Origin of the sequence: Rahnella laticis (assembly GCF_015644585.1) — a bacterium.
Taxonomy (GTDB): domain Bacteria; phylum Pseudomonadota; class Gammaproteobacteria; order Enterobacterales; family Enterobacteriaceae; genus Rahnella; species Rahnella laticis.
The window spans coordinates 1-57,671 of sequence record NZ_JADOBI010000013.1 but is presented as its reverse complement, the minus strand read 5'-3'; the positions used below and the strand labels follow the sequence as shown (position 1 = coordinate 57,671).

The following is a 57,671-nucleotide window of genomic DNA, read 5'->3' as shown; positions in this document are numbered from 1 at the left end:
AGCCAGTTGCTCAGGGGTGTTCAGTCCGGTGGCAACCAGCGTTCCAAGTGTGCGAAGGGCATCAAAAATCAGCGAAGGCTCAAACGTTTCGCTGCAGCAAAGCCACGCCACCGATGCCCCGCCGTCAAACGGCAAATGCATCTGCCAGAACGGCACGTCGTCGCTGCTGCTGGTCAGGCAAACCACAACCTGCGGGTGAGATTTCAGGGTCAGCCTGATGTTTACCGGCGCACCGGTACCAAACTCACAGCGGTGCTCCATGTCGCACAGCCAGTTATCGGACAGGTGCAGCTGATGGACAACGCCACGGCTCAGGTCGCTACGGGAAGCCTCACCGCGCTCTGCGTACTGCTCCAGTTCACTGCCGTTCATCGCGTGTAACTCGGCAAACGATAATTCATTACATCGGGTCATGTCGTTACTGCCGCCCCTTGCGGAGCGGCATCTCCTGTCAGGCGGCAATATGGGTGGATTGCGTTTCAGTGTCTGAGGCTGCAGCGTCTGTCTCAGTGAAGGCGTCACTTTCCTGCGGTGGAGCCACTTCGTCTGCCACCGGTAGCAGGCAATCCGGCACCCAGCTGGTTAGTACAATTTTGTCTTCAGCCAGCCCGGCAGCTTCGGCCTTCTTCATCTTGAGAGCGTCACGCGATGCCCCTTCCAGACCAGCCTGAGACAAGCTGTCAGAAATCTGCTCTTTGCCGATACGCCCGAAGAAATTGGCCTTAGTCGGCAACCACCAGTCGCGCAGCGTGAAACCCAGCACTGCTTCAACCGGCTCAAGTCGTTCCCCCGCTTTACCCGTTTTATGACTCAGGCGTTCTGATGCCCCGTCCAGCGTTCGGGCAAGGCAATAGCTCATCGCATCAATAAGCGTCTGCGTATTCCATGACAGCAACCATTTCCAGCTGTCGTGCCAACCTTCCGGCAAAATAGCCTGCCACGATGCGTGAATAGCATTGAGGTGCTGCATGGCCAGACTGTCTTCAGATGTCGGGGCATTGGCGAGCATCTGAGACGTTTTAGGATGCAGGGTGACCGTGAAGTTTTTCGGTACATAGCGACCGTGATGGTCAAAAGTGGACGTCAGGCAATCGTGAACGAACATCACCAGCGCTTTGTCCGGCTGTTCTGCCAGCGCGGCCTGGACTGCTAATGTACGTTCACTGGAGAGGCTTTTCACCAACACGGCTGACAGGGATTTTTTCTCCTGCGCGGCGTCAATATCTTCCGTGCGGATGCTGCTCAGATGCTGATTAACACCGGTTTTATCAGTATCACCAACAATCTCCGGCAGGTCGCAGCGCTTCATGACGCCACGGCGAACGGACAGTTCACCGCGCGACAGCGATACCACCACACCGGCTTTTGCGCGAACATCATCAGACCACGCACGGATCGCCGCATCCCCCTCAATTTCTTTAATTTCGGCCTGACATTTTGCTTCGGCATAATCCATCGCCTCAAAGTCGGCCTGATCCTGCTCGCTGCGTTCTGATAGCTCACCCAGCTGCTTATAAAGCGCATCAACGCGGGCTTGCTCTTCGCCGGTCATCACCGGTTCAGGCTGTTTGAGCAGCAGGTAGTTTTCCGCATCTTCCCCGTAAGTGCTGATGCCATCGGGGCGTCCCAAAGCCCACGACCAGCCCTCAGCCTGCGCAACAGACTCCGCAATGCCGGTCAGTTTTTCGCGGGTCAGCGTGGCTAATAAAACGGTATCGCGTATAAAGCCTTCGTCAGTAAAGAGGTCTACGGTAAACCCGCCGCCCGCCTGTTCGTAAGCGTCACGGCCGACGAACATCAGACAACTGTTCCCTTCAGCAGCCACTTCTTTCATTACCGCAGCGTCGCGCAGCTCTCTCGGCGTGCGGTAAATGCCGTAAGCATTTTTCCAGACGTCCAGCTGGCGTTCGTGGTCTTCGGTGGCAGACAGCGCCTGCAGCTGATCGAGGTTGATACTGTCTTCAGCCAGTTCAGCAAGCAATGCCGGAGCCATTCCTGCCAGACGCAGGCATTTGTGTACATGCTTTGTGGTGTACCCCAGCACGCTGCCGATCTGCGCCGCCGTGTCGCCGGTTTCGCTCATTTTGGCGAAGGCCGCAATCTGGTCAGCGGGGTGCATATTTTCGCGCTTGCTGTTCTCGGTTTCGGACACATACATTGCCATGCCATGCTCAACGATTTTCACCGGCACCGGATAGTCAGCGGTAAGCGATCCCGCCCCGAGCAGCAGATGCAATGCACTCAGGCGGCGTCCACCGGCAGCCACACCCAGCATGCCGTCAGGCATCGGGCACACCACCAGATTTTGCAGGACACCCACGGACAGGATGCTTGCCGCCAGTTCCTGCAACTTCTCCGGATCTGGCTTGTGTTTGCGCACGTTCTGCCCTATGTGAACCAGCTGACGGACCGGCACCATTTCTACCGGCGCGTTCGCCAGCGCCTGCTCGACGGCCTCGGTAACGGCGGCTTTTTTAGGACGGCGGGTGGATTTACTCGCTTTAGAAACTGCTTTAGACTCGGTAACTGACATAGTTAGTACCTCAAGTGTTGATTTATGTCTGCCGGACGCCTCATACGTCCGGCACCTCACTGCCTTTCACTGCTTTCTCACACCACATCTGATGATGTATCTTTTAAGACCTCCCCCTGCTTCAGGCTCATAATTCCACGCCCGCCAGACCATCTGCCCACCGATGCGGTGACGCACAACCAGACGGAAATTCGCCCTCTGACCGTCTTCGATAGCAACATTGTCGTAAGCGGCGGCGACAGCTTCGGCCTGTTTACGGGTAAATGTGTCGTCCGGCAGCAGAACGTGATGGTTGTTTCCCATGATTCGGTACTCCCTGTTATGCCCCGCAAATGCGGGGCGGTTAATGTCGAAGGTCACGCTAGAACGGGATATCATCGTCAAAATCAACCGGCGGGAATTCTCCCCCCTGCGGTGCGGGTTGCTGCGCCGGTGCCATTTTGGTGGCTTTTTTGCCACGCGCGGCTTTTGCCGGTTTCGGGTCAGCCGCCGCTTCGCCGGAATGGGACGGGGCATTGGCCGGAGCCTGTGAACCCCCTGCGTCACCCGACGGACGGTTACCCTGCCCTGCTGCGCTGCCCAGCATCTGCATCGTGCCGTTAGCCTTGACCACAATTTCCGTGCTGTAGCGGTCGATGCCCTGCGCATCCTGCCACTTGCGGGTCTGCAGCTGACCTTCGATGTAGACTTTTGCGCCCTTGGTCAGGTATTCACCGGCAATCTCAGCGAGCTTTCCGAACACCACCACGCGATGCCATTCGGTTTTTTCTTTTTGTTCGCCGGTGACCTTGTCACGCCATTGTTCAGAGGTGGCCAGCGTCATACCAGCCACCGCACCGCCGTTTGGCATGTAGCGCAGCTCCGGTGCCTGCCCCAGATTGCCCACGATGATGACTTTGTTAATTCCACGTTCTGCCATGATGACTCTCCTTATCTTTCAGGGCTTTTAGCCCATATCTTCGGTTAGATTCGCTTTGTCGCGACCTTGACGTTTTGTGGTATCCGGCTGAATTTCTGGCTGGGTGTTTCCACATCTCCAGTTGAGTTCCTCCGCCGCAAGGGCGAAAAAACACCGACGAGGGCGAACGTCCGGGGCGAACACGAAAGTTTTCTGAGGAACGAGGAAAAGTTTTGGGGGCGTACATTTACCCTGGACGGGCGACAGCGGCTGTGTTTTGGTCAGCCCCGGCGAAAGGGACTTAACTGGAGAGACGGCACCAAGAGGGTTGTAGCGGATACCAACGCAACGCCGGTGAGCGGCAGCGAATCGCCGTTGCCCGACAACGGCCTGCGGGTTTATCGCAGGGCGGTGGAAGCGGCGCGGCCCGTGGCCGCTGTAAGCGTGGTGTTGCGTCAGGGATGGAAGCCCGGAGGGCATGGACAGCCTGCTGGCTCTGTTCACGACAGCCTAGCCCGTCAGGGGACGCATTCAAAAGAGGCAAAGGCTAAGGAAAGTAATAAAACAAACAAGGCAGGTCGGAAGTATTGGAAAATATAGAAATACCCTAACCACCACCATGACACTGAAGTGCGAAGATGAAGTAATGAGATAAAGTTTCAAATGATGAAAAGTTATCTGGCTCTCCCCCTGCCCTACAGCCTGGTAATCGCCGTATTGGACAGAGATACTCTTCTTATCAATGCCTAACCGCGCACAAAGTTGCTCTCAAACACACTTATCGTATCTGCAAACTGCCAACTTATTAAGCAGCTATCCACCTCTGGCAATTGCGAATGCAGGTAAGATGGAACCTTAAGTATGAGATATGAGATATGAGATATGAGATATGAGATGTGAGATGTGAGATGTGAGATGTGAGATGTGAGATGTATTGCATGATCACTCACGCAACAATGAGTAACTTAAATTTTGATACTTATGAAATCATACTTCACAAGGATGAAGTTTTTTCTCAACCAAAATTGCAGCCGCTGCCCGCAGATTTCCTAGCATTATCTTTATTGGCTGACATCAGGTTACCACAACAAGATTCAACCTAAATATCACAAGTGCTAATTATGAACTCATAAGTATGAATTTTGCAGTTATTATCAACCGATATAGCACTGACTTCGTGGGCTTGAGGATGATGACTGATGATTAGCTTTCAAGCCAGAAATTGCTACCCCTCCTTTTCTGATATCCGGAGCGCATGCCACAAATTAGTATGAAGTAGTACTTATGCAATTATCTTCATAACTCACAATGGTGTTACGTGCCTCAGCTCACCAAAGGACCATAGAAATGAGAAAGAACCTTACCACAAGTATTACTTCATAAGTGCTACTTGCTAAATCATCAGTATTACGACGTATAGATTTCGCCATTGCCAGCAGGCCCCGCTCATTGCCGCTTGAAGCTTCTTCGTGAAATCGCCAATCAACATTTCTCACTACGCTGAAGCGTATAGTTTTCATAGCTCACACTTAGGAAGTAATAAATATGAATAATGAATTATTCAGTATGATTCTATCGATGAGAGCGATGCATATCGAACTGATTATGAGGTCCGTTCACTGCAACACGTTCTGGTCGACCTTAGCAAATTGAACTGAGGTATGAGGTCATATTCTAAGTCAAATCTCCCGGAATCAACCTTCGCGGCAATCATAAGTATGAATTATTACGTAATACTGGAGATTGAATCTGCTGATCGCCAAGTACTTATGAGGTTATGTATGCTCCAAACAGTTTTACTATCTGAAACCTAGCACCATTCTTGCTCTTTCATTAAATCCGCAACGGAAGAAGTCGGGAAGCATAATGATGAAGTGTGAAGTGTGAAGTGTGAAGTGTGAATTATTAGATGATGAGTGATTTCAGAAGGGGAGGGCGCTGGACTTCGAAAGAAGCCCAGTGCTGAATAAGTATGAAATCATACTTTCTTGAGGTATGCGTCCAGAGCATCGCGGATGATAGCGCTCACGCTTTTAGGCGCAATACCGACGCGTTTGTTATGCAACGCCAGGTCTTCAATTTCACGCAATGTATTCTGAGGCAGAGAAATGGTTGTCCTGGTCAATATTTCTGGTACAGGTTCAGCAACTACTTTCTCATCGCCATAGGGACGGTCTGCCAGTCTGTTCGCCAGAGCATCGGCCTCTGCTTCAGTTACTATGCGCCGATTGGTGAAAGGGGGTTTCTTTAAAGCCATTAAAATACCTCATTCAACAGAGCCAGAACTTCAGCCTTGGCTTTTTCATTAGACGTTTCCAGAACAGACTTACCTTCAGACATCACATCACGGTAAACCTTTCGGTAACATGCCGTTGCGGTCAAAGGGATCAGCCCTTCAAATTCTCGGACATATTCCAGAAACTCATGGCGTTCATTTCCCTGAAGGAGCGGATTCGTAGTGGCCATACTTTGATAGCAATATGCTTTCAGCTCAGGATTTAAATCCCGCATGCTTTCTAACTGCTGCTGAAGCTCAACCATGGTATCGAGATCCAACTGAGAACATTGGTGCGGAGCAATGATCTGATGAGCTACCGTTCCACCTGTAATCAGCTCCCGACTGTTTCGGCCGGCAACATCCACGATGACATGATCAAACTTCTCATCAAGGCTTCTCAATGTTTGAGAAATATTGTCTCTTTTCTCAATCAGGGTGATAGAAGGGGTAAGACCCGCGGCTTCGCGTTCTGCATACCACCTGGAGGCAGAGCGCTGAACATCAGCATCAACCAGACAAACATCCTTGCCAGATAACGCCAAACCCACAGCAATATTGACTGCAGTTGTAGTTTTCGCGGCCCCACCTTTATTGCATCCAATAATCGTGATCATTTGTCACCCGTGACATCAAAAGTAGTATTTCGTAAATAATAACTCACAAAAGTTAAATGTGAAGTAATATCGAGTAATTATTACATGTGAAGTAATACTTATCACTTCACACGTACACAATGAATGCCGTGCATTGCAGGAATACTTACACATTGGCGTCTATGAGCAGCAAGACTCTAAATCAAAATTATTTGTTTCCTTGGTGATCAGCACCCTAAGACTTTTCTTGGGCGCAGCTCTTCACAAGTTTAAGAGCCCATGATTATACTGTATGCATAAACAGTATTTGATGAGTGTGTACTATGAATATCTTTTACCCAGCAACTGACCCTTTGATGTGTTTGATTCCTTTATTTCAGGATAAAGTGCAGGCTGGATTTCCTTCACCGGCGCAAGATTATATTGAGAAAGGGATTGATCTAAATGAGCTTTGTGTAAATCACCCGGCAGCTACTTACTTTGTAATGGCCACAGGAATGAGCATGGTTGACGCGGGTATTTATGAAGGGTCACTGCTTGTAGTGGATAGAAGCCTTGAGGCAAAGCACGGCGACATCATAATTGCGTCACTGGCGGGGGAGTACACCGTAAAACGCCTTTGTTTGCACCCCGTAGTACAGCTCGTTCCGATGAATCCTGACTTTCCACCCATCGTTTTGCATGACGGCGGCGACGAGTTAGAAGTGTTTGGCGTAGTCACTTTTAGCATAAACGGGTTTCAGTAATGTTTGCCCTTGCTGATGTGAACAGCTTTTATGCCAGTTGTGAGACAGTATTCAGGCCTGACCTGAAGGGAAAACCAGTGGTAGTGCTTAGCAATAATGATGGCTGTGTCATTGCCCGAAGTGCAGAGGCAAAAAGACTCGGTATCAAAATGGGCGAGCCTTTTTTTAAGATGCGAGCGCTCTTCGAACGGAACAACATTATTACCTTCAGCAGTAACTACGCCCTTTATGCAGACATGAGCTCAAGAGTAATGACCGTACTTGAAGAAATGGCTCCAGCTGTCGAAGTGTATTCGATTGATGAGGCTTTCATAAATCTGCAAGGCGTCAGCAACTGTCAAAATCTGGAGGATTTCGGACGGGAGGTCAGGGCGAAGGTTCTCAAATGGACAGGACTTACCGTTGGCGTAGGCATCGGTCCGACGAAAACGCTGGCAAAGCTGGCGAATCATGCCGCCAAAAAGTGGACAAAAACTGGCGGTGTCGTTGATTTATCATTGGTTGCCCGTCAGCGCAAACTGATGAACTTGGTTGAGGTCGCTGACGTATGGGGAGTGGGGCGGAGGATTTCTAAAAAACTAAATGATTTGGGAATTCAAACGGCATTGCAGCTAGCTGATGCTCCCACACCGCTGATACGGAAACACTTCAATATTGTGTTGGAACGCACTGTCCGGGAGCTGCGCGGCGAACCCTGTCTGGAGCTGGAAGAATTTGCACCGACAAAACAGCAAATAGTCTGCTCCAGGTCATTCGGTGATCGCGTATCAGAATACGATTTAATGCGGGAGGCGATCTGTAGTCATGCAGTACGTGCCGCAGAGAAACTCCGTGGCGAACGTCAGTATTGCCGACATATCTCAGCATTTGTTAAAACAAGCCCATTTGCCGTAAACGAAGTCTATTTTGGAAAAACAGCAGGCACAAAGCTTCAGATCCCCACTCAGGACAGCCGGGATATCGTAGCTGCGGCCACTCAATGCCTGGATGCCATATGGCAGGACGGCCACCGGTTTCAAAAATGTGGAGTAATGCTTGGTGACTTTTACAGTCAGGGTGTGGCCCAGCTAGGTTTGTTTGATGAAAACAGACCAAGGTCTAACAGTGAACAACTTATGGCAGTACTCGATGGGATCAATCACAGCGGAAAAGGGCGCGTATGGTTCGCCGGCCAGGGCATCCAAAAGTCATGGGAGATGAAACGCCAAATGTTATCCCCTGCGTACACGACACGTTTCAGTGACCTTATGCGCGTTAAATTCTAGAAAAGCGTTTTACTGACATACTTGACCACCCGATTTGTTGGTGTCAGTTGCTTTAAGCATGCTCTGTTCGCTGTCACCAAGAAGGTATTTCATTTTCTCTTCTCACTCCCGATCGTTCGCTGAAAATATTCACTATCTGGTCCCAAAAGTGACACTGTCTCAAAACAGGCTAAAACTTTTGCCAGGCATATCTCTGCCTAATGTGCATATCCACTATAGAGAGAACTATCCACTGTGGCGAGTAACGACACTCAAACCACTATGGAGAGGAACAACCACTGCAGAGAGTAATATCCACTAAGGAGAGAAGAAAACACCTAAAATTGAAATATCCACTGTGGGTAGTAGAAACCACTATAGTGAGAAACTTCAAGAATCCATCAATAAGTTAGTAACCACTGACCCTTACCAGATAAGGTGTTTCAGGTTAGTAAGTACTAGGGGGGTTAGAGGAGATCATCTTAATAACCACTATAGAGAGTAATGAATGCAGCCTACAGTGGATAGGATATTACGTGATGGGAGCTTTTACTGATTACAGTGGATAGGTTGCTCACCGCAGTGGTTAGTCAGCTTTCTATAGTGGATATGAAAAAGCCTGCCATTACTTCAGCAGGCTTTAGGCCAATTAACAGCAAGAGACCAACTTTATTTCTTTGTCTGGCGAATCTGTTCCAACAACTCAAGTTCTTCTTTAGTCAGCATTACCATCTCCCGAGGTGCTGTTGAATCAGCAACCTTCTCTGCCGGGATATCAATGACGTTTTCTTCATCGATTACATCATAAACATCATCACCTATGCCCGTAGGAATTTGCGCAGGGCGTAACTTTGGCCGCCTATAGTGGATACAAAAATATACTGCCTTGCCACGCTTAACCTCTGTGTAATCAAGATAACCAATAGCCTTTAACTGCTCCATGGCCTTGCGTACAGTCGCGTTTTGAGTGATGGCTCGCGAGGTCAAATTAAGGCGGGCACGCAGGCGTGACATCGAAATTGGAGCTGGGTCTGTCGGAAGGCTTTCAATGAACGTATACAGAGCCTGCGCAGACTCCTTGCGGGAGAGCTCGTTGATAGCCCGGAGCTGCAGAAGGACTTTCTTATCGAACTGATACAACTCAAAGATCTTAGGATCCGCCTGCAACTCAACAGCATCCTTTTTCGGGCTGTATTTTGCTGACTGAACAAGGTGAGTTACGTAGTAATCACCTTCTTTGTTTGAAAACGATAGGGTGTTAGTGGCGATACGTTCAAGAGACGCCTCCAGACGCGCCCTGAGCTTCGCAGAAGAGCGTGCGGATGGAATCCCACACAGCTTAGCGAATTCTACAAACGGAAGGTATACAGAGTCTCCCAGGACCTTGTGCTTGGCAAAGGCATGTATGATCCCAACCCAAGTCTTAAAGTCATTATCCATATCAAGCCGGGCACCGGTTATCTTGATGTTCTCATATCCCTCAGACTTAACGATCGAGAGCTGCTTAAGCTCAGAGGTGACATCCATTGAGTTCATCTGACCTTTACGTCCTCGTGCCGTGGACTTCAGGGTAGGAACAAATAAGCCCAACCGCATCAACGCAACAGGCTGAACAGTGTTATTGCTGTTAGGAACCAGAGTAACAAGTTCACCTGTTCGCTTGTCAGTTTCAGAGAATGCTTTAGCTATCTCTATGTTTTTAGGCTCATTTTCAGACATTATCAGCTCTCACAATGAATGTGGATAAGAGACTTGCTGTACACAATACAGTGGATACTAACACTCACTATAGCGGTTTTACCACAGGTCATAGTGGTTAGTTTGCTTTTTACAGTGGTTGCTTTACTGACTATAGCGGTTAACGATCACCGTTCAGCCCAGATAGGACAAGGCCTGCGAGAGAACGGGGATCTCTTAGGGTCTTAAAGGGTCTATAAGGATCTTATTATTGGATCTAAGCTTAGGATAACTTTAAAAACAGGGAGTTAAGTTTGAGTGTTAGGATCCACTTGGCGGTCACAATCGAAAAGCAACGCTGTGACTAACCTGTGACCATTAATGCTGCAGCATGAGATTGTTTAGGAGAAATATTATAATTTTTATAAATTTAACTAGGTCGCCTCGGGGAAAAGTTATGTACTTCTCCAATGATAGTTTACTGACTGTAGTGGTTTTTAGTTGCTCGCCAGCGAGGTTGGTATGCTGTCTACAGTGGTTGTATCACTCTCTATAGAGGTTAAAATACTATTTATAGTGGTTAACAATGTGGGTTGAGCCCTTATGGGACAAGGCTTGCAGATGCTCGGGGATCTCTTTTGATCTATTAGATGATCTATTTTGGATCTTATTATTGGATCTAACCTGTAGATAAGTGGATAACTGCAATGATGTAAACAGACAATATTTAACTCCAGTAGAGGCTGTCGATGGCATTATGGTATCTGGCATCAAGCTTTTTATAGTTATGGAAAACTCGAACAATGTTAATGAAACCCGCTTCACGTAGCGTCGTCATTTTTGCTGTTGTACTACTACTTGTTCTTATCACTGCATTGCTCTTCTTCCTACGTAGCCCGCCGGTCGCAGAATATGTCACAGCTCCAGTACGCGTAGGGGATATCGAAAATTCAGTACTGGCTACCGGGCGAATTGACGCGATAGAGCGCGTTAACGTTGGTGCTCAGGTCTCAGGCCAGGTTAAATCACTGAAAGTTGTGGCTGGCGATCACGTCACTAAAGGGCAGCCAATAGCGGACATTGACGATGTGCCGCAGCGTAATGATTTACGTAACGCAGAAGCAGCGCTCAACGTGGTTAAAGCAGACCTGCAAGCTAAGCAGGCACTATTGAAACAGGCAGAACTTCGTTATAAACGGCAGCGACAGATGCTTAACGAAGAAGCCAGCTCACGTGAAGATTTTGAGTCCGCAGAAGCAACATTGGCTACCACCCGTGCGGAGCTACTGTCGCTAAATGCACGACTGGTGCAAGCGCAGATAGAGGTAGATAAGAAAAAAGTCGACCTGAGCTATACACGAGTCATAGCTCCTATGGACGGGATCGTTATCGCAGTTGTTACACAGCAAGGACAAACGGTTAACTCCAGTCAGAGCGCACCCACTATTATCAAGCTCGCAAGATTGGATGTCATGACCATTAAGGCGCAGATCTCTGAAGCCGATATCACACGTATTTCCATTGGTCAAAAAGCACGCTTCACCATTTTCTCGGAACCGGACAAAGAGTATGACGCGATATTGCGCACCGTTGAATTGGCGCCAGAATCCGTAATGAAAGACGACACTCTTGCCAGCAACAGTTCGGCATCAGGCTCCGGCACCTCAAATGCTTCTGTCTACTACAACGCGCTTCTGGACGTGCCTAACCCGGAAAACCGACTGCGAATTGCTATGACCGCACAGGTCACGCTACTTGCTGGCGAAGGTAAAAATACGCTTTTGGTGCCCATTCAGGCGGTGCAAAAAGCCGACGGGAATAAGCAGCAGGTGCAGGTTCTGACAGGTAACGGCAAGCTTGAAACGCGCCAGGTAAAAACCGGAATAACCAACAGCGTTGATATTCAAATCCTTGATGGCTTAAAAGCCGGGGAAAATGTCGTGCTGTCGCAACCAGGCGAAAAATCACCTGGGGAAGGGTTCGTACTGTGAGTAATATCATTGAGCTTAAGTGCATTAGCCGTACCTATCGTAATGGCGGCCAGACGCTTACCGTCTTGAGAGGAGTGAACCTGACCATCGCAGCCGGTGAAATGGTGGCGATTATCGGCGCCTCAGGTTCAGGTAAATCTACTCTGATGAACATAATGGGTTGTCTTGACGTCCCCGACAGCGGAGATTATTACATCGGCGGGCAAAACGCCGCCCAGCTTTCACCGGATGAGCTAGCAAGGATACGGCGTGAGCATATCGGTTTTATCTTCCAGCGCTATCATTTGATGCCTGATCTCAGCGCACTGGGCAATGTTGAGATACCTGCCATTTACGCCAACAGCGGACGTGACCAGCGTCGACTACGAGCGGCAGCATTGCTGGCCAGGCTCGGGTTAGAAGGGCGTGAGCACCATAAACCCGGTGAACTTTCCGGCGGCCAGCAACAGCGTGTCAGTATTGCCCGCTCACTGATCAACGGTGGAGAGATAATTCTTGCGGACGAACCGACCGGTGCGCTGGATACGCAGTCCGGGCAGGAAGTGCTGGCTATCCTCAGCGAACTTCACCAGCGGGGTCACACCGTGGTGATTGTGACCCACGATATGAAAGTGGCGCAACATGCTCAGCGAATTATTGAACTGCGTGATGGTGAAATAATCTCTGACAGCGGCAGCCGGTTGACCACTACGGAAATACTGCCACCCCCCAACCGGACCCAACAAAGCCGCTGGAAAAGTTTTCTCGATCGTACACGTGAATCTCTGGAAATGGCGCTTAAAGCGATGAACGCACATCGTTTACGCACAACCTTAACCATGACCGGAATTATTTTCGGCATCGCTGCCGTGGTCACAGTGGTAGCGCTCGGTGAAGGGGCTAAGCAGCGGACGCTGGAGAATATTAAAGATCTGGGCACCAACGTGGTGAGCATTTATCCGGGCAAGGATTTCTTTGACGACAGCGCCGAAAGTATTCGTACGCTGGTTCCTGCAGATGCTGCGGCGCTAGCGAAGCAGGGATTTATTGACAGCGTAAGCCCGGAAATCAGTGCCTCAGACAACATTCGTTTTCGCGGAAAATCCGCAACCGCCTCAATTAATGGCGTTGGCCGAGATCATTTCCGCGTAAACGGCATTGAGATTTTGCAAGGGGCAACGTTCAGGGATGATCGTAACGCACTGCAGGAAGTGATTATCGATGAAAATGCACGCATGGCCTTATTTGATGAGGCAGGATTAAAGGCCCTGGGGCAAATTGTATTTCTCGGCTCCGTGCCTGCACGCGTTGTGGGCATCGCTAAGAGCAGCAATCGTAGCTATGCACCAAACCGAATTACCGTGTGGATGCCCTATAGTACGGTAATGTACCGAATGGCAGGTAAACCGGTTCTGACCAGCATCAGCGTCAGGCTGAAAGACAATGTAGCTAACGAGGCAGCTGTCAGTGCTATATCTCAACTGCTAACCCAGCGCCACGGCGTTAAAGACTTCCAGCTTTATAATTTTGAACAGATAAGAAAATCCATTGAAAGTACTTCGATGACTTTCAGCATTTTGATTCTTATGGTTGCATGCATCTCACTCATGATCGGGAGTATTGGGGTGATGAACATTATGCTGGTGTCTGTTACCGAACGAACCCATGAAATCGGCGTGCGCATGGCGGTTGGAGCTCGTCGTAGCGATATCATGCAGCAATTTATGATTGAGGCCGTGCTTGTATGCCTGATTGGTGGTGCGTTAGGCATCGCGCTATCGTATGCGGCAGGCGCATTGTTCACAGCACTGGCAGGCGGAATGTTTACCGCCATCTATTCATGGCAGGCTGCTGCAGCCGCATTTTTCTGCTCAACAATAATCGGCATGATCTTCGGTTATCTCCCCGCCCGTAAGGCGGCAAGGATGGATCCGGTCGCTTCATTGGCCAGCGAGTAACCTATGAGAACTTTATCACCTTTGGCTTTATGCATTGCTGCCACGCTCAGTGCAGGCTGTGCAAACTTAATGAAAAGTGATTATCACGCACCTGTCGTGGATTATCCGGCCAGCTGGTACAGCGACGATGCCGACGGGGAGCCCGCGTCGTTTGACTGGAAAGCATTTAATGATCCCTTGCTGGATAGCTGGTTACGCCAGGTTATGGCAAGCAATAATGACGTTGCTTTAGCCGTTTTACGGCTGTACCGGGCAAGGCTTGACGCTGAGAAAGTGGGCATTACAAACGATCCGGGGTTAAAGGCGACGCTGGGCGTAGACAGCAGAAAACAGCTTAACGGTTCACACAACTGGGAAAACGGCAACTCTGGCAACCTTAATACCAGTTATGAATTGGATCTGTGGGGCAAAATAGCCCGTCAGCGCGATGCCGCAATTTGGGCAAGTCAGGCCACAGAAGAGGATCTGCGCTCAGCACGGCTAACCTTGCTCTCTGAGGCCAGTGACAACTACTGGCGTATTGGTTTTATTAACCAACAAATAAGCGTCCTTCAGCAGAGCATCGGCTACGCAAAAGAAACTCTACGCCTGGCGAATGCCCGCCATCAGGCGGGTGGTGCTTCACTACTTGATGTGGTTGATGCCAGACAAAGCTTGCTGATCCAGAAAAACAGACTCACCGGGCTGCGTCGTGAACGTTTGCAGGCGTTGAATCAGCAGGCGGTATTGCTGGGTGCCGCACCAGGCAGTCCCGTGGCTGAACCGATGACGTTGCCAAAAGGGGCAATGCCCCCGGTTAATGCGAACATTCCGGCTAGCGTGCTGAGACACAGACCCGATATCAGTGCAAAAGAGTGGCGGGTGCGTGAAGCTCTGGCCAATGTTGATATCAGGCGCACAGAATTCTATCCCGCTTTCAGTCTGACCGGTTCTCTCGGTACCAGCAGCAGTTCGCTGATGGCTTTCCTGCAAAACCCTGTTGGCTCCGTTGGTGCTAACCTGACGCTGCCGTTTCTCGAGTGGAGGCAGCAGGGCATGGAAGTGAAGATTGCCCGCAACGATTACGAACAGCGATTACTGGAGTTTAAGCAGTCGCTATATAAAGCGATGAGCAGTATCGAAGACGAGCTGTCCCTTCGTAATCAGTTATTGGCCCAGGAAAAAAGACTGCATGAAGGACTTGAGCTGGCAATGGAATCTGAGCGACTGAATGAAGTGCGATATCGCCAGGGCGCTGTGCCTGTCTCATTCTGGCTTGATGCTCAGGAGAAGCGCCGCCAGGCAGAACTATCACTGGATGAAAACCGCTTTAATCAGTTCCAGAACCTGGCGAAAATCTATCTGGAGTTCGGTGGTTCGGAGACTTTTCCATGAAAATGAATAGTCCATCAGAACATTTTCTCTAAGTGCTGCCCTCCTGCTCCGAGCGTAAAATACACTGCGCGTGACCTTCAGGCATCGACATACCTGGGTGCTATATTCAGGAAATAAATAGGCCACCAGTAGGTGGCCTATTTAATTTTCTGCTGGAATAGATAATAATTATTGGAATTCTGGATCCATTTTTTTGGTCATACGACTGCGGATATCTCTCCTGAATACCTCAATTGTCCACATCCAAACTATGTGGCCAAAAGTTTCAGAGATTATTTCATCATGTGGTAAGTCCCATAACGGGGGGGCCCACCCACCAAGTGGTAACACAATGCCGTGAAAGCAGATTGTAACGAGTATGGCAAAAGCGACCCCTTGCCAAAGCTTTATCTGAGGAAAGACTTCAGCAACCAGACAATAAAACATCGCAAAAACGATCGAGAAGAGATGATGTACCCCTGATACACCCCAGTTAACAATATGGCCTGAGTATGTGTAGACCATTTCATTAACTTTTAAACCAAAATCGCTAAGCATTTCGGCGGGTGGGATTGCTCTATCCGCTGTTCTTGGAGGAAGCACACTCTCTGTACCCCATTTTACAAAACTCGCTATATTGCCACCTAAAAAACCAGCCCATAACGCAGTAATGTAATTCCGTGCAGATTTATTAGTAGTATTAAAAAGTGAAGCCATATGATTCTCCCTTATCATTAGAGGTGAGAACTTAACACAAATTCTACAGCTTTGATTTACTCAATAACATCTTGTAACTAATAACAAACTTGAAACTTCTTCACCGCAATGGCTTGCGACAAAACTGATGGAGTTTTGATGATGGCTATCGTTTCTGTGAGCTTTAACTCTGCGATGGGATCAAGCTGACAAAACTTCCCCAAGTCCCTTATCATGGCTAATGGTCTTAACCTCGCAATCAAAGTAACGGCAGTAGAAAGGCCGTCAAGTCTGCTTGATATAATGATGTTTAAACTATCTTTTTTGCGTAATAACGCGTGAGAGACGTATTTTGAATACTTACCCAGTGCTATAGCCGAAAGGTTCCGATTTCCCACGCAAGGTTGGTAGCCACCAAGATTTTACCTTCTTTAATGCAACCCTCGCATTGCCACATCTTAGGTTCGAACCCCCAATCACACATTTTTAGCCTCCGGGAGCGACAAAGCCAACGGATGTTGCCAGCAGGGGGGAGTCGAGTTATAGGAAGAAATTAGCGGTTCAATCGCTTTGCGAAAATGGAATAGATAACCGATTAAGTGGTGGCTCAAAGTAGAAAGGACACCTAATGGCAGCCTTAAGTCACTTAAAAAACACTTAACAATTAACCATCACAGATGTAAGGTCTTCTCTTCCCTGATGTTGGCCGATGATTGGCTACCTCACTATCTGCACGGAGCAGAAGTGAGGTTTTTTTATAATTATTGAATGATTCCTGGCATCCAAACTCATAAAAAAACCACAGGTTTAAATTGCCGGGAAGGAAATTCTGCGTTGTTTTGTTACGTCAAAGTCCAGAAAACGGTAACACGCACTTGAGGGACGAGTTAGACATTCAGCTGAGCACCGAAAGGGGGCGGTCACAAATAGATATTGAGAAATTACAGTACTCACGCGAAAGCAAATTCCAAGACATTAAATCTGCGAGTATTTATCACAGTATAATGTCCCCATCTGTGATGAAATGTTTAGCTAAATTATGAAAGGATGAGCAGGATATTGCACTAAACATTTAAGGCTGGATAATTCAATTAGTTATTGTCACCATCCCGGCAGTGTCGATGCTGAAACCAATGATTTCATCATCTCTGCCATTTGAGTGAAAATAAATTTTTCCGGTATATGGCTCAGTAGACTCAAATTTTATGCTGTACATCAATTCATTATGTGTGAGGTTTGGAAAAGATGTACAAACGGCTTTTCTTACAATCTGGTCAATATACGCAGGTACCGATACAAAAAACATGTCAGGTCTCCCTTCCAGTAATCGTTTTTATTGTGTGACATACCTAACATATTGTTTTGAGAGTTAAGTAAAGTCTAAAGAAAGCCCCGTTCGATAAGGGGGGAGCTTGTCTCGAACGGGGCAAAAAACCACGCTCTCAAAATATTATATCGGGGAAACATAACCATTTCGAAAGAGTCGTCACTATTCTTTATACAAGCATATGGGGGATGTGCACGGTGAATTTTCTTAAAAAAAATTAGCTCGCATACTTTTTCATACTTGATGAAATCCCAAAAAGTATGGGTTTATGCATTAGAAAAGGAATTTACTCCCAACACTTATACGAATGAAGCTTGAATCGCTACGGGGTATCTCATCTGGAAGACTGGAAATATTTTTTCTTTGAAAGTTACGGTGCCGGGTGCCTCCCGGTGAACCTCTGGTCAGCCAACCTCGGCTCGCTCACTCTGTGACTATCTTAATTCAATGGCTGATTAGCCCCACCGCATAGGGGGATTCACCGCAACAATATCAAATTAACATACAGCACAAAAAGACAAAACCCCCGCATTTTCAGAATCGGTTTTTGCCACTATTCGCTGTGACTGCGCGTATACCCTTGGGTTTTTTGACGAACCTAGCTGCAAGTTACCCGTGCGTGATTCACCTGCAACTGTCTTCTTCTATCAGGGGCTGCAGGATTACCGCAGCATTGGCTGACGCATTCGTTCTGCCCATTTACTGGTGCATTTTCGACCCATCAAAAACGCAACTCCCCCTCACGGCGGTTTCTAACCAGCATTCGGCTGGGCACTGAGGTGAATAAATCACCGTAAACGCGTCAAAACCATCATCACATCACTAATGCGAATGCGCTTTCCAATCACTCCGGGTTATCCCATCTTCGCAGACTGGAAAGCTTTATTCATTTAACGTTGCGGTGCCGGGTGCCTCCCGGTGAACCGTTGGCCAGCCAACCTCGGTTCGCTGTCTTCTCTTTGAGGGTAAGCTGATTAGCCCTACCGCATAGGTAGGATTCACCGCAACAGCTTCAACGTATCACATGAATTTAAAAGACAAAACCCCGCCGGAGTGAAACGTTTTATTGGATTTGGCCACCTTAACAGAGGCGATATGCTCACTTCAGAACGTTACGTAAGCTTTAGCGACGATGTCCATGAAATGACAGACTATATCGATAGATATTACAGCGCGCTCATGCTGCACGAATATAACGGCGAGTTATTACCCAACGAATCGGAAAATCGATAAATGAAAACTCTAAAACAATGGTCCGCCACTTTGACTAATTTGATGACAACATTCTGATATAATTGAATAAAATACAGGTCTATTCCGAGCGAAATATGGACGCCGTTCGTTCAAAGGACGACTTAGGAGAAATTAAGCACTGCTAAGAAATGTGCGTTATTGATATGCTATCGGAACAGGTAAATCAGGGGGAATTATGGATAAGGGCACAATACTTACACTGTTGAAGTACAAACGCTGGATTGATTCAGAAACCCTAAAAACAATCAACGTAATTAGCGAATCTACTTATTCAGAAAAACGTCATCTGATGCTAAGACTGATGAATCATGTCCATGTAGTGGACATGATTTTCAGAGCAAATATTTCGGGACAAAAACATACTTACACTGCGCTAAATACCCCAGACACCCCGTCTGTAGATGAGCTTGAAGTTAAAATGGCCGATAGCACTGACTGGTATATTAAGTATGTTCAATCAATGACTTCGGCCGATTTCTTTGAAGCTATCAAATTTAGTTTTGTCGATGGGGGGGCCGGAGAAATGACAGCTATTGATATGTTAAATCATATGCTTTTTCATGGGACCTACCACCGCGGAGCTGTAGGCTGGTTAGTTTCTGAGTGCGGAGGTGTTCCTCCTAAAGATGTGCTGGCAGTATTCCTGAGGGACCATAATAATTAACAGGATCTTTCTGCGATTAATCATAGTACTCTTGACTTTGACAGTCACTATGAGCGAAAAGCGGTCATTTCACCATTAGTATTCTAGTTCGGGCTGATGATAAATTTCTTTATATCACTGAAATACAGCTGAATTAAGCATGGTCTTCAGTAAGCCCCCTTCAAGTCGTTCATAAATGGTTACCTTTTTGAACGACTTTAAATTATATCCTTCTAAGTTAAAGGGGATTCTATGAGCGATTCTTCATGCATATCAATCGGCCTACTCCTGTTTCCTGCTCTTACTCAGCTTGATCTTACCGGCCCTTATGAAGTTTTAGCAAGAGCGCCAAACACAAAGGTTCACCTAATCTGGAAAAGTTTGAATCTGGTAGTTTCTGATCGTGGAATGGCTATACAGCCTACAACCACATTCGAAACATGTCCCGACCTGGATGTAATTTGTGTCCCAGGTGGACCAGGTCAAATATATCTGATGGATGACGAAGAAGTCCTTTCATTTATCCGCACTCAAAGTAAACAAGCAAAGCTGGTGACTTCGGTATGTACTGGGTCACTTGTTTTGGGCGCCGCAGGGCTTCTGGATGGATACAAAGCAACTACACACTGGGCTTCTCTGGATCAGCTAGCGTTATTAGGTGCGGAGCCGGTAAATGAGCGCGTAGTTCGTGACCGCAACCGAATAACCGGTGCAGGTGTGACTTCAGGTATAGATTTTGCTCTCAATGTTGTGTCAGAAATGTACGGAAGTGATATAGCTCAAAATATTCAGCTGCATATGGAATATGACCCCGCACCTCCCTTTACATCTGGCTCCCCACGCACAGCTTGTGAAGAACAGATAAAAATAGCAAAGGAACAGATCGCACCATTTATTGAAAAAAGACGACGGGCTACTTTAAAAGCAGCAGCAAAACTTAAGAAATAAGTGCATAGCGGAATTTCCCTCTTCAATTATCAATCTCCGTTTTTTAGCTCAAAGCAGACCTTGTCGTTGTTTCTTAGGTCCGCCTCGTGCAAGTAGCTGACTTCAAACCCGATTAATACAATCAGCGCAATAACTTTGCGAAGCAGACAGCTTCTGTTCTGCCGATGTATGGGCCGTAATTCTCAATACGGATATAACCATTTTTCTCGTAGAAATTAACAGCCCGATAGTTGATGTATCGGGTTTCCAGCCTAAGTTCGTTATATCCCATCTCTTTTGCAGATGTTTCAAGAAAAGTGAGTAAAGCACCGCCAATCCCTGAGACACTTCGGTCTGTAAACATTCTTTTAAGCTCGGCAATATTTTGCGTCAATGGTCGTATAGCACCGCATCCTATAGCTTTGCCATAAGAATTCCTTGCTAATGCCCATAAAGCTTTATGATCACTCATTGCTCCAACGGTGAAATTGCTTTTGCCGTTATCACCACTTATAGCGGCAAGTTCCTCTGACAGCATTTCGATTAAGCGATGGGATTCTGAAGAAAATGGATCTGATTTCTCTACTGTTATCATGGCTATCTCCTGCCGGATGAGTGTGGCCAACTTAAAGCAACCTGCTAAGGAAAGCATCAGCTAAAACGGGTTATGGGACAACACGGTTTCCAAACTATCCCGAGATCCCGTGTCTGTTTCTTACTCAACGTAGACTATGCCGTGCGCCTGCCTTTGTTATCAAATAACTGACTTAACAGCTATAAGCGTCCTTTTTCTAATCCATCCACTACCTGCCCGTATTGCAAGCCAGTAAGCCGCCATTTTCAGCTGAGTAGCTCGATCCGGACAGTAAACAAACGTTTCAGTTTGCAGCTCATATTGCCCTTCATTCACTTTTTTTACCCGGTAGCGCATTAAGAGCTTCGCGCTGCCCCGCATCACTGGTTTCAGATAAGCTTCAGTATCCAGCACATTTTCCAGACCGAAATCTGCACGCCAGAATTGTCCACGTAACCCGTAGCAGAGCTCCGATAGTGACTTTTCCAGAAGAGTAAAACTGTGTAGGCCAAAGTCCTTAACCGCCAGGGGTTGTTTATTGCGCCGGAATACTTGCGGAAGTTGTCGCAAAGACATTAATCGCCGAATAACGGCGTCTTGCTGAATATCGAATTCCGCTATAAACGGCAGGATTTTCTCAGGTGAGTTCGTCTTAATGACAGTTTGGTGTTTTTCATGGAACTGAAACTGAGGCAAGAAAACGGGTATATCCTGCCATGTAGCAAGTGCTTTACTGGTAACGAATCCAGGGTTCAGCATGTTACCCCCTTGTTATCCTTCGAACTATATAAAAAACAATTCCAACACTCTCGGGTTTATGGAATCTTCCGAAACAGCCTTTAACATTCGAACCTTTGCATTAAAAGCTAATACACATTACGCCCTAAAGAAATATTTTGGACAAAAGTGACTGGTGTTCAGCGGGCAATTTCCTAAATTTCCTCCTCATCGGGAGATTTAATTATGAGTACCTTATCTTGTTACACAGCATGTTTTTTTGGTGATAAGTCAGAACCGCAGGCCGTTAAATACGTCCGTAGAAGGTCATTCTGGCAGACTCGGACAGCGAGATTTCAGGCTGAGAATTGTAGGCTAAAACCACAAGCATGCGCGTGGTATCCCCCTCAGTTGGCGTCACGCGATGAATCGCATTTCGACCGCGAAACAACACCAGATCGCCTGCTTCAATGCCGAGTTTATTCGGCTCAAATTGCTTGTTCAGTAGTTTTTCAACGCCTTCATAATTCATGTCGCCAGCATCTGCATCACGCAGGTTCTCAACGTATTCAAACACGCCTCCAGCCTCAGGTTTTTGTATCAGCAGGGTGATGGCAAAAGACGAGTTATCGAAATGCCAGCCCAACTCCTGGCCTTCGCTGGCGTAGTGCAGGTTGATTGAAGAAAGTTTGTCAGCGTAAGCATACAGCTGTTCTTCACCCAGCACTGTGCAAAGAAACGCCTGGAAAACGGGCGCGTCATACAGCGCGCGAAGTGCCGAGTCTTGCGGGATCTCTTCATCGGTAATACAACCTTTCGAAGAGACAATCTGCCGATTTCTAGGATGCGAGTCTGGCAGTCCGGCGTCAGGTTTCAACAGATAAACATTATGATTACTGCTGGTATAATAGGCTAAATGGTGATTTTCATCCCCCTCATTCTTGATAGCTTTCAGCGCAACCGGATTAAGAAAGTCATGCAAGACCAGGACACCATTTTTATTCAGCCTCCTTTTACATTCAGCAAGAAAGTTCTTATCCACTATCGGATTAGCTGCGAAGTTTATGATCCTATCGAGTTCTTGCATTATTACCCTCATGAATGATTCAGGAAAAAAATGTTGCCTCTACTTTAACCAAGTCATAAATGACTGGGAAAGGAAAGCTGTCATAACTGAAGAGCTAACTGCGAATTTTCTTGGTCAAGACATGACTAATTCATATGCCTCAAATATGATGTTGTCATGGTTATCAATGGGCTGATTGTATTTTAATGATTCTAAATCACATGTTGGGATTTTCCTGCCGTGTTTTTGTCTTATCAGTGCTCCTGGCCAGTACTTCCGGTTTAGCGCAAGATCGGCGGCACGTGTCAGAACCCGGATTGCCTGTTTCGGTATGCGTAACATTGACCTCTTCCGCACAATCCAAAGATGATACTCAGCGTTTACAGGATAGTATCAACCACTGTCAGCCGGGAGCCGCCGTACGTCTGATAGCCGGTGCTGCGGGCACCGGCTTTGTTAGCGGACCGCTGATCATGAAGTCCGGCGTCACACTCTGGCTCGATCGTGATGCAGTGCTGGCAGCAACGACCAATCCACTTGCCTATGACAATGATGGCCGCTGTGGCACTCTCGATCACAAAGGTAATGGCTGCCGTCCGTTAATCTTGTTCAATGGCACACGGGGCGGCGGCATTGTTGGCGAGGGTATAATCGACGGGCAGGGCGGGCAACCGATGATTGGGCATAATGAGACATGGTGGCAGCTCGCGCGTCGCGCACAAACCGAAGGCAGCAAGCAGAATATCCCGCGCCTGATCCAGATTGACCACGCTCACGACATCACGTTCTACAAGGTCACGCTGCGCAATGCGCCCAACTTCCACATGGCGATGAATGCCGTACAAGGAGCGACGTTCTGGGGCGTACGCATCGATACGCCTGCAGGTGCGCGCAATACGGATGGTATCGACCCCGGTGCCTCGCAGGATGTCACCATTGCACACAGTTTCATCCGCACCGGCGACGATAACGTAGCAATCAAGGCTGGGAGCGCTGGAGCCACCCGATATATATCGCTGATCGATAACCATTTTTATTGGGGACATGGTCTGTCTATCGGCAGCGAGACGGTCGGCGGCGTCAGCGATGTACTGGTTCAGGGGCTGACTTTGGACGGTACCACCTCCGGTCTGCGCATTAAGAGTGACGCCAGCCGCGGTGGATTAGTCAGCAATGTGAGCTTCGAGCACGTTTGTCTGCGCAACAACCGCCGTCCGATTGATTTCGATACACACTACGACGCCAAAGCGCAGGGTAGTAAGATCCCCGTTTTTCGCGACATCGTACTCCGGGATGTTACTGGTGCATCCGGCGACCTCGTAATGCGGGGTTACGATGACACACATCAGCTTAGCATCATGCTGGATGGCGTGCGCTTCGCACCGGATGCGCACTGGAAGATTGAGTTCACCGAGATCCAAACCGGACCCGGCGGCGTGCGTCCGGCGTTGCTCGGAAAATCGCAGAGTGCAGAAGTGTATGCTGGCTGTGTCGGAAGTTGGGTAACGTTTCCTGGTAGCTAATTCAATTTTTCTTTATTTTCAGGGCAGGATGAAATGAACCACTCACTAAAAATTTTAATTTGCATCGTATTAGGGTTAACCACGCTCTCCGCAGAAGCAGTTAACTGTATCGAAACCCGTGCGGGAATCGATATGGGCTCGGGTACCACCAAAATTCAGGTCGCAGAAGTGGATATTTGCCATAACCAGTTGGGTAAAGTGTTGTATGAGGATCAGCGGCCGCTGGCTTTTAACGCTGAATTGGGCAAATCAGGAAATAATCAGATTAACGAAACGATCCAGCAGGAAGCAGTGATCGCGCTGAAAGATATGGTGAATAAAGCCCGGACTTTTCACCCGAAACGAGTTACCGGCGTTGCGACAGCAGTTTTCCGAACGGCGTCCAACGGTCAGCAAGTCATTGACATGTTCAACCAAAAAGCCGGGGTTCAACTGCGCATAATTTCCCAGGAACAGGAAGCCGAATTGGGGTTCCTCTCGGCTAAAGCGGCTTTGCATGACAGGAATGTCAAAAATGAGGATCTGCTGGTCTGGGATATCGGTGGCGGGTCTATGCAGATGACGGCGATGCGTGAACAAAATGGCCAGACTGTGACGGATTTTTATCTTGGCAAACTGGCCTCCGTGACACTGAAAGAATTTATTATTAGCGTGCTGAAAAATCAGGAATTGGATAAAACCGAGTCACCTAACCCGATTGGTTCGCAGCGCAATACCGTACTGCGTTACGTCAACTTTTATGCAAGAACGCACGTTAGTGCCCAAATTAAGCAGGATGTAAAAAAACGCCGGGTTATTGGAATTGGTGGTGTTCATGGTTATTCGGTTAAGGGGCAGATTCATCCAGCTAAGAATACTTACCAACTGGCTGACATTGAACGCGTCTCAAAAAATCAGGTCTGGAAAACTGACAACGAGATTGCAGGGCAATACCGCTCAACTGACGTGAGTAATCTTCTGCTTGTTGAAGGCTTTATGCAGGCGCTGAATATTTCGCAGGTCACTATTGTGAAAGCAAGTCTTATTCAGGGCGTTCTGGTGCAATAAATTTTATTAATAAGTGCTCACTTCCTTTATTGGTGGAGTCAGATATGGCTTCGCCAGTCCGCGGTTAAAAGCAAAGTCCTGCGATGGCAGGATTTTGTCAATCAGACTATTGTGCTGATAGTTTCTGAGGGCTGACTGGTATATATGGGAGGCACCGCATTACTCTGGGCGCTTTTCAAACGCTTTATATCCATTCCTGATGGTTGGAATGATTCCTACCATTTCGAAAGAAGGTTTGGTAGTAAGTTCTGAGTCCCTTAAGCGTTCAATCGCAAAGTAGAATGCCTCCATATCTTCAGCCTGGAACATGGCGAGTTTCTACCCCGGTAGTGATCCTTAATAGGCCCGCAAGCAGTGAGGGGGCGATGGCGAGGCAGAGAGAGAAAGAAATACCCGAAGTTAGCGGTTATACATCGCTGAGTAATCTGTCAAAGAGGTTAACTGTCACCCCAGAACCCTTTTGCAGGCTGGCGTCGCGCCCCCAGCAGCAACTCTTACTTGATTCTTAGCTATCGAGCCTATGGCAACTGTCGTGGCAACCATTGAAGTTTTTACCCGTAATAGGATCAACGAGTTAACGTTCATTTGGTGAGAAAGGCTCACTCTTGTTTCCAGATAATAGAGACTTAAAGATACTAATAATTATGAAAAAAAGTCATGGATTTCACTATCAATCCCACTCATTCTGACAAGCTTCGTGCTGTTGAACTGGCTGCTTTTGAAACATTGCGTAATGCCGGTGTGGTAACAGGGGAGGAGCCTTAAGGAATTGAGCAATTTCAGTCTTAATGGTCTGTTACTCGCGGCGTATACGCCTGATTCAGTTCCTGTAGGGTTTGTAACAAGAAAAGTTGAAGGCGTAAGGCTGCACATTGCTGAAATTGATGTGCAGCCGGAATGGCAGCGCAATGGGATCGTGACACGGCTTATTCAGAGAATTCTCCTTACTGGGCAGCAACGCGGTCTGGCTGTTACCACGCTTACAACAGACAATATGGTCGCTTTTAATGCCAGATTTTAAGGTGCATTAGGATTTATTATTGTGAAAGACCACGCACGACCGCCGCATCTGGTAAACCTAATCGTTGAAGAGACCTCTAAAAGTTTTATTGCGGGGCGACATGTAGCAATGTGGGTTACCTTTTAGGACTCAGCTCGGCTTCTCGCTCATAGCTGCCGGTGAGATACCTCAGATTAACGGCTCGGGCATGTAATATAAATGCCGCTTGCGCGGCTTTTATATGCATAGATGCACAATCAATTGGATCGTAAATTCTCAATGGCACTATTATTAAGCATGAGCACCGATTTAACGCTGACGCTGATCCTATCAATAATGGCCTGCCGGGGGCCAAGACGCCATTCTTCACTGCTGTAAAAAGATTCCTGAGAGGATTTGAGATGTGAGAGGCTGTCATAAGCTCTGATCAGATAGTATGCGTCGTTGTCATGCGCGGATATACCAAAAGTAATAATATCCATACCCGCTGAACGGTGAAGTGGAGCACTCTCCTCCGTCATGATTTTGTGGAAGTCTTTCCCAGAGCCTGGTTTTAGGGTGTACAGCAGAAATTCTACTGTTTTCATCTTCGATATCCTTTTCATTTTTTCATCATAGCGAATTATTGAGCGTGGAACAGTTGAATTGTCAGTATTGGAGGAACGTGCAGATTGATACCGATTCTTTCCTCGCCATGCCGGGTCTGAGCGTCTTGTGAGTGCCAGAAGCGGACGCATCTCGTGAATTGTCTTTTACCTGTTAATTCTTACTGAGAGCGTTTAATTTCATCCTGCTTCCCGGGATTGCATTGCTCTTTTGTACCGGGAAGATAAAAATTTCCCGAACGGTCTGGATTGGTTCCACCCGGGCACCCCGCGCGGCCGGGAGTAGATACAGTATTAGTACCGTCTGTTCCGTTTCCTCCATCAGAGAAATTACCTCCATTTCCCCCATTACCTCCATCAGCAGCATTTGCCGCAAATGCGCACACCATGTAAAAAAATGCAAGAAAACACCTGGTCATAAAAACTCCAATTTTTAAAAATCAAATGTTAAATCAAGTACCCCAACATGCATCCATTGTAGGGATTATCATAAGAGCAGGTACGCTCCTCGCTCAGTGTAATTTTAAGTTCAATACACTTGTCCATCCCATGGGAGGGGCGAATACTAATACTTCATTCAATATATTGGGTGAAGCGCAGGAGAAAGCCATCAGGATCCTGTACAAGAAATTCTCTCTGGCAGGCTGTCGTTTCTCCAATGGTGTAATGATTATCACGCAGTTCCCGGTACAACTTATAACCACTAGCGTTGACACGAGCTAAAAGGGATTTGATATCTTCTACTTCTATCTGAAAATTAACGCCGCGACCCAAAGGCCTGATTAATTCAGCCGTATTCCATCCTTCCGGAGAATATTGTTCAAGCATCAATTGCGCCTCGCCGAGACTGACATATGCAAAATCGGGCTCAGTACGTCTTATCATGATGTTGAAGCCAAGCACGTCAACATAGAATTGCAGAGATACTGTAAAATCCAAAACGGTCAGTTCGGGAACCATGCGATTCCAGTAGGGTTCTTTCCGCTCAGTCATTGCTCTTCTCCTCTTTGACTGACATAGCATACATCAGATGACTTGTAGGAGTTTATACTCAAGTTGTTATGAGTAATGCCGGTACCTCTAGTGTCAGGCATAAAGTGTGGATGTCCGAGCTGACCTTTTATGCTCTGTGAGCTTGTCCGCTCCGTCTTAGGATCGAACGTTGATATAAGCAGAGGCACACCTGAAATGGCTGCCTTATGAGAATTAGAGAGTTAATTTCGGATATTATTTTTCATATCCGTATAAATTAATTCTACCTGATAAATACTCACCTAAATATACTTCACTGATTTTATTGAAGTTTTGCTTTGTAACTTCATTTTCTAACCATTCACTATCCTTATTAAGGATTTCGAGCAGATCATGGTTGGCTAAACCGTCCACTATAATTGGATAGCGTATATTCTCATCACCGCTTTGTATAATGGTTAACTGCCCATTTTGTTCTAGAACCACGCGTTTTAGTTGTTCTATTTCATAAATTCCATTTGCTCTTAATTTGAACATCAAATCATTTGCAGAAACACCATTCCGTAAACACTCTTTAACATTAATGCTGCCATTATGTACTAAAGTAATAGGTTTTCCATCAATTATTCTTTTAACAAATCGATTATTTTCTTTCAAAAACTTAAGAACAAAGACCAAGAAAGTCCATATAATTAGGACCAGGACAAATTGTAATACTGTTATCGATTCATTGTAAATCACGCCTCCTATAATCCCCCCCAACACATAGTTTTGAACCTGATCCATTGCGGATGAGGGGGCCAGATTTCCTTTTCCCATAAGATTTATTTGAACAATTAAACACAGTATCCCCAGGCCCAACTTTATAATGATAGGTAAATAAATTATCATTTCCACACCTCAGTTTTTATGATTTCTATTTTTGGGTTTACTAACGAAACCTCTACTAAATTATATGTTTTCTGATCTGGGCTTAAGTTAACGCGATAAAAAAGATCATTGATTTTAACGATAATGCCATCAGAGAGTTGTACAGAACTAGAAAATATAGTATTCACATTTACATCTTTTTCTTGTGATAACAACCTAACAAAGTTAACCATTTGTGATGATTGGGAGTGTATGTTTTGGCTATCGGTGTAATCAGCATACTGAACACCAGAAATGAAGAGCAAAAATAAGAAGGCTATGATTGTTAAGTCACGATATTTAGTTTGCAAACGATGACGCATATACAAACTAAAAACAACGATCAGGATAAATAAAGTACTAAATATAACGATGTATTTTAAATAATCATTGATGTTAGACTGCATTTGTAGATAATCTATGCTATAAAATCTCATATATGTATAATCCTAAACCCTCAAGACCCTATTTTTATTATAGTAACACATTTACATTTTTTTTGTTCTGATGTTACCTAACAGCTAATAATCATCAGTAGTCAGCTGAAATTTTCCATTAACCTTTAAACCAACTGAAATGTTCTGCTTTCTATGACTCTAGGCACCTCGATGTAAGTAATCATTCAGAACTTCCGCTCTTAGATCACAGCAGACCTCCAGCTCAGATAGGTCGTCCGCTTCTTGCAAAAGCGGACGTTGCGCTAGTCAAGGATGAAGTGTCTGGATAGTACGTTTAGCCAGTTTCTTTTGAAGTATTATGACCATTACGGGAAATCCAGATGCGGCTAATGCACTGACAACCAACAGTCTGTTTAGATTTTGCGTTGTTATTCCCTGATCAGGAAGTAATAAGGAAGACAGAAAGAATGCGAGAGTTGTTATCAGGTACATCATTGCTGTTTGTAATGAAGAAAAACTGGCTCGTTGTTCATCCTCAGGATACTGGATAGCAACCGACGAAGCGGAAACAAGTCGGCTATATGAGGCCCCAAGAAACAAAGTTATAAATAGAACTGCATTATGATAGCCCATCGCTGGAATCAGCAAGCTTGCTACAAAGAACAGAGTTGAAATTGTGGCCAACATCAGAGCAGATAAACGCGATATTAGAACTCCTGTCATTTTTGTGGACAGATAACCTGCGATCCCTCCACTTAAGAATAAGAAGTGTAATAGGTTTTTTTGTGCTCCCATATACTGCATCATTAATGGCGTCAAAATGGGAATAATCAGCATTGGGCTAAATTGTACTATTGCAGTACAAGAGGCGAAAAAAATGGTTTGAGTATCAATAGATTGATTCCTCTTCACGCTTGGTGTAACCGTATCCTTGGGGATAATAAATACTATCAACGGTAAAGACAGCAGGCAAAGTGAACTGATTAACCATAGCGCAGTATGCCAACCATAGTGCGTGCAAAAAAATAATACAGCTGGCATACCGACGATACTCACCATTGAAAACGATGCAATCACCGTTGCCAGCATTTTTCCACGTAAGTTAGCTGGGGCATAGTTTATCAAAATGCTCATACCTACCCCCATTGTCGTACCACCAACCAATCCTGCGCAAAATCGCAGTGCGAGTAGAGTGTCAAAGTGAGTAGTGAGTGTGGTAAAAAATGTTAATGCTCCCAGCAGCACCATATTCCTGGCCAGGAATTGTTTTTTATTTAATCGGTCGATCATATAAAAAGCAATAATTCCGGAAAGGACAGCACCCAGTGTGTACATACCAGAAACATAGCCAGAAAATGATATTGGAACCGAAAATCCATCTGCCATAAAAGCAAAAACAGGAGTTAACGCCATGTACTCCAGCGCATTAGTGAACTGGATAAAAGCCATTACAACGGCTATCCGCGTGAGTGTTTTATGATTAAACGTCTGTGTGACCAGTGGCATAGCAAGCAACCCTATGGATGAAAGATATCCGAGTTTAATTGCTATCAATAGCGTTGATTAGATGGTAAAAATGGCAATTATTTTTATCATATATGGGATAATTCATGCGCCCAGCTCTTGATTTTAATACTCTGAAAGTGTTCATTGCGGTAGTTGAAAGAGAAAGTTTTGTTGGGGCATCGAAAGTCCTTGTAATGCCGACATCAAATGTCAGTCGTTGTATTTCTCAGTTAGAAGCAAAACTGAATCTTCAGCTCATTGAGCGCAGCACGCGACACATGAAACTCACCCAGGCGGGGCACCTACTATATACACGAGCGAAGCCATTACTGGAGGCGCTTGAGCAAACTGAAACAGAATTAACATTGCGGCAAATGCAACTCAAGGGGCCATTACGCATCTGTATTCCCAATGAAATAGGTCCTGCATTGCTGGGTTCTGTTATTGCCGATTTTGCCTGTCAGTATCCGGATTTGGAGATTAGCTGTGTCACAAATTTGTCAGGCCTCGAATCACTGCGAGATGATCTGGATTTTGCTATCATTATTACCCGTGGTCGAATGGATGGCAGTGACTATATAGCCCGTCATCTGGTGACTATCCCTTGTACAATTGTTGCCGCCCCCTCAGTCATTCAGCGTTATGGTACCCCTTCTCATATCCAGCAATTTGAAGAATTACCCTGCATTACAACAGTAAGTGCGCTGAAAGGTGCTCCCTGGCAGTTTGTCAATTTAAAGGGGGGATTCGAAACAATTAAGGTTAATGCGCATTATCGCGTAAACAGCGGAGAGATGGCAGGACGAGCTGCGGTATCAGGTGTCGGTTTCGCAATTCTATCGAAACAAGCCTGCCAACCCTACATCAGCGATGGACGGTTAATCGAGATTGAGTTTGAACAATCGGCAGCCCCATTGCAATTGTTCGCTCTTTATTCAGATAGGCGTTACTTGCCCGCTAAAACCAGAGCGCTTATTGATTTTATGCATCAGAAATTGAGCAATATATCCTTAGCAACCTAAAGAGGCATTGAATCGCCACAGAGAGTCCTGTGGGGATAATGAATTTCCACTCAACACAGAACGTCTGCTCCTCGTTCATAGCAAACAGTCCTTTCACATCGGTCTGCTCTGTGTCAGAAGCGGATAGTCAGGTTTCTTCAAAAGAGCACTGCTATTAAGCTGAACTAATATTTATCAAGAAACACTCTCTACAATAAAGGGCTTAGAAATCCCCTGACCTACTTCCCGTTGATTAGCACATCCTGCTATAGAAATGGACAGAATGTAGGATTGATAAATTGATATTATATCCAACAGTTGGTTGAAAGTACTGATGCACCAGTAAGTTGCGCTGCTGATGAGTAAAAGACTTGATCGGTGCAGTCTTGCTGGATCATGTTCTTAATAAGTGATTCAGAATCAATCTTTAGACCAGCTAAATTTAGACGCGCCTTGGCAATTACTTCAGATTTAGTCAGCGGACGCTCAGAGCTACCCAAAGGTTTGAAACGCTCCTGTACCGAGCGGCTGCCATTCACATGCGTTAGCACCACGCGTGCGCCGGGCTGGCGGGCCGGGCCGGTCATTCGTGCGGTAAAATCCGGATCGAGAATGGCGGTGACTTTATCCGCCAGCGCCCGCAACACCGGGCTTTTCATGTTTTTTTCAGTGTACCAGCCGGCACCAGGTGTAAGCCCGGCCGCGACCGCAGCCATGGTCCAGGGAAGGCTGAACTGTGCGTCGGTCACGTTTTGCGGGCGATAATCCATCATATCGTCAACAATGCGAGGGAAGGTATGCACCTCGACGGACTGGATATCCTCCGCCCGCCAGCCGGTTTCCTGAACGAGGGTTTCCAGCGATTCCAGCGCGCAGGCCAGCCAGCGACAGGCAGGATAGATTTTAAAACTGCCGTAATTCGCATACCAGTGGTTGCCAAGATCGTGCGTGAGTATTTCCGGGGCGAATTGGTCTGATCCGATCATGCGCCAAAAACCCTGTTCGCCGTCAAGCACGTCTAGGCTGCCACTCATACCCTGTTGCGCCATAATGACGGCTTGCACCGCTGCCTGTGCAGCTGGAGCGACGGCATCTTTTATCGATAATAAGGGCCGCTGTTGCCAGTTGTACTGATGCAAGCTGGGTAATGGCGTTAATGCCGCAGCCAGCCCGACAGCGTTATGTAACTGTTGTTCATCTAGCGCCAAAAGAAGCCCGGTAACCAGCGCTGCCCCCATTGACTGGTGCTGCGCCACGCCATATACCTGATTAAAACGTTCGACCGAAGGCTGGATGGCGTGAATAAGGCGATTATTAACTTCAAAGCCTACGGTTAAAGCGGTAATCAGCGCCTCGTGGCTAACGGGGATCGGGCTGATATCCAGCGCGGCCATCGCGGCGGCAATCAATGTCGCTCCGGGATGACCAAGCCCTTTGCCGTCAATTTCCACGCCGTCGTCGTGATCCAGACCATTTATCACCGCGGCGTTGCTAAAAGCGGCTGCCAGCGGGCTAAACCCGGTATGCCCAAATACGCTACAATCCCCGTTGCCGCCAAACAGGCGGGCAGAGTGGATAGTCGGTTTGCTGCTCTGATGCTGGCTTGCAGCCCAGCCGCAGCCGAGCCCATCCAGTAAATGCAGGCTGACTTTATGACGGATAGCTTCAGGGATCGTTTGTGCCTGTAACGTACAGGCGAATTTAACCAACTGGCGTGTGGCGGTGATATTCATCATTTTTTTCAACGCTTAAAGTAACGTGTGCGAATCCGACGTTCGGTATAGCTCGCCAGCAGCGACAGCGGCAGAATAGTGATTACAAAAAATACGGCGACAAAAGTCAGGGTTTCCAGCGGCCGGAACGTCGCAGTGCTCAGGCGTTGCGCCTGATACAGCACTTCGCCGGTGGCGACATAGCTCGCCAGGACCGAATTCTTGATCGACATTACGCACTGGCTGACAAAAGCGGGCAGGATACGCAAAAAAGCGACTGGCCCGGTTATGCGGAACAAGACTTTCAGCGGTGACATCCCGACAGAAAGCCCCGCCTCAACAAGACCGTGATCCACCGATTGTAACCCGGAACGAAATATCTCGGCAAAAAACACGCTGCCGTATAGGGAAACCGCCAGCACGCAGGTTAGGTAGGCTGACATCGTCAGGCCAAACAAAATAGGCAGGCAATAGTAAGCCCAGACGATCAACACCAGCGGTGGAATCGAACGCACCACTTCGATCAACGCCTGAGTCGGCAAGCGAATAATCGCTTTAGAAGCCCCCCGTAATGGTGCAAGCAAGGCACCGCCGATAATACTTAAGGTGATTGAGGCCAGAACGATTTTAAAGGTCGTGAAAATTCCATCCACAAGAATGGCGTGATACTGCCAGAGTATCGAAAAGTCCCAGTGATAAACCGGCATCAGAGCAGATCCTCCGCCGTCACGCCCGACAGCGCCATGAAGTGACGAATTTCGGCATTGTCCGCCTGAGTCCAGATTTCATTCGGGGTGGTTTCGCCCACCAGTTTGCCATTATCCATCAGCAACAGGCGGCTGCAAACTTGAAGCGCAAAACGCATTTCGTGAGTGACGACTATCATCGTGGTGCCGGTACCCGCTAACTCGGAGATAACTGCCAGCACTTCGCCGACAGATTCCGGGTCGAGCGCAGAAGTCGGCTCATCAAACAAAATCACCCGCGGCTCCATAGCCAGCGCACGAGCAATAGAGACGCGCTGCTGCTGACCCCCGGAAAGCTGAACCGGAAAATCAGCCGCTTTTTCCGCCAAACCCATGCGAGTGAGCAAAGTCATGGCCTTTTCCGTGGCGGCTTTTTGCGATATCCCGAGTACCTGAACCGGTCCCTCGATGATATTTTGCAAAACGCTGCGGTGTGGCCACAAATTGAAATGCTGGAAGACCATCGCCATTGATGCACGCTGACGTGCCAACGTGCGCTGCTTCACGGGCTTTCTGTCCTTTCCGAAAAAACCGATTTCTTCGTTGCCGAGCCAGATGTGCCCGCCGTCAGGCGTCTCAAGCATATTCAGGCAGCGCAGCAGGGTGGATTTCCCAGCGCCGCTGCGGCCAATAACGCCGATCACCTCCGAGGGGTGAACCTCGAAGGTGACGTCATCAATGATTTTATTGCCTGAGAAAGATTTGCTGAGTGCTTTTATTTTCAGTAACGGCAAAGAGGCCTGTTCAGTCATTAGGGTTGATTAACCGGGTGAGTGTATTTTTGCCAGATAGCTTTCAGTGTGCCGTCTTTATCCAACTGCTCCAGCCGACCGTCCAGCCAGGCTTGCAGCTTAGGACGGTTCTGACGCAGACCGATATTAGTCGCTTGCTCTTTAACCGGTTCAGGGATCACCATGGTGCCCTGATGGCGTTTCTGAATATACTGGGACATCTGGATATCATTGGTCACGATAGCATCGGCGCGGCCACTTTCCATCTGCAATTGCATGTTGTCGCTGTCCGGCACAATAATCCACTGCGCCTTGTCCAGCTGAGGTTGCAACAGCGTCACCGCCGCTGAACCATCAATGGCGGCAAGCTTGGTCTGCGGATTGTTAATCGTCGCCCAGTTCTGATACTTTTTCGTATCTTTATCTAACGTCAGGACGCCCATCTGATGAGCACCCATCGGGCGCGTAAAATCGGCAGCTTTCGCTCTTTCCGGGGTCTTGTTGAAGCCACCCAGAATATCGAAACGATTTGCCTGCAATCCAGCAACCGCGGTGCCCCATTGAGTGTCGACGTATTCAATTTTTATATCGGTATTTTTGAATATCGCCTGCGCCACGTCGGGAACCAGACCGGTCCACTGGTTGGTGAGCAGATCTTTTTGATACCACGGTGGCGCGTTAACAGCTCCAACGCGAATAACATGATCTGGCAAAATAGTATTTATCTCTTCCGCGGCTTTCGCCGGGGCTTGTGCAAGAAAAATCCCTGGTATCAGCAATAAGGCCGACATCACACGTGTTCTGAATAATTTCATTATATACCCCCAAAAGAATATAGTTTTAAATTTTATAACCCTGGGTGCATGCATTCAAAATTCAAAAATAGCATATCTTTATATGGAAAATGGTTATGACTCCAAAGCAACTTGAAGTTTTCATCAGCGTCGTACAGCTCGGCTCTGTGACAGCGGCCGCGCAACAGCTGGCGATGTCACAGCCTTCGGTCAGTAAGATATTGTCACTTATCGAGCAGCAGATGGGGTTTAACCTGTTCGAACGGCTGAAAGGTAAAATGCAGCCGACGCCCGAGGCCAACGAGCTGTACAAAGAGGCGCTTCGGGTTTATCTCGACAGACTACGTTTTGACCGTTTTGTTGAACATATCCGCCAATACCGTGTAGGACAACTGCGAGTTTGTGCCACTCCGGCTTTAGCGTTAAACCTGTTACCTCGCGCTGTTGCACGTTTTCGTCAGACATTCTCCGACTATGGCGTTGTCGCGGATATGTGCCTGAATAACGAGATCGAAGAGGCGGTGGAAGGAGGGCGTTACGACCTTGGATTTGTGGTCAAACCCGGCGGCGAGCAGGGCGAGAACCGGTTCATGGTGAGCGAGGGGGAAATGGTGTGCGTATTGTCGGAGCAGCATCTGTTGGCAAAGCAAACTGAGGTGTGCTGGCATGACATCGAACCTCGCGAGCTGGTATTTATTACCACCGATGCCAGGCTGGTGGCGATGATTGCCGACATTGTACCCGAGTTTCATCAACGACAGGTCGCAGCCATAGAAACCAACCGCTACAGCATGGCGATTAATATGGTCAGGCATAATAACGGTGTGACTATCGTCGATCGTTTCTCAATACAGGGCTGTGATATGACAGGGTTAGCCGTGCGCCCGTTCAAACCGGCGCTGAAAGTTTCAGTTGTTGCGGTGCCCGATGGTCACGGCGTCATGTCACAACCCGGAGAGGAGTTTGTCAGAGTGATGAAAGAACTGATGAAGGAAACAGTGTTTTAGGATCACAGCCAGGCTAAGGGAACGCTGATGGGTTTTTGGCGCAAATTTGCTGTCGGGACTACCATAATGACCATCAACAGGCGCGGAGGTGCAAAACTGATTTGAGCGCTCTGTTGCATGTGATGATCATTCCGTGAAAGGAAAACGTACCGAGAGCAGACATCGGAAAGTCTGCTTAATTAGATGTATGTTCAAAGAATTCTAACAGGCAGCTATGTGCCAGAAGCGGACATTAGCGATTGTAAATCGCTTCCAAATTACCGCCATGCCCTTCTCGGGGCGTTCGATAAAACGTCATTCTGTCGAACTCAATAAAAAAGGCGGGATCACCCCGCCTCTTTTAAAAAATTGCTATCAGCTGTTAATTTTCCGCCACCACATCTGGGTGAAACCAAATGCAAAGACCGCACTCATGCCCCCACCAACCCACATTGAAACGCCACCTGTGGTAGCGAAGAAGAATACAGCCAAGCCTACCAGCGGTATTAATGCCATTAACCATGCAATAGTTGCGCAGACCTTTTGCGAGGTTGTGGCCTGTTGAGATACAGTCATCTTTACTTTCCTTACGATATGAAAAACCGTTGTACTTCTTTATTCTTCTTTTTATTAGGAATCATCCTATCTGCATAGCCGTACGGAATCCAGACGGATTTATACAATTTTATCATTCAGCAAGAGCCCTTTTTAATGAGTCCCTCGGTTGCGACACTCGGATTTATTCAAAAAATGTCACAACGATGTCCGCTCCTCGCTCATAGTGTACTAAAGCTAAAGGCTCTCCATATAATTGAACGCTTTCATCAATTCTTGTTCAGTTAGTGGTGATACCAGACCTGCCCCGGAATCTTCCTCGACTTTTATCAAAAGCTCACTGCGGGTAATTCCTAACCTGTTCGCCACATGGTTAGCGCAACTTCGTGCGTGGGATGCTCTATGTGCCAAAGGACTTGCTGTATCCAAAACTCTTGCTCTTGATGATGAATGAGACACTGATTATTCCTCTAGCAGATATTTTTGACCATTGTGACACTTTCCAAAATGTAGAATTATGGATATTGGCCTTCGACTTCTACCGGGAGATACTGTACCCGAAATTTTGTAATCCATTTGAATTTAAAAGTGATTACAACGTCTGCTCCTCGCTCGTGGCTGCCATGGGATCCTAACCTGAGGCAGATTCGTGCCAGAGTGCATACTTTTGCAAGACGCTAATTAACGTTGAGCAGTCACAGTTGAATGGTAATGTTGTGGCTTATTCCCTTTTAAAAAGGCCATCGGCATGAGCAATTTAGTAAGAAGGAATTATCCTGCGTTAGGTGAAGTAAAGGCACCTTACGTCCATTCTGTAAAGCATGGCAACACGCTTTATATTTCCGGCCTGACCGCGTTTGGCACAGCGGCACAACATGAAGGCATTGCTGGGCAGGCTGAAGAAATATTTAACCAAATCAGGAAAATTGTCAGTGTAGAAGAGATAGATTTTTCAGCACTAATGAAAGTGACTATATTCGTCACCTCTTTTGAGGAGATCAACGAGCTACGCAAAGTACTGTATCGAAATTACGGTGATCACTTGCCAGCCAGCTCGCTCGTAGAAGTCAGCCGTCTCTTCTCATCTGACCTCTCGATTGAAATTGAGGCTATATTCGGACTTTGATTCAATGCTCATAGCCGGATAGCGACAACTGTCCGTTTTCTCAAACTATCTCTAAGGCGTCCTCTTCTCGTTCAATGTGAATCGTGCAGTGCGCAGGTCCGCTCTGTGCCAATAGCGGACATTGTTGGCATAGTGTTATGTTGTTAACCGGGAGCGGTTCATAAGGTGTGCGGTTCGCGCAATGAGGGAGCTGTCTGACACTGATTAATGATGGAGAAGATGAATGACAAGTGATTTGATCGCGGTTTCTGCTATTGGCGCAGCTATCCTGTTTGGCGCAATGAGCCCGGGAGTTAGCTTTCTTCTCGTCGCACGAATGGCCATGTCCAGTTCGAGACGGGCGGCTTTATCTGTTGCTGCAGGTATGGGGTTTGGTGCGTCTGTTTTTGCTGCCATAGCGTTAGCCGGTCTTCACACCCTGCTGACTTTGGTCCCATCACTTTACACAGGACTTAAGGTTGCAGGCGGTTGCTATCTTTTATGGCTGGCGTTGAAAATGTTTCGTCGTCCTTCAAATCGTTTTAATGATTCTGCCGGTACAGAGGAAGTAAGCATCTCAAAAGCTTTTATGACTGGCGTTTTTACGCAAATCAGCAATCCCCATACCGCACTGGTGTTTGCCAGTTTTTTTTCCGCAACGCTTAGCAAAAATATTCAGCCTGTTATGTACATCATCCTGCCCACAATGGCATTCGTTATTGATGTGCTCTGGTATGCCGTCGTTGCATGCTTATTATCAACTGACGGGCCACGTCAGGCTTACATTAAATACCGTAAGTTTTTAGATAAACTAAGCGGAGGCTTTATGGCCTTTTTGGGAATACGACTGCTGTTGAAGTGAGTCTGACAAGTAGGATGTCGTCTAGTGATCCGAAGTGTTCATGTCCGCTCCTCGCTCAAAGCTGAAACTCACCAGAGCCAACGCCTCTTTGGCTCTTGCCAGTTCCCCTGCCAAAGGTCAAAACGCTTGAGTAGTGCAAGTTTTTGTAGAACAACATCTTCACCCATGGATGAGAGAGTTCGCTCTGGAATTGAAATGCCGAAAAGGCCATCAGAGATAGCGAATATTTCACATTCTAAAGTCAGTGAACCCAACGATTTATCTATATGCTTACGTTCTGCTTTTACAATTAACTGAAGCCCCATCAGCATTTAAACTCCACAATGGCTAGCTGCTCAAATGCTTGTTTAATCTGGTCCAAGACCAGCTTAGAGATTGATTGTCCTCTGATATCATAAACGAGCCGACAAGTTTGTATGTGCGATGGAACCTGCGATAGTCCGTAAGATATTCTGGCAATATTATACGCAATACTGAGTCTTATTGACTCCGTAGATGACAGGCTATGGCTGGCTACAAGTAGAAACTCTCCTTGCTCTTCATTAATAAACTCCGGGGTAAACATCACATCTCCCTCTTATCGCCTTCGCCGATTTCTATCAATTGAATGCCTCTCCATCAGAATTTATCATAACAGTTATCCTTCTCAAAAAACGATGTCCGTTCTTCGCTCATAAGGGACAACCATACTCAAATCTCCAACATTGCAGAAGATTTGAGTATGAACATGTCACCGTGGAACAAAGGCCGTATCATAGGCCAAAAAAGACCACTTCAGATATCTCATATCTGGGGGATCCGAATCCGGCTTGAACTGGAAGGTAAAACGCGTGATTTAGCTCTGTTCAATATGGCCTTAGACAGTAAGCTACGAGGCTGTGATCTGGTGAACCTCAAAGTATCTGATGTTGCATATGGTAGCTCGGTTTCAAGCAGATCAACGGTGCTGCAACAGAAAACCGGTAGCCCTGTGCAATTTGAGATAACCAAAGGGACAAGAGAAGCTGTTGCTGCATTGATAAAGCTTGGCAATTTGCACAGTAAAGACTTCTTGTTTCGGTCTCGGATCGGAACTAACCGGCACATATCAACCCGGCAATACAGCCGAATATTTCATGGGTGGGTAGAAAAGCTTGGTCTCGAAGCTTCGCTTTACAGCACACATTCCATGAGAAGAACAAAACCTTACCTGATATACAAGAAAACCAAAAATCTCCGGGTGATCCAACGTCTGTTGGGCCATAAGAAACTTGAAAGCACAGTCCGTTATCTGGGCATTGAAGTCGATGATGCGTTAGAGATCTCTGAATCGATTGAAGTCTAAGGTTGTCAGGGCTGCAACAGCAGCCCTGTGCCAGGAGCAGACATTGCTCCCGCACAACATTATGTGTTGATCACTGGGGAGCAGGTCGTTTTCTATGAAGTCTATGCTTTTCTGAATACCAGTTAAACGCAAACGTGATGATTGGTAATGGATTTACTGACGTAGCGGTGAACCATCAATGCTGGCGGGTCATTCGCAGGAGGAGCGTTTACTGTTCCAAACCAGACAGGATTAGCCGGGCAAACGGAGCCACAAATGTAGGCAGGTATGCCCGCAAACGTACCCGCTATTGGTCTGTGGACATGGCCTGAAGAAATGGCGAGTAGTCTGGACGGGGCGCGTCTAATCAAATCTTCCATCTCAGGCAGACCTCTGCACATCGTTTCATCTAGCGTTGGTATGCCAGATGCAAATACGTGATGGTGCATAAACAGCAATGACGGAGGGCTGCATGCGTCGCTAAGTTGATTATCCAACCATTCCAGATGGTCTGTCACACTGCCGTAATCCTTATAATCAATCGTCGAATCCAGACCAATCAGGCGAATGCCACCAATGTTATGAATGAAGTGCAGGGCCTCTCCTTGGGCATCGTGCGCCCATTTGTTCTCATCCCAAACAGAACGCACCAGACAGCGGTCGTCTGAGTTACCCGGCAGGACCAACGAAGGGAAATTTTGCTGATTCAGACGGTCAGCTATCTTTATATAACCTTCCTGCCAATGCCCATCTGTTAGATCACCTGTAATTACCAGTACGTCCGGCTGCAGATACGTAAGCCAATTTAGTACCTGATCGAACCGAAACAGATGGTCATTTTCGGGTGAGGCGTGAATGTCTGAAACCTGCACTATCAGCATAAAAACCTCATACGATTATTGTGTGTGGAACAAAATCGTGATTCATAACCAAGAATCCGGTTTAAAATTTCATGTTTTTCACCACTATGGCAACAATGGACAGATTAATTAGGATCAGTAATTCAAAAAGTTGCGGCGAATCAGACTGGCTGCAAAGGCGTTCAGGAATTCACAATGAATCGCTAAGTTCAATTCTGACTACTCAGAGCCAATGTTAGCAGGGATGTGTAACGTCCGCTCCTAGCTCACAGCGGACCTAACGAACTTTGCACAGGTCCGATTTGTGCCAGAAGCGGATATAGCTCATAACACGGGACCTTAGAATAATTTACCTGACGAGTCGCAGCCCTCTTGAGACAATTCTTTTGAATTCCTCACATTCGGAATGCTCAGTCTTCGTACAACATGCTACATGTTTCAGTCCCCGGCTTAACAACTGGAGTTTGCGGATAGTGCCGTCGATGTCCTTTGCTCGTTGAAGAAGCTGTACGCGGTTTAATGCGAGTTTGTTCTCTGGACTAAACATCGTCGCTATTTCATTAAGAGAAAACCCTGCTGCCTGCCCAAGCGCGATCAATTGTAGTTTATTGATAACGTTTTCATTGTACTGCCTTCTGAGGCCATTACGGCCAACAGGTTTGATTAGACCTTTCTTTTCGTAATATCGCAATGCAGACGGGGTAACTCCGGTACGGTCTGCGATTTCCCTGATATCCAGTTCTTTCATTGTTGACTTAAACCTCACTTTAAGTTGCACAATGATTATTATGTCATTAATAAGAAGGAGTACGCTTTGGATATCATCATTTTTTTCAAAACCGTCATAGCGGGCATTGGAGCAACACTGGTCATGGATTGGTGGTCGTTATGTCAAAAGCTTATTTTAAAAATTCCACCATTAGATTATGCGCTGGTAGGTCGCTGGATTTTATTGCTTCCACAAGGAAAATTCAGGCATCACACCATTCTTTCAGCATCACGGATACCAGGGGAGAATCTTACTGGCTGGGTATTCCATTATCTAATCGGAATACTTTTTGCGGTTATACCACTTTTGCTTTACGGAAGAGGCTGGCTCATTGACCCCTCGCTCTTCATGGGCATGTTAACAGGTTTGTTAACTTTGATTGCTCCGTTCTTAATTTTGCAACCCGCGTTTGGCTTTGGTATCGCTGCCTCACGTACACCTCGCCCATGGGTGGCGCGTCTTTTAAGCCTGATTACGCACCTTTCGTATGGTATCGGGTTATATGGCATTACAGCTGTTATGGCGTCATTGTCATAGCAACATTGAGCTGTTCAAGAGTCACAACACCTACACTTATCGTCTGGAACTAGCCTTGTCGTTGTTTTGGTAAGCTGGGGTGACTAAGAATTATTAATCTGCGGAGAATTTTAATGTCCGCTCTTCGCTCTTGGCGCCGATGAGATACCGCAGACATTGTGCTAACGGCTCAGGCATGTATTAAAATTCCTACTCATCGTTTTTGTAAATAGTAAACAGCTAACTTCAGATAAGGCTGAACGATACGATCTATCGGAACACTAATTAGTTATAAACAGGGAAGGAATCAACAGGCCCGGATCTCTGATTTATCCTGTCACCGATATTGGGAAGGGATAAAATATCAGAAAATCTCTAAAAGCGAATAGCCCGTTTGTAGCGAATAATTACATTACCACTTAGTCACAATAATAATATGCCCATAGAGAGCCTGTTTAATAACGGCTCTCAGTTTTATAAATAGGAATATTTAAATGCATTTGAACGTCAGGCGAGCAACGCCATTAACAAGTAAGTGTGTATCAATTTCAGTTTTAACTTCTTTCATAGATTTGTTTTGTACCCTACAAAAATCAGAAGCCTTTTTAGTTGCAGTCCCAATAGCACCTTGTATGCGGCCTGCAGCAGGCGCTGCATCTACTTCAGTTAGATAGTCACCATTTTCTAGCTTCTTGACATCGGATTGATATGTCAAGCCCAAGCCTTGAAACTGTGTTTTATCATTTTGCACAGCGCAACCGCTTAACAAAGAACCAATTAAAATAGTGGTGGTAATTATTGATGTTTTCATGTGAAGAATAATCCTTATATATTTGGCTAGTCTCTATTTTACAAACTGGAATGAAACATTAATTAAACCAATCGCCATTTATAGATGCGTATAAGGTTATCGCATTGAATATTCTGAGAAATAAACGGCACTAACCGGCTAACAAGATCCTGAAGAACTGATGATGTTAAAAAAACGTGAAAAAAAATGAAAGCATAGGTAGAATAATTACCATGCAATTAACAACTTTCAGTATTCATTTAATCACTCATGTTGTCGGGTCGGCGTAGACAAACATGCAACCAATCGTTTTGACATGCTCCCCAGGATTCAAGACTCATCGATGAGAGTATGCATTCCTGATTTCCGTTCCTCACCCATTTCTGACGGGATTCACTCAGCTGTCTGCTGTCTGCTTTGTGCGAAAAATGGACCATATTAAATTCGCGGTGCGTTCATCAATAGAAGCAGGTCAGATTGAGAGAAATATTGACTAAGAGTGATTTTGATCAAATGATATTCATCAACGGCGAAATTCTCTTTTAAAAACGTGACGATTATTCCTTTATTTATACTTATTTAACTGCAAAAACACTTATATTATTTCATATAAAAAGAAATGCATGTCTAAATCATAATCAGCCAGAATCCTCTCCTGAAAATTACCATCGCTGACTGAATTAACCGCCGAACGCCAGAACTGCAATGCCGATGTATTTTTCAGCATTACCCTTGTTTGCCACAGTCCAGGCCTATCAGATACTGCAAGACGAAATGCCTCTTTAGCAACGCCCATTCCTCTGAACTTACGAATAATAAAAAATTGATCAATATCATAACGTTGTAAATCATAGGGATAGAGTCTAACCAGACAGAAGCCAGCGAGTTCCTCACCGCAATAAACTAAATACGGCCAATGGTCATTACGGCTATAGTGGGGATCAAGTGATGACGACTTAAAACTATAACTTCCATCGTTATTACATGGGCCTCGACTGAACTCAGAGAGGTCGTAAACGTAATATCGAAATAGATTTTCAACGATCTGTCTATGATAGACTGCAGAATGTAAACTTACTCTATTGCTCATATAATGACCCCCTTTAGAAACTATCTGCAGCATAATCCAACGACTAAGATTTTGCGAATTTTCAATATGTCAGTGTAGCTTGCTCTTCGTTGACTCAGAAATCTGTTCGGTAGTGTAAAAATAAATCGTATTGAGATGCGAGGTCTGCTCTTCGCTCTTTCCGGAAGACTCATTTCAGCATGTTTGGTTCGTGCAGGAAGCGGACATTGAGTAAATTGGGATATTTTGAATGATGAAAGACGTTTGCGCTCAGTATTTAATGTTGAGAGCTGTCTCCTACAGTTAATTCAGCATTCACATTCACTCAATTAGTGTATTGCCTTTCGCTGACGCATAGCGCCTGGCGGATATCCATTGATGCGCTTAAAAGCTCTGCTAAACGCAGCCTGTGAGGCATAGCCGAGGCGTAGAGCAACGGTGTCAATTGAGATCTTATCATGAATTATCCAGTGACCTGCGATACGCATTCGCACCTCCCTTGCATAGCGCAGGGGTGGTATGCCGATGATTGATTTAAAGCGTTCTGCAAAAACAGAACGTGACACATGTGACTGGGCAGCAAGTTCAGCAACAGACCACTCCCGACATGTATCGCGATGAATGGCCAGGATTGCACGGGCAAGTCGTGGATCACGTAACGCAGCGATCAGGCCAGCGGCGTTTTCGCTGCCGTTTTCAATCCATCCACGCACAATCATAGCGGCCGCCACTTCTGCGAGGCGTGCCAGAATGCCCGCGAAGCCTGCTCGCCCGGAACAGATTTCAAATTTCATCGCGCCCAGAATGGGGACCAACCCCGGATAAATCTGTTCATTTGCCTCAACCACTATGGCTTGCGGCATCAGTTTACCAAGACCTTGCATTCCACCGAGATCGAACTCCATACAACCATAAAACAGAACCGTGCTGGGTGTCGGATTCGAACTCGGGCACGTATTGATTCCGCTGACGGCTTCGCCTAAAGGAGCAGAGCCTAACGTGTCGATATGTTGAAATGAACTGCTGACATCCGATACAAGCTCATGATCCTCACCCTGCGGCATGAATACCATGCTTCCGGCTTTCAGTTCGTGCAACATACCATCGCGTGTGCGAAGCAGAGCAGTTCCCACAGCGATGTAATGAAAATAGGCATGCCCCGGCCTGTTGCTAAAACCGATGCCAAATTCAGAGCCAGTCTGTAAACGGCGATACTGCACGCCACGCAGGCGCATTTCCAGCAGCAATTCACTGATGAGCTCGGATGACAGGGCAAAATGTTTATTCAGATGCATATTCGGAGTTTCTGGTAAAAAATCAGGATAGGGCATCATAGATCGTCCACCGACTCGACTCTAGACTTGGAGTTGTAATTTTTGTCCAAGAAGAGTGTGTTATGAGAAATGAAGCAACTGAAGTTGTATCCGCTAGTTTGAATAGTTCGGAACCCAAAGAATCCGCATGGATGGCCATTATTTCACTGACTATGGGCGTGTTTGGCTTACTGACTGCGGAATATCTTCCTGCCAGCCTGTTGACACCCATGGCGGCCGATCTCCGTGTGACAGAAGCTCTTGCTGGTCAGGCTGTAACGGTAACGGCTGTGGTGGCCTTGTTTGCTGGTCTGATGGTTCCCCGCCTGACGCGTAATTATGATCGCCGAAATGTTTTGCTTGGTTTTACCATGCTGATGATTGCCTCCAATCTACTTGTCGCGCTTTCATCCAGTCTGGCCGTACTGTTAGTCATGCGCATTTTGCTGGGCATCGCACTGGGAGGTTTCTGGAGTATGGCTGCTGCCGTAGCTATGCGTCTGGTCCCTGCTAAAAGCGTTCCGCGCGCGCTCTCCATTATCTTTAGCGGTATTGCTGTCGGTACCGTAGTTTCGATCCCACTGGGGAGCTATTTAGGTGGGCTTTATGGCTGGCGTAGTGCTTTTATCGCTGCAACCGGGGTAGGCGTGCTGACTCTACTCTTTCAGCTATTTACCCTTCCAGGAATGGCTCCGCGTAGAATGATGGTAACAGCATCTGTCATGGAGTTACTCCGCCGCCCAGGTATTGCGATGGGAATGACGGGGTGTGTAATTGCCCATACTGGTCAGTATGCACTGTTTACCTATATTCGTCCGGCTCTTGAAAATATTGTCAAACTTGATGTGGATCGTTTGTCTCTGATACTACTTGGATTTGGCATCGCTAATTTTATCGGTACGCTGCTGGCTGGGTGGCTGATGGAGAGAAGCCTGCGTCTTACCCTGATACTCATGCCAGCGCTTGTCGGTTTAGCGGCATTAAGCATGATTTTGCTGCCACTAGAGGAAATAGGATTGATGATGCTCGTCGCCCTGTGGGGGATGGCATTTGGTGGCGTACCCGTTGCGTGGTCAAACTGGGTAGCGCGTTCCGTACCCGATCAGGCTGAAACCGCTGGCGGTATGGTAGTCGCAGCAGTTCAATCTTCAATTGCTGCGGGTGCTGCGTGGGGGGGATTAATCTTTGGTATCAGCGGCGTTACAGGTGTTTTCATCACCGCTGGTTGCATAATGTTTTTTGCCACGCTTATTATCGGACTAAAGGTGAGGGTCGCGCTGACCTGACCACTTCCTCTGTAACAAAGTTTCAAAAGAAGGCCAGCGGAATCAGGTTGCTGGCCTGAACAAAAAGTAACGAGACTTCCTATGCCTTTCCGTTTAATTCGCTAGTCAGTTCCTAGCTGATCTTACTCGCTTGTCCCCTTTTGTACCAATAGTGGACAGACAATTACCATGTTAAGTGTCCTCCCCCCGATGATTAAGACACCCCAATGTTACCTTCTTGGTGTACGTTTTCGTTCTGTTAGCCTTCATGGCACAAGTAAGAGATCCCAAGTTTACCGCGATAACCCCGAGGCTAGGATCCGGGGCGAGTACGCCGGTGCTGAGTGGTTGCGTCAGTTGAAAATCAGGTTGACATTAATGCTATTTTCCCATGCAAGAGCAGCGACACAATAGCCGGGCTGCAGGCTCAGCTGAGTTCATCCATGTGAATTTTGAACTCTATTGTCCAGTCGGCCGGGGCTTTTTAACAGGCAGATTCATCTCAAGGTTAAAAGTGTAGAGTCAACTACGAGTTTTTACGGTGTGTAATCTTCAGATAGGGGCCATGATATACTGGTGCGTAGGAAGCGCGTGAAGATCATATACGTAGCTGATGAGCTGATTTTCAGCTTTGCCGCGATTTCTCGGGAAGTGATAGCGTCACTAAAACGCATGCTCATCGAGATATAGGGCGTGTTTCTGTGCGCGATATTGACCACGTTCGCGAAAGTATTCATGGTTGCGAATGTGACCCCGAGATGAACGACGGTCTGAATGATACGCTTACGGACTTTCTATCTAGCCGCTTCTTATACTTTTTGCCTTTGGATCGCTCTGCAATGCGAGAGCCACAAGTGATGACATTATTCAAACCCGTAATAGCCTGAGTATTTAGGTCATATTAATGCCGTTTTTTGTCTAACTCCCTGGAGGTAATTGGAGTCAGCCCGGTCCCTCGCTCCCCGCCGCCAATAATGGTACCAGGATGTCACTAATGGGAGTTGGGATACCCTTTGAGTGGCCATAACGCTGAATGACACCGTTACGTATATCCCATTCAAGCGGCCGGTTAGCCTTCCGGTCGGCAAGTATAGAGGTGCCTAGATCTGCGGGCGCACGCTGAAAACCGTTAACAATCTCCTGCAGGACACTATCTTGAAGCACAGCCCCTTGTGCACGTGCAACGATTAGGCATTCGTGTAAATAAGCTAGGGCCAATTGTGTAATATCTTCTCGTGAGAATATCCCTGCATGGCGATTTGTAAGCACCATCAGGCCCGCAACCGCATTCTGCAGTAGCTTACGCCATGCAAGCGACACAAAATCAGATGACAACTCAACCGTGCAACGCGTGCCGCTGAGCGCGTCAGTGACAAGTTGTGCAAGTGGCACATCCGGTAGGGTTAGTCGGGGTTTTGCGCGAAGTCGGACAGAAGTATCGGATTCACGCTGTGCTGGAAACCACACAACAGATGGGAGCACTGTTGCCCCGTTAACGAAGGGCTCCAGAAGAGTTTTCTGCTCCACGCCGTTTTGCAGGGCACATATTACAGTGTTTTCATCACACAACGCGGCCAGCCAACCAGCGCTATCAGCCACCTGGGTAGTTTTTACCGCAACAAAGACCAGGTCCATCGGATGCCTGACAATTGAAGGATTGTTCAACACCGGGCCTGGCACGATTATTTTCCCCTCATCGTGATGCAAAACTAATTGTGGATGCGCGGTACGTCCGCAAAGCATTGGTGTACGGTCAACTTCATGAAGCAATGCAGCAACTGTAGTACCAATCGCGCCGGGTCCAATAAGAGCAATGGTTGGAAGGCCAGACATATCGATTTCTCCTGATGTTAACCCATCATAAACGTTCCGATTACGATCACCGTACACGCCAGCATTTTTCTCAACGTTAACTTTTCCCCCAAAAACAGATACCCCAGAACAACAGCAAAAAGTACGCTTGTTTCGCGTAGAGCTGACACGCCTCCCATAGGTGCGGCCATCATGGCATAAATGATGAGGCCGTAAGCCAATAACGATACAAGCCCACCAACTGCCGCACCAAATAAACCAGGACGCCAGCGCAGTAAACTTTTTTTGTCGCGCAGGATGATAAAGAACACAGGCATCAGCGCACCCCACAACATGCTCATCCACACGGTATAAGAGAAAGAATTGCCTGAGACGCGCACACCTAACCCATCCACAACGCTATAGGCGGCGATAAACGCCCCGGTAGCGAGGGGAAATTTGAGGTCTCGCACCGGCACTTTAGGACTTCTTATAGCAAGTAACATAATCCCACTCGAGATCAGCCCGATACCGACAAACGTAGTTGAGACAATTTTTTCCCCTGCAAAAATTGCTGCTCCAAAGGTCACCATCAGGGGCGAAGAACCCCGTGCAATTGGGTAGGTTTTCCCGAGATCTCCGCTTTGGTAACTGCGAACTAAACACAGGTTGTAGCCGACATGCAGCAAAGCCGATAACACCGCATATTTAACGCTCTCACCGGTGGGCAGCGGAAGGAATGGAGCGATAATGACGCAGCTACACGCGATCGCTACACACATTATGGTCATCGACCACAACCGGTCAGAACCGCCGCGGAGTAGGGCATTCCAACTCGCGTGCAGGAGGGCGGCGAACAACGTCAGTAAAATAATATGAGTGGGCATGTCTTGATGCTAAACAGCATCTGCCCCGATTTGAAGTGAATTGTTGTCATTGAAGAATGAGTAAACGATCATACATTAACTGTAGCTAAGCTGAGCTTGCTGTGACTGAGCGAGAAGCCAGTTGCGGAATTTAAGTATATGCGGCTGAGTTTCTGTGCCTTCCGGACAGACCAAGTAGTAAGCAACAGGTGAGGGGAATATTACGTCAAATAATCGGACCAAGCTTCCTTCGCGGATTTCTTTTTCAACGTGCCCGCTTCTCGCCAATGCAATGCCCTGGCCTAGTAAGGCTGCTTCAATAGTCATATTGGTGTCAGCGAAGCGCACATTCTCGTGGAGTACATCCGTATTGATGCCCACTTTCTTGAACCATGTGTCCCATTTTGGTACCAGGTCAGCACCGTCACGAGTAAGGAGCGGGTAACGTAACAATTCGCCAGGGGCATTTGGAATACCAAAACGCTGTAAAAGGGAAGGGCTTGCCACCGGAAAGAGCTGTTCACGGAACATAAACTCTGAATGTAGCGCAGGATAATTACCGTTCCCAAAACGGATTGCCAAATCGGCATCTCCGCTCGCGAATCTAATAGCGTTATCGGTGTTTTCGATTGTAACCAGAATTTCCGGATGAAGGAGAGCCAGGTCAGGCAAGCGAGGTAACAGCCACTTAAGCGCAAAAGAATAGGTGGTGCTGACGCGCAAACGTACACGCCCATTTTGTTCACGCAGGTCGACAAGTGTGGTTTCGAGTTTACTGAAGAATTCGCGTACCAAAGGGGCAAGGGCTGCGCCAGCAGGCGTAAGGCGCAAAGTTTTACCTCGCTGAAAGAGTTGCAGCCCCCAGATTTCCTCGAGATTTTTGAGCTGATGGCTGACAGCACTTTGCGTAATGAATAACTCCTCTGCGGCTGACGTAAACGTGATGTGCCGGGTAGCGACCTCGAAAGTGCGCAATGTGGCTGTAGGGGGGAGATCACGTTTCATGTAGTTCCTGTTACTGAGTGAATGCTCATAAAGGGTAAGCTTGGTTCTAGTTGATGGAGAAAAAGTACACAAATATTCTCTAATCGGGCCCAGGATTTTCTTTACAACTATCAGAATACCGTAGCGCTACGCCGCTTCTATATTTTGGCAATAAGACTATCCCACTTAGGGCAGTTAAAGACCTTTAAGTCTGTCTATAGCCTGACACAGCGCATCATTCGGCCTACCGGTTATCGTTATCGCCGACTCTTGAACTCGTTCAAGTCTTAATGCTATCCGGCTACGGCTGATTTCTTCCCCATTCTGCGCAAGCATTACGCAGCACTCCCCAATTAGCCTACATGCTTCCTCAAAGACTGGATTTGGAATATCCATGAGAACCTCCCGATGATCTGGAAAAAGTCATCTTAATGTAACTGAAAAGTTGTCCTAGGATTTTTACTTTAGAAAAATTAATAATCTCTATCAGAATACCAACTATGCTTTGTTCAGCTGACAAAAGATCAGCAGGTCTGCCAAGACTACTAGCATTCTAATCCTTGAATATAGCCCGCCTAAACAACGGGCTCTTTTTTTATCTGTCACATGGTGAATCGCTGAGTATTGGCTTATCTTTGAAGTGGACGGAGTGACTACCTTCCAAATTAAGCAATATTGATAGCTTTGATACTTAGCCCGTCGTTAACACGGGTTCTTTGTAAGAAAATTTACTGCATGCCGTTTTCGGGTAAATGGGTAAGTTCCTGATGCAGCTTCGAGAGAAGGGTATAACTCTCTCTAGGTTGCCCAGCACAAACTCAGCTAAAACTGTTTAGCCGGTTTACCCTTGTGGCTTAGAAATTGTCTTCCTCTATTTGAAACTTTAACCACCAACAGTTATTACAAAAATAGGGCACTGCTTTTCCGCATTTTGAATGCATGAACTATCATCCGGTTCATCAGTCGTGGCGTACACCATCATAAAAACTACGCGGCAAAAATCATTATTTCTCCTAATTCAGATCTAAGATCTATCAATACCCGCAAGTAGAGTAGAAAGGGCATCCAAGCAGTTGCCACAGAAGATTATAGGCGTAGCCAAATTACTCGCTCATCAGACGAAAAGCAGCAATGCATTCAAATGACGGTAATGTATGTAAAAGAGGTCGATGACCTTAGCTAGGATTTGCGAGACGCTTAATTAGTGAAATGGCAGAGAGCTTTTCGTAACTCAAAGATAAATCGTGGTAAACCCACAAGCTTTGTGTTGCGATGCCGGGTGCCTCCCGGTGAACCGTCGGCCAGCTAACCATGGTTCGCATTTCCGCACAACTGAAAGAAATTAGCTGTTTATGCCCTACCGCATAGGTGGGATTCATCACAACATCTTAACCATATCAGGGATTCGTAATACATAAAACTGACTGTTACGGTATTTGAGTTTTGCCATTAAATGCTGTTCTATACACTCTAAGTTATGCCCATACTTGGCGTGTTTTTTGATGGGGAGTAGGTTAGTTTTTGCCTTCAATCTGTCGGATTATAGCGTTCAACCTATTTATTTCTTGTTCTAAATCATTTATCACATCAAGGGCAACATCGAGGACAGAAATGACCTGCTTACCTTTGTAGCGATCCTCAGAGCATAACTGTCCTTGTGTCGCTTTTAGCAAGATTGACTGACCATCTTTGTTCATTGTATTGCTCCCCGAAATACACATTCAAATTCTATCCTGCTCTTAAATCTACCATAAAAAGGGGTGTGCAATGAATGCAGACAATTTTCTTGAACTTTTTAGTTGTTATGTCTGCAGATGCGAGTTTCTTAAGCAACCAGAGTTTTTTGATTTTGAGGAAAACTTTCTCAGCTTAAACTGTGCATCATGTGGACGTGAGGTAACAAAAAAAGAGCTTTTAGCGCTATTTGATAACAGGGAATTTAAACCGCCAAGAAGACTTAATACTTGCATGTTCAAGTGATTAACTATTTGAGAGAACTTAAGTAGTTACTGCAAATGAGTTGAAAGCATAAAAGAGGCGGCTAGTTCGGAAGCCAATAGGAAGGGCAGGGCTCTGGCGTTCGCCTTACGCATTTGAATCTTAAAGTACTGTTATTTTCGCTCTATTTAGATGATTAGGATTGACTTCGATGGGGATAGAGATGAGCCGTAGCAATATCATGTGCGAACGCGAAGTGTCATTTCCTATTCACGGTTTGGAGGGTGTATCAAAAAAGTTGAATTGAATGTTTCTTAATCAACTCACCTGTGCAAAGCACACACTTTTTGGCTGGGATTCATGGCTAGCTTAGACCATTTATAACTTTAGGTGAGTTTCTAAAGTATTAGTTAAGCATTTATAGCTTAACAACGACACACTATCCCCCTTGTAAATTTTTACCTCAACAAGATTTATCTGCTATTTTGAAAATCTATCACTTAAGTATTCGGTAAACTTTATGTTGTCTACGCTGATTTATCGCAGCCGTATTTGTGAAGGTCTCTCTCCCTCATCCCTTGAGGGCATGATTTCGCATGCAAGCAGTAAAAATGAGTTGTCTTCGGTGACTGGGATCCTGCTTTTTGATGGGACCCACTTTTTTCAGTTACTTGAGGGGCCGGAAAAGGCGGTATCCAGCATATTTGAAACCATTTGTGCAGACTCACGCCATCATAATGTCGTTGAATTAATGCGTGATTACGCTCCAGCACGGCGCTTCGGCAAGGTAGGAATGGAGATTTTTGATCTCCAGAGTTATTCGGAAGATGTTGTCCTCCAGGCAGTTCTGGATAAAGGAACTTCGAAGTATCGCCTCACCTATGATGACCGGGCATTGCAGTTTTTATGCACTTTCGTGCAAGCTAGGGAAAGGGATAATTATCTGGATATTCCTCAAGCCGGGGTTTGGTCTTTTCAAGCTGATGGTATCTGTAAAACACCTGAAGTTGTCAGTTTGCCTGATTTGAAGGACATTGGGTTTACTTTTCAGCCAATTATAGATCCGCTTAGCTTAGAGATCCTTTCCTATGAAAGTGCACTTTGCGGGCCCGCCGGCGCGTCTGCTATCAGTTATTATTCCAAAGTAACGCATAAGAACATTTATGAGGCAGACCTCGAAGCACAAAAGCTCGCCATCAGTGTGGCAAAGAAATTGGGTATTGGTGATAAGACTCTGACACTAAAATTTCTTCCAATGACACTGATAACTGTGCCTGATGCGATTACAGCCTTGCTTGGAGAAATTGAAAAACAAGGATTGGTTGCCGAACAAATCGTCATTGCAATTACGGAAAATAGTGAAAAAACACGAGATGACAACTTGGCTGAAGTACTTAAACAGCTGAAGGCTTCTGGGATGCGTTTGGCCATTGATGATTTTGGTTCGGGGTCCGCAGGACTTTTACTGCTAACAAGGTTCCAACCTGAGAAGATCATGGTCGATCAGGGTATTATCCGTGACGTTCATAAGAGTGGTCCAAAGCAAGCCATCGTACAGGCTATAATCAAATTTTGTTCTTCGTTGGAAATTTCTGTGATCGCGACAGGAATAATAAAACCTGAGGAATGGATGTGGCTCGATGCAGCAGGTATCTCTAATTTTCAGGGAGAACTATTTGCTTCCCCGGCACTTAATGCGTTCCCAGCTGTTAATTGGCCAGAGGCTGACGAGATAGTGATTAAAGCCAGCTAACAAAACGCATAGTCACAGGCTATAGTGCCGCTCATCTGCTCTAGTTAACCCTAATTTAAAATATCCCGGAGTGACTTCGGTTCCGGATATATCGATAAAACTAGCCGTATCGTTGTGCACCAATAAATTAGACTATTTAAGTAACTTTATCTTTTAATGCAGGCTGAAGTTTTTGAATTCTGATATCTCAAAAGAAATAAAAGTCAGGATTAATACATAATCAAAAATGCCCGCTTAAACGGGCATTTCGTGAGTCCATAAGATTGAGGTCACCTCATTTGCTTTCCTTCATGTAATTCAACCTCTAATTGCTTTGTAAATGATTTGGTTACGGATTTTTGGTGACTGATAAAGAGGATGATACTTTCAGGCAACTCACCTCGGATAAGGTTAATAAGACGGAGCGCAGTTTCATCGTCCAGATGACTTGTGGATTCATCAAGGCAAATAAGTTTTGGCCGGTTTATCAATATACGTGCGAAAGAAAGGCGCTGTTGTTCTCCACCGGAGAGCACTCGCTGCCAGAGCTTTATTTGATTTATTTGATAAGAAAAATGCCCTAAACCCACTTTATCAAGACTCATTTTTATCTGCTCGTCACTGATTTTCGCTAACCCCGGATAGCTTGCAATACGCTTCAGGGAATCGTATGACAAGTAGGGTTTTTGTGGCACAAAGAGATTTTTTCCGGCTGGTAAAATCCAGCGTCCGCTGCTGTAAGGCCAAAGTCCGGACAGGGTTCTGAGAAGAGTGGTTTTTCCACAACCACTGGCGCCTGTAATGGCGAGGGTGTCGCCTTCATGTAAACGCAGGTTTACCGGTTTAAAAAGTGGCGTTCCTGAAGCGTGTCGGGCGACCAGTTCCTGGCATATCAGTGGTCCTGGTTGCCGTGAACGTATCGCTTTAGCCGGGATTTCCTTTAAGTTTTGCTCGAAAACCCACAGTCTTTCTACCGTTGCAGACCACGTAACAATCTGACGGTAAGAATCGATAAACCAGCCGAAAGCATCCAGCACATATCCGAAAGCAGCACGGGCCTGCATTACACCGCCGAGAGAGATTTTTTTGGCAATATACAGCGGCAATACAGCAAAAATTGGAATCATCAGGCTCAGGCGAAAGTAGGTGGTCGTGAAGGTATCCAGTCTGAACTCGCGTTTCATCAATCGCTGCCAATTGTGAACGATGGCTAAAAAGTGATGATGCATTCGACGTAGTTCGGCACGCTCTCCCCTGTATAAAGCAATCTGCTCGGTGTTTTCACGTATGCGTAATAAGCCTGCACGGTAGTCTGCTTCTGCTTTTTGTTTATCCATATTGAGCTGATGCAAAGGCCGTCCGATCCAGTGCGCCAGAACACTGCTGATGGTGGCATACCCCAGAGCGACCCAGACTAAATAACCGTGGAGTGTAATGGTATGACCGAGAACGGTGATGCTGAGTGTGTCCGATAGTTTCCACAAAATGAAAATAAAGGAGAAAAGACCGGTGGTATTTTTTAACAACGACAAAAACAGTCCAAGGCTTTGTTCAATCAGCAGCCGGATATCCTCGGAGATACGCTGATCGGGATTATCGGGTTCACTATTGAGACTTAAACGATAATGATTATTTTGCCTAAGCCACGCTGACTGAAATCGCAGTGTCATCTTTTGTCGCCAGCGGATAATCAGTAATTTTTTCAGCCAGTTGGTACTGATTATGAACACCACAAAAAGTGCCGTGTATCCTGCATAAGACAGTGCCAACCCGGCCACCGAGGCATGCTGGAAGTAGTCAGTCAGGGCATCATAAAATGCACGGCTCCAGTTGTTGTACTGCACGCTGATCCATACCACGCCTAATGTAAGAGAGACCAGCAACAAAAGCAAAAGCCACGAAAACCACTCGCGGGGATGGAGCCAATAGGGGGCTATCAGCCGGTAAAATTGTTTCAAGCTTTGCATAAATAAAATCGCATTAAGTGTCAGGTTAGTTGTACCGGAAGCGTCCGAGAAAAGCGCGTTAGCCACCCGCGTGGCTGGCTAACGCGCTTAAAAAAGATTCAACTTAGTAAACCCATTTCACGTTGAGCATGAAATTACGCGGGTCTCCGTAGAAATTGTTACCGCCACGGTGACGGTTGGAGACGCCGACGTAATACTCTTTGTCCGTCAGATTGTTACCATTCAGACTCAGGCGTATTTGCTTGTTGTATTGATAACCGATATTGGCATTGAAAAGCGTATAACCGCCCTGCGAAACGTCGTAGTTAGTTGTGGTAGACGTTTGCGCCGTTAATCCTGCGCCTGCGGACCATTTCTCCCAACGTCCCGGGAACTGATAGCTGTTGTAGACGCGGATAAGATGTTGTGGGGTATGTTTGCTGAAGTTGGTGCCTTTCTGCGTGTCGGCTGCTTCGAGATATTTACTGTTATTGAGCGTATACCCTGAATAAACCTGCCACCCTTCGGCCAGTTGGCCGGATACTTCCATCTCAATCCCCTGACTTTGGACCTTGCCATCAGCGATATAGCAGTCGTCGCAGCCGACCCCGCTCATGGCATTATTTTCCTGAATGATACGGAAGAGGGCGATAGAGGCATTCAGCGCACCCTCGAAGAATTCTCCTTTGACACCGGTCTCGTAATTGCTGCCGGTGACCGGCGGCAGGAAGTTGCCGCTGGCGTCCTGCGTGCTCTGAGGCTTGTAGATTTCAGAGTAACTTAAATACCAGGTGTAATCTTTTGCGAAATCCCACAGCAGGCCGCCGTAAGGGATAGTTTTACCTTTCACCTTGTAATTGCTGTGCCCGGTCATTGCGCCGGTAGTCAGGTTGGTGAAATAGGAGTCGTAGGTGAAGTCGCTGTAACGGCTGCCGAGGATCAGCTTCCAGTCATTTGCGAGGCTCAGACGTGTTGTCGCATACAGGCCGCGCTGATAGACGTTGTACTGATAACGGCGCGTATAATCCCAGTCCGGTTCACTCAGACTCTCCGGATCCCAGCTGTAAATATTCACCTTACTGGTGTTGCTTAGTGAACCGAATAAATTGCTGAAGTTCTCTTTCTGATAGTCGCCGCCGAGTACCAGTTCATGTTCGCGTTTCAAAAACTCAAACGGGCCGCTAAGGTTGACGTTTAGACCGTACTGGCTGCTGCGGTTGTGCCGTTGCAGGTAGTTGTTGAGTCTTGCATCGCCAGAATCATTCACGCCTTGCGTGCCGTTACCGTAAACACCGATGAACTTCCCCTGTGCACTGGCGGAGGTATAGTTCAGCGAGCTTTTAGCAACCCACTCATTGTCAAAATAATGTTCAAGCTCGGCGAAGCCATTGGTTTTCTCGAAGGTGATATTATTCCAGCTGGCACCCAGAAACGTCGAACGTGGAAGATTCAGACTGGAATAGTCCGTTGACATCGGGACACCATAAAGATTGGGAACCGTGTCAGTTTTTTGCCACGAAATACCTGTCGTCAAAGTGGTCTGTGGCGTGAGGTCGTAGGCCATCGTCCCGAACAGCACCTGACGTTCACTGTTTACGTAATCAGTAAAACTGTCTTTTTTTT

52 protein-coding genes and 1 pseudogene (1 of these 53 running past the window's edge) are annotated in these 57,671 nt (G+C 46.7%); 20 read left to right on the top strand and 33 right to left on the bottom strand.

Annotated elements, in window-relative coordinates; genetic code table 11:
- The 6 genes from IV433_RS21950 to IV433_RS21925 all read right to left on the bottom strand — a co-directional run.
- A protein-coding gene (locus tag IV433_RS21950; protein WP_195815931.1) for a conjugation system SOS inhibitor PsiB family protein crosses the window boundary here: on the bottom strand, positions 1 to 414 show its 5' portion. Its footprint begins 33 nt before the window's first position; only the first 414 of its 447 coding nucleotides appear in the window; its start codon is at positions 412 to 414; its stop codon lies off the left edge, out of view.
- A gap of 37 nt (positions 415 to 451) precedes the next feature.
- Complete coding sequence (locus IV433_RS21945; RefSeq protein WP_195815930.1) at positions 452 to 2,533, bottom strand: ParB/RepB/Spo0J family partition protein; 2,082 nt, start codon at positions 2,531 to 2,533, stop codon at positions 452 to 454.
- 66 nt (positions 2,534 to 2,599) lie between these two features.
- Positions 2,600 to 2,836: a DUF905 family protein gene (locus tag IV433_RS21940; protein ID WP_195815929.1), complete on the bottom strand. Its 237-nt coding sequence runs from the start codon at positions 2,834 to 2,836 to the stop codon at positions 2,600 to 2,602.
- 58 nt (positions 2,837 to 2,894) lie between these two features.
- Positions 2,895 to 3,452, bottom strand: coding sequence for a single-stranded DNA-binding protein (ssb, locus tag IV433_RS21935; RefSeq protein ID WP_195815928.1), 558 nt, complete (start codon positions 3,450 to 3,452; stop codon positions 2,895 to 2,897).
- Positions 3,453 to 5,409: 1,957 nt separating this feature from the next.
- Positions 5,410 to 5,688 carry a ribbon-helix-helix domain-containing protein gene (locus IV433_RS21930; protein ID WP_104925381.1) on the bottom strand — a complete coding sequence of 93 codons (279 nt, stop codon included), beginning with the start codon at positions 5,686 to 5,688 and terminating at the stop codon, positions 5,410 to 5,412.
- Positions 5,688 to 6,323 carry an AAA family ATPase gene (locus IV433_RS21925; RefSeq protein WP_104925380.1) on the bottom strand — a complete coding sequence of 212 codons (636 nt, stop codon included), beginning with the start codon at positions 6,321 to 6,323 and terminating at the stop codon, positions 5,688 to 5,690. Before IV433_RS21925 ends, IV433_RS21930 begins: the two co-directional genes overlap by 1 nt.
- A 302-nt stretch (positions 6,324 to 6,625) precedes the next feature.
- Between IV433_RS21925 and umuD the strand changes: the two genes are divergently transcribed.
- Both umuD and umuC read left to right on the top strand, forming a co-directional pair.
- Positions 6,626 to 7,048 (top strand): translesion error-prone DNA polymerase V autoproteolytic subunit, encoded by a 423-nt coding sequence (gene umuD / locus IV433_RS21920; RefSeq protein WP_195815927.1) that lies wholly within the window; start codon positions 6,626 to 6,628, stop codon positions 7,046 to 7,048.
- A complete protein-coding gene (gene umuC, locus IV433_RS21915; protein WP_195815926.1) occupies positions 7,048 to 8,313 on the top strand; it encodes a translesion error-prone DNA polymerase V subunit UmuC in 1,266 nt (421 codons plus the stop codon). Before umuD ends, umuC begins: the two co-directional genes overlap by 1 nt.
- A 648-nt stretch (positions 8,314 to 8,961) precedes the next feature.
- Here the strand turns inward: umuC and IV433_RS21910 are convergent.
- Positions 8,962 to 10,011: a RepB family plasmid replication initiator protein gene (locus tag IV433_RS21910; protein ID WP_104925376.1), complete on the bottom strand. Its 1,050-nt coding sequence runs from the start codon at positions 10,009 to 10,011 to the stop codon at positions 8,962 to 8,964.
- 761 nt (positions 10,012 to 10,772) lie between these two features.
- Between IV433_RS21910 and etsA the strand changes: the two genes are divergently transcribed.
- The 3 genes from etsA to etsC are packed head-to-tail and all read left to right on the top strand — an operon-like array spanning position 10,773 to position 15,271.
- Positions 10,773 to 11,960: a macrolide efflux RND transporter periplasmic adaptor subunit EtsA gene (gene etsA, locus IV433_RS21905; protein WP_456095400.1), complete on the top strand. Its 1,188-nt coding sequence runs from the start codon at positions 10,773 to 10,775 to the stop codon at positions 11,958 to 11,960.
- Entirely contained in the window at positions 11,957 to 13,897 is a 1,941-nt protein-coding gene (locus IV433_RS21900; RefSeq protein ID WP_195815925.1) for a MacB family efflux pump subunit, read from the top strand. Before etsA ends, IV433_RS21900 begins: the two co-directional genes overlap by 4 nt.
- A 3-nt stretch (positions 13,898 to 13,900) precedes the next feature.
- Positions 13,901 to 15,271, top strand: coding sequence for a macrolide efflux RND transporter outer membrane subunit EtsC (gene etsC, locus IV433_RS21895; protein WP_195815924.1), 1,371 nt, complete (start codon positions 13,901 to 13,903; stop codon positions 15,269 to 15,271).
- 168 nt (positions 15,272 to 15,439) lie between these two features.
- Here etsC and IV433_RS21890 read toward each other — a convergent pair whose 3' ends face one another.
- Positions 15,440 to 15,967: a YagU family protein gene (locus tag IV433_RS21890; protein ID WP_195815923.1), complete on the bottom strand. Its 528-nt coding sequence runs from the start codon at positions 15,965 to 15,967 to the stop codon at positions 15,440 to 15,442.
- A 2,416-nt stretch (positions 15,968 to 18,383) separates the two neighbouring features.
- On the opposite strand from IV433_RS21890, the pseudogene IV433_RS21885 reads away from it, so the two are divergent.
- From IV433_RS21885 to IV433_RS21875, 3 genes and pseudogenes are all read left to right on the top strand, one after another.
- Positions 18,384 to 18,506: pseudogene (locus tag IV433_RS21885) on the top strand (IS3 family transposase); the annotation flags it as partial.
- Between the two features lie 196 nt (positions 18,507 to 18,702).
- Complete coding sequence (locus tag IV433_RS21880) at positions 18,703 to 19,191, top strand: DinB family protein (protein ID WP_195815922.1); 489 nt, start codon at positions 18,703 to 18,705, stop codon at positions 19,189 to 19,191.
- A gap of 231 nt (positions 19,192 to 19,422) precedes the next feature.
- Complete coding sequence (locus IV433_RS21875) at positions 19,423 to 20,118, top strand: DJ-1/PfpI family protein (protein WP_195815921.1); 696 nt, start codon at positions 19,423 to 19,425, stop codon at positions 20,116 to 20,118.
- Between the two features lie 121 nt (positions 20,119 to 20,239).
- Here IV433_RS21875 and IV433_RS21870 read toward each other — a convergent pair whose 3' ends face one another.
- The 3 genes from IV433_RS21870 to IV433_RS21860 all read right to left on the bottom strand — a co-directional run bounded on the left by IV433_RS21870 (position 20,240) and on the right by IV433_RS21860 (position 22,475).
- Entirely contained in the window at positions 20,240 to 20,692 is a 453-nt protein-coding gene (locus tag IV433_RS21870; protein ID WP_195815920.1) for a GNAT family N-acetyltransferase, read from the bottom strand.
- A gap of 159 nt (positions 20,693 to 20,851) precedes the next feature.
- Positions 20,852 to 21,430, bottom strand: coding sequence for a hypothetical protein (locus tag IV433_RS21865; RefSeq protein WP_195815919.1), 579 nt, complete (start codon positions 21,428 to 21,430; stop codon positions 20,852 to 20,854).
- Between the two features lie 265 nt (positions 21,431 to 21,695).
- The gene (locus tag IV433_RS21860) at positions 21,696 to 22,475 is read right to left on the bottom strand and encodes a HalD/BesD family halogenase (RefSeq protein ID WP_195815918.1); all 780 of its coding nucleotides are present in this window, start codon (positions 22,473 to 22,475) and stop codon (positions 21,696 to 21,698) included.
- Between the two features lie 281 nt (positions 22,476 to 22,756).
- On the opposite strand from IV433_RS21860, the gene IV433_RS21855 reads away from it, so the two are divergent.
- The 3 genes from IV433_RS21855 to IV433_RS21845 all read left to right on the top strand — a co-directional run bounded on the left by IV433_RS21855 (position 22,757) and on the right by IV433_RS21845 (position 26,045).
- Positions 22,757 to 23,977 (top strand): glycoside hydrolase family 28 protein, encoded by a 1,221-nt coding sequence (locus IV433_RS21855; RefSeq protein ID WP_326838672.1) that lies wholly within the window; start codon positions 22,757 to 22,759, stop codon positions 23,975 to 23,977.
- Positions 23,978 to 24,010: 33 nt separating this feature from the next.
- Positions 24,011 to 25,024, top strand: coding sequence for a Ppx/GppA phosphatase family protein (locus IV433_RS21850; RefSeq protein ID WP_195815916.1), 1,014 nt, complete (start codon positions 24,011 to 24,013; stop codon positions 25,022 to 25,024).
- Positions 25,025 to 25,793: 769 nt separating this feature from the next.
- On the top strand, positions 25,794 to 26,045 hold the full coding sequence (locus IV433_RS21845; protein WP_229893635.1) for a GNAT family N-acetyltransferase: 252 nt from the start codon (positions 25,794 to 25,796) through the stop codon (positions 26,043 to 26,045).
- A gap of 236 nt (positions 26,046 to 26,281) precedes the next feature.
- Here the strand turns inward: IV433_RS21845 and IV433_RS21840 are convergent, their stop codons facing one another.
- From IV433_RS21840 to IV433_RS21820, 5 genes are all read right to left on the bottom strand, one after another.
- A complete protein-coding gene (locus tag IV433_RS21840; RefSeq protein ID WP_195815915.1) occupies positions 26,282 to 26,611 on the bottom strand; it encodes an NIPSNAP family protein in 330 nt (109 codons plus the stop codon).
- Positions 26,612 to 27,202: 591 nt separating this feature from the next.
- The gene (locus IV433_RS21835; RefSeq protein WP_195815914.1) at positions 27,203 to 27,622 is read right to left on the bottom strand and encodes a bleomycin resistance protein; all 420 of its coding nucleotides are present in this window, start codon (positions 27,620 to 27,622) and stop codon (positions 27,203 to 27,205) included.
- A gap of 234 nt (positions 27,623 to 27,856) precedes the next feature.
- Positions 27,857 to 28,492 carry a DUF421 domain-containing protein gene (locus IV433_RS21830; protein WP_195815913.1) on the bottom strand — a complete coding sequence of 212 codons (636 nt, stop codon included), beginning with the start codon at positions 28,490 to 28,492 and terminating at the stop codon, positions 27,857 to 27,859.
- Positions 28,489 to 28,947 (bottom strand): DUF3290 domain-containing protein, encoded by a 459-nt coding sequence (locus IV433_RS21825; protein WP_195815912.1) that lies wholly within the window; start codon positions 28,945 to 28,947, stop codon positions 28,489 to 28,491. Before IV433_RS21825 ends, IV433_RS21830 begins: the two co-directional genes overlap by 4 nt.
- Positions 28,948 to 29,214: 267 nt before the next feature.
- Positions 29,215 to 30,414, bottom strand: coding sequence for an MFS transporter (locus tag IV433_RS21820; RefSeq protein ID WP_195815911.1), 1,200 nt, complete (start codon positions 30,412 to 30,414; stop codon positions 29,215 to 29,217).
- 104 nt (positions 30,415 to 30,518) lie between these two features.
- Between IV433_RS21820 and IV433_RS21815 the strand changes: the two genes are divergently transcribed.
- A complete protein-coding gene (locus tag IV433_RS21815) occupies positions 30,519 to 31,436 on the top strand; it encodes a LysR family transcriptional regulator (protein ID WP_195815910.1) in 918 nt (305 codons plus the stop codon).
- Positions 31,437 to 31,720: 284 nt separating this feature from the next.
- On the opposite strand, the gene IV433_RS21810 is transcribed toward IV433_RS21815, so the two are convergent.
- The 4 genes from IV433_RS21810 to IV433_RS21795 are packed head-to-tail and all read right to left on the bottom strand — an operon-like array spanning position 31,721 to position 35,419.
- Positions 31,721 to 33,151, bottom strand: coding sequence for an MmgE/PrpD family protein (locus IV433_RS21810; RefSeq protein WP_229893634.1), 1,431 nt, complete (start codon positions 33,149 to 33,151; stop codon positions 31,721 to 31,723).
- 5 nt (positions 33,152 to 33,156) lie between these two features.
- Complete coding sequence (locus IV433_RS21805; RefSeq protein WP_195815909.1) at positions 33,157 to 33,834, bottom strand: amino acid ABC transporter permease; 678 nt, start codon at positions 33,832 to 33,834, stop codon at positions 33,157 to 33,159.
- Positions 33,834 to 34,625 carry an amino acid ABC transporter ATP-binding protein gene (locus tag IV433_RS21800; RefSeq protein WP_195815908.1) on the bottom strand — a complete coding sequence of 264 codons (792 nt, stop codon included), beginning with the start codon at positions 34,623 to 34,625 and terminating at the stop codon, positions 33,834 to 33,836. The genes IV433_RS21805 and IV433_RS21800 overlap by 1 nt, the downstream gene beginning before the upstream one ends.
- Positions 34,625 to 35,419, bottom strand: coding sequence for a substrate-binding periplasmic protein (locus IV433_RS21795; protein WP_195815907.1), 795 nt, complete (start codon positions 35,417 to 35,419; stop codon positions 34,625 to 34,627). Before IV433_RS21795 ends, IV433_RS21800 begins: the two co-directional genes overlap by 1 nt.
- Before the next feature lie 95 nt (positions 35,420 to 35,514).
- On the opposite strand from IV433_RS21795, the gene IV433_RS21790 reads away from it, so the two are divergent.
- Positions 35,515 to 36,405 carry a LysR family transcriptional regulator gene (locus IV433_RS21790; RefSeq protein WP_195815906.1) on the top strand — a complete coding sequence of 297 codons (891 nt, stop codon included), beginning with the start codon at positions 35,515 to 35,517 and terminating at the stop codon, positions 36,403 to 36,405.
- A gap of 354 nt (positions 36,406 to 36,759) precedes the next feature.
- Here IV433_RS21790 and IV433_RS21785 read toward each other — a convergent pair whose 3' ends face one another.
- Positions 36,760 to 36,960, bottom strand: coding sequence for a hypothetical protein (locus tag IV433_RS21785; protein WP_195815905.1), 201 nt, complete (start codon positions 36,958 to 36,960; stop codon positions 36,760 to 36,762).
- Between the two features lie 727 nt (positions 36,961 to 37,687).
- Here IV433_RS21785 and IV433_RS21780 point away from each other — a divergent pair.
- Together IV433_RS21780 and IV433_RS21775 are read left to right on the top strand one after the other, a co-directional pair.
- Positions 37,688 to 38,065, top strand: a complete 378-nt coding sequence (locus tag IV433_RS21780; RefSeq protein WP_195815904.1) for a RidA family protein — start codon at positions 37,688 to 37,690, stop codon at positions 38,063 to 38,065.
- A gap of 223 nt (positions 38,066 to 38,288) precedes the next feature.
- Entirely contained in the window at positions 38,289 to 38,906 is a 618-nt protein-coding gene (locus IV433_RS21775) for a LysE family translocator (RefSeq protein WP_195815903.1), read from the top strand.
- A gap of 68 nt (positions 38,907 to 38,974) precedes the next feature.
- Here IV433_RS21775 and IV433_RS21770 read toward each other — a convergent pair whose 3' ends face one another.
- On the bottom strand, positions 38,975 to 39,217 hold the full coding sequence (locus tag IV433_RS21770; RefSeq protein ID WP_229893632.1) for a hypothetical protein: 243 nt from the start codon (positions 39,215 to 39,217) through the stop codon (positions 38,975 to 38,977).
- Between the two features lie 410 nt (positions 39,218 to 39,627).
- Here IV433_RS21770 and IV433_RS21765 point away from each other — a divergent pair, with 410 nt between their 5' ends.
- The gene (locus IV433_RS21765) at positions 39,628 to 40,230 is read left to right on the top strand and encodes a site-specific integrase (RefSeq protein ID WP_195815902.1); all 603 of its coding nucleotides are present in this window, start codon (positions 39,628 to 39,630) and stop codon (positions 40,228 to 40,230) included.
- A 122-nt stretch (positions 40,231 to 40,352) separates the two neighbouring features.
- On the opposite strand, the gene IV433_RS21760 is transcribed toward IV433_RS21765, so the two are convergent.
- Together IV433_RS21760 and IV433_RS21755 are read right to left on the bottom strand one after the other, a co-directional pair.
- Positions 40,353 to 41,090 carry a metallophosphoesterase gene (locus tag IV433_RS21760; RefSeq protein ID WP_195815901.1) on the bottom strand — a complete coding sequence of 246 codons (738 nt, stop codon included), beginning with the start codon at positions 41,088 to 41,090 and terminating at the stop codon, positions 40,353 to 40,355.
- A 328-nt stretch (positions 41,091 to 41,418) separates the two neighbouring features.
- Entirely contained in the window at positions 41,419 to 41,817 is a 399-nt protein-coding gene (locus IV433_RS21755; protein ID WP_104925368.1) for a helix-turn-helix domain-containing protein, read from the bottom strand.
- Between the two features lie 66 nt (positions 41,818 to 41,883).
- On the opposite strand from IV433_RS21755, the gene IV433_RS21750 reads away from it, so the two are divergent.
- Entirely contained in the window at positions 41,884 to 42,375 is a 492-nt protein-coding gene (locus IV433_RS21750) for a DUF2938 domain-containing protein (protein WP_104925367.1), read from the top strand.
- 469 nt (positions 42,376 to 42,844) lie between these two features.
- Here IV433_RS21750 and IV433_RS21745 read toward each other — a convergent pair whose 3' ends face one another.
- From IV433_RS21745 to IV433_RS21735, 3 genes are all read right to left on the bottom strand, one after another.
- Positions 42,845 to 43,165, bottom strand: a complete 321-nt coding sequence (locus IV433_RS21745; protein ID WP_195815900.1) for a hypothetical protein — start codon at positions 43,163 to 43,165, stop codon at positions 42,845 to 42,847.
- A 574-nt stretch (positions 43,166 to 43,739) separates the two neighbouring features.
- Positions 43,740 to 44,234, bottom strand: a complete 495-nt coding sequence (locus IV433_RS21740; RefSeq protein WP_195815899.1) for a GNAT family N-acetyltransferase — start codon at positions 44,232 to 44,234, stop codon at positions 43,740 to 43,742.
- Between the two features lie 308 nt (positions 44,235 to 44,542).
- Positions 44,543 to 45,547 (bottom strand): AraC family transcriptional regulator, encoded by a 1,005-nt coding sequence (locus IV433_RS21735; protein ID WP_195815898.1) that lies wholly within the window; start codon positions 45,545 to 45,547, stop codon positions 44,543 to 44,545.
- Positions 45,548 to 45,609: 62 nt separating this feature from the next.
- On the opposite strand from IV433_RS21735, the gene IV433_RS21730 reads away from it, so the two are divergent.
- Complete coding sequence (locus IV433_RS21730) at positions 45,610 to 46,812, top strand: MFS transporter (protein ID WP_195815897.1); 1,203 nt, start codon at positions 45,610 to 45,612, stop codon at positions 46,810 to 46,812.
- Between the two features lie 921 nt (positions 46,813 to 47,733).
- On the opposite strand, the gene IV433_RS21725 is transcribed toward IV433_RS21730, so the two are convergent.
- The 4 genes from IV433_RS21725 to IV433_RS21710 all read right to left on the bottom strand — a co-directional run bounded on the left by IV433_RS21725 (position 47,734) and on the right by IV433_RS21710 (position 52,129).
- Positions 47,734 to 48,624, bottom strand: coding sequence for an oxidoreductase (locus IV433_RS21725; RefSeq protein WP_195815896.1), 891 nt, complete (start codon positions 48,622 to 48,624; stop codon positions 47,734 to 47,736).
- A 17-nt stretch (positions 48,625 to 48,641) separates the two neighbouring features.
- A complete protein-coding gene (locus IV433_RS21720; protein WP_195815895.1) occupies positions 48,642 to 49,469 on the bottom strand; it encodes a DMT family transporter in 828 nt (275 codons plus the stop codon).
- Between the two features lie 75 nt (positions 49,470 to 49,544).
- Entirely contained in the window at positions 49,545 to 50,453 is a 909-nt protein-coding gene (gene gcvA / locus IV433_RS21715) for a transcriptional regulator GcvA (RefSeq protein ID WP_195815894.1), read from the bottom strand.
- Between the two features lie 1,493 nt (positions 50,454 to 51,946).
- Complete coding sequence (locus IV433_RS21710) at positions 51,947 to 52,129, bottom strand: hypothetical protein (RefSeq protein WP_192938236.1); 183 nt, start codon at positions 52,127 to 52,129, stop codon at positions 51,947 to 51,949.
- A gap of 70 nt (positions 52,130 to 52,199) precedes the next feature.
- On the opposite strand from IV433_RS21710, the gene IV433_RS26485 reads away from it, so the two are divergent.
- Together IV433_RS26485 and IV433_RS21705 are read left to right on the top strand one after the other, a co-directional pair.
- A complete protein-coding gene (locus IV433_RS26485) occupies positions 52,200 to 52,412 on the top strand; it encodes an ECs_2282 family putative zinc-binding protein (RefSeq protein WP_456095399.1) in 213 nt (70 codons plus the stop codon).
- Between the two features lie 478 nt (positions 52,413 to 52,890).
- Positions 52,891 to 54,123: a diguanylate phosphodiesterase gene (locus IV433_RS21705; protein WP_195815893.1), complete on the top strand. Its 1,233-nt coding sequence runs from the start codon at positions 52,891 to 52,893 to the stop codon at positions 54,121 to 54,123.
- Positions 54,124 to 54,392: 269 nt separating this feature from the next.
- On the opposite strand, the gene IV433_RS21700 is transcribed toward IV433_RS21705, so the two are convergent.
- Together IV433_RS21700 and IV433_RS21695 are read right to left on the bottom strand one after the other, a co-directional pair.
- Positions 54,393 to 56,135 carry an ABC transporter ATP-binding protein/permease gene (locus IV433_RS21700; protein ID WP_326838671.1) on the bottom strand — a complete coding sequence of 581 codons (1,743 nt, stop codon included), beginning with the start codon at positions 56,133 to 56,135 and terminating at the stop codon, positions 54,393 to 54,395.
- A 37-nt stretch (positions 56,136 to 56,172) separates the two neighbouring features.
- Positions 56,173 to 57,671, bottom strand: a 1,499-nt coding sequence (locus IV433_RS21695) for a TonB-dependent siderophore receptor (RefSeq protein ID WP_195815892.1), incomplete at its 5' end; no start/stop codon positions are given.

Excerpts from the sequence above, each read along its gene's own strand:
- IV433_RS21830 (WP_195815913.1), bottom strand. The coding sequence starts at position 28,492 with ATGATAATTTATTTACCTATCATTATAAAGTTGGGCCTGGGGATACTG.
- IV433_RS21740 (WP_195815899.1), bottom strand. The coding sequence starts at position 44,234 with ATGAGCAATAGAGTAAGTTTACATTCTGCAGTCTATCATAGACAGATC.
- IV433_RS21850 (WP_195815916.1), top strand. The coding sequence starts at position 24,011 with ATGAACCACTCACTAAAAATTTTAATTTGCATCGTATTAGGGTTAACC.
- IV433_RS21835 (WP_195815914.1), bottom strand. The coding sequence starts at position 27,622 with ATGACTGAGCGGAAAGAACCCTACTGGAATCGCATGGTTCCCGAACTG.
- IV433_RS21825 (WP_195815912.1), bottom strand. The coding sequence starts at position 28,947 with ATGAGATTTTATAGCATAGATTATCTACAAATGCAGTCTAACATCAAT.
- IV433_RS21705 (WP_195815893.1), top strand. The coding sequence starts at position 52,891 with ATGTTGTCTACGCTGATTTATCGCAGCCGTATTTGTGAAGGTCTCTCT.
- IV433_RS21735 (WP_195815898.1), bottom strand. The coding sequence starts at position 45,547 with ATGATGCCCTATCCTGATTTTTTACCAGAAACTCCGAATATGCATCTG.
- IV433_RS21930 (WP_104925381.1), bottom strand. The coding sequence starts at position 5,688 with ATGGCTTTAAAGAAACCCCCTTTCACCAATCGGCGCATAGTAACTGAA.
- IV433_RS21815 (WP_195815910.1), top strand. The coding sequence starts at position 30,519 with ATGCGCCCAGCTCTTGATTTTAATACTCTGAAAGTGTTCATTGCGGTA.
- gcvA (WP_195815894.1), bottom strand. The coding sequence starts at position 50,453 with ATGAAACGTGATCTCCCCCCTACAGCCACATTGCGCACTTTCGAGGTC.
- IV433_RS21770 (WP_229893632.1), bottom strand. The coding sequence starts at position 39,217 with ATGCTGATGGGGCTTCAGTTAATTGTAAAAGCAGAACGTAAGCATATA.
- IV433_RS21875 (WP_195815921.1), top strand. The coding sequence starts at position 19,423 with ATGAGCGATTCTTCATGCATATCAATCGGCCTACTCCTGTTTCCTGCT.
- IV433_RS21805 (WP_195815909.1), bottom strand. The coding sequence starts at position 33,834 with ATGCCGGTTTATCACTGGGACTTTTCGATACTCTGGCAGTATCACGCC.
- IV433_RS21790 (WP_195815906.1), top strand. The coding sequence starts at position 35,515 with ATGACTCCAAAGCAACTTGAAGTTTTCATCAGCGTCGTACAGCTCGGC.
- IV433_RS21840 (WP_195815915.1), bottom strand. The coding sequence starts at position 26,611 with ATGAAAACAGTAGAATTTCTGCTGTACACCCTAAAACCAGGCTCTGGG.
- IV433_RS21785 (WP_195815905.1), bottom strand. The coding sequence starts at position 36,960 with ATGACTGTATCTCAACAGGCCACAACCTCGCAAAAGGTCTGCGCAACT.
- ssb (WP_195815928.1), bottom strand. The coding sequence starts at position 3,452 with ATGGCAGAACGTGGAATTAACAAAGTCATCATCGTGGGCAATCTGGGG.
- etsA (WP_456095400.1), top strand. The coding sequence starts at position 10,773 with ATGTTAATGAAACCCGCTTCACGTAGCGTCGTCATTTTTGCTGTTGTA.
- IV433_RS21945 (WP_195815930.1), bottom strand. The coding sequence starts at position 2,533 with ATGTCAGTTACCGAGTCTAAAGCAGTTTCTAAAGCGAGTAAATCCACC.
- IV433_RS21780 (WP_195815904.1), top strand. The coding sequence starts at position 37,688 with ATGAGCAATTTAGTAAGAAGGAATTATCCTGCGTTAGGTGAAGTAAAG.
- IV433_RS21720 (WP_195815895.1), bottom strand. The coding sequence starts at position 49,469 with ATGCCCACTCATATTATTTTACTGACGTTGTTCGCCGCCCTCCTGCAC.
- IV433_RS21765 (WP_195815902.1), top strand. The coding sequence starts at position 39,628 with ATGAACATGTCACCGTGGAACAAAGGCCGTATCATAGGCCAAAAAAGA.
- IV433_RS21730 (WP_195815897.1), top strand. The coding sequence starts at position 45,610 with ATGAGAAATGAAGCAACTGAAGTTGTATCCGCTAGTTTGAATAGTTCG.
- IV433_RS21860 (WP_195815918.1), bottom strand. The coding sequence starts at position 22,475 with ATGCAAGAACTCGATAGGATCATAAACTTCGCAGCTAATCCGATAGTG.
- IV433_RS21710 (WP_192938236.1), bottom strand. The coding sequence starts at position 52,129 with ATGAACAAAGATGGTCAGTCAATCTTGCTAAAAGCGACACAAGGACAG.
- IV433_RS21820 (WP_195815911.1), bottom strand. The coding sequence starts at position 30,414 with ATGCCACTGGTCACACAGACGTTTAATCATAAAACACTCACGCGGATA.
- IV433_RS21810 (WP_229893634.1), bottom strand. The coding sequence starts at position 33,151 with ATGATGAATATCACCGCCACACGCCAGTTGGTTAAATTCGCCTGTACG.
- IV433_RS21725 (WP_195815896.1), bottom strand. The coding sequence starts at position 48,624 with ATGTCTGGCCTTCCAACCATTGCTCTTATTGGACCCGGCGCGATTGGT.
- IV433_RS21890 (WP_195815923.1), bottom strand. The coding sequence starts at position 15,967 with ATGGCTTCACTTTTTAATACTACTAATAAATCTGCACGGAATTACATT.
- IV433_RS21940 (WP_195815929.1), bottom strand. The coding sequence starts at position 2,836 with ATGGGAAACAACCATCACGTTCTGCTGCCGGACGACACATTTACCCGT.
- IV433_RS21865 (WP_195815919.1), bottom strand. The coding sequence starts at position 21,430 with ATGCTGAACCCTGGATTCGTTACCAGTAAAGCACTTGCTACATGGCAG.
- IV433_RS26485 (WP_456095399.1), top strand. The coding sequence starts at position 52,200 with ATGAATGCAGACAATTTTCTTGAACTTTTTAGTTGTTATGTCTGCAGA.
- IV433_RS21760 (WP_195815901.1), bottom strand. The coding sequence starts at position 41,090 with ATGCTGATAGTGCAGGTTTCAGACATTCACGCCTCACCCGAAAATGAC.
- IV433_RS21870 (WP_195815920.1), bottom strand. The coding sequence starts at position 20,692 with ATGATAACAGTAGAGAAATCAGATCCATTTTCTTCAGAATCCCATCGC.
- IV433_RS21795 (WP_195815907.1), bottom strand. The coding sequence starts at position 35,419 with ATGAAATTATTCAGAACACGTGTGATGTCGGCCTTATTGCTGATACCA.
- umuD (WP_195815927.1), top strand. The coding sequence starts at position 6,626 with ATGAATATCTTTTACCCAGCAACTGACCCTTTGATGTGTTTGATTCCT.
- IV433_RS21755 (WP_104925368.1), bottom strand. The coding sequence starts at position 41,817 with ATGAAAGAACTGGATATCAGGGAAATCGCAGACCGTACCGGAGTTACC.
- IV433_RS21925 (WP_104925380.1), bottom strand. The coding sequence starts at position 6,323 with ATGATCACGATTATTGGATGCAATAAAGGTGGGGCCGCGAAAACTACA.
- IV433_RS21745 (WP_195815900.1), bottom strand. The coding sequence starts at position 43,165 with ATGAAAACATCAATAATTACCACCACTATTTTAATTGGTTCTTTGTTA.
- IV433_RS21775 (WP_195815903.1), top strand. The coding sequence starts at position 38,289 with ATGACAAGTGATTTGATCGCGGTTTCTGCTATTGGCGCAGCTATCCTG.
- IV433_RS21880 (WP_195815922.1), top strand. The coding sequence starts at position 18,703 with ATGGATAAGGGCACAATACTTACACTGTTGAAGTACAAACGCTGGATT.
- etsC (WP_195815924.1), top strand. The coding sequence starts at position 13,901 with ATGAGAACTTTATCACCTTTGGCTTTATGCATTGCTGCCACGCTCAGT.
- umuC (WP_195815926.1), top strand. The coding sequence starts at position 7,048 with ATGTTTGCCCTTGCTGATGTGAACAGCTTTTATGCCAGTTGTGAGACA.
- IV433_RS21800 (WP_195815908.1), bottom strand. The coding sequence starts at position 34,625 with ATGACTGAACAGGCCTCTTTGCCGTTACTGAAAATAAAAGCACTCAGC.
- IV433_RS21910 (WP_104925376.1), bottom strand. The coding sequence starts at position 10,011 with ATGTCTGAAAATGAGCCTAAAAACATAGAGATAGCTAAAGCATTCTCT.